Below are 55,786 nucleotides of genomic sequence, written 5' to 3'. Positions count from 1 at the left end.
GCATGGCTTTCCGTGCGCTGGGGCATGGTATGAAGATCGGCATCGTGCAGTTCGTCAAAGGCTCGTGGGACACAGGGGAACGTTGGGTTCTGGAGAAATTTCCTGAACAGGTGACGATTTCGGCGCTTGGGGAAGGCTTTACCTGGGAAACGCAGGACCGTGTCCGCGACATTGAAATGGCTCGCGGTGCATGGGAACAGGCCAAGGCCATGATCATGGATGAAAGCCTTGATATGGTTCTGTGCGACGAGCTCAATATCGTCTTGCGCTATGACTATCTGCCTGTTGAGGAAGTTATCGAAGTGCTCAGGAACAAGCCGGAAATGAAGCATGTCATCATCACGGGTCGTAATGCCAAGGATGAGCTTATCGAAGCTGCAGACCTTGTAACCGAGATGGAAATGATCAAACATCCCTTCCGTTCGGGCGTAAGAGCACAAAAAGGTATCGAGTTCTGATCATGGCAATGAGCTGGCAATTCTGGGCATTGATGTCGGCGGTCTTTGCCGCCCTGACCGCAATTTTTGCAAAAATCGGTATTCAGGGCATCAACTCGGATTTTGCCACGCTGGTCCGTACTCTGGTGATCATCGGTGCGCTTTGCCTGTTTCTGACCGTCACCGGGCAATGGCAGAGGCCGGGTGATATTTCTGCAAGGTCATGGCTGTTTCTTGTGTTGTCGGGCTTAGCCACGGGGGCGTCATGGCTGGCTTATTTCCGAGCTTTGCAGATGGGTGATGCGGCGCGAGTTGCGCCCGTCGATAAGCTATCAGTCGTGCTGGTGGCATTGTTTGGCGCAGCGTTTCTCGGCGAACGCATGTCAGCCATTAACTGGTTCGGCATTGTGCTGATCGGCTGCGGCGTGGTGCTGGTAGCGCTTCGGGTTTAAAATCCGATCCACTGACGCAACGGATTGGTGCCATCCATCAGCAGCCGAATGGCGAGCGCCACGCTGACGACAATGAGCAATGGCTTGATGATGCGAGAGCCGATTTTCATGGCAAGGCTCGCGCCGATTTGCGCGCCGATAAATTGCGCTACGCCCATGCAAATGCCGATTTTCCAGTTGATGACACCAACCAGCGCGAAAGTGGTAAAACCACCGACATTTGACGCGCAATTGAGCAGCTTGGTGTGAGCGGTGGCTTTCAGGACGCCAAAACCTGCCAGTGCGACAAAGGCAAGCATGAAGAATGAGCCGGTGCCGGGGCCGAACAGCCCATCATAAAAGCCAATCAGTGGGACGATGGTGACGCCAAACAGGAACGGACCAATGCGACGTGCACGGTCTACGTCGCCAAGGCTTGGCTTCACAGCAAAATAGATTGCAATGGCAATCAGCAGCATTGGCAGTGCCGCGCGCATGATGTCGACTGGCACGACCGTCGCTAGCAGTGCGCCAAAGACCGAGCCAATGAGTGAAGCAAGCGCTTCCGGCCATTGCGCCCGGATATTAACATGGCCTTTGCGTGCATAGGCGATTGTGGCGGATGACGATCCAAACAGACCTTGCAGCTTGTTGGTCCCCAGAGCTTCGACAGGCGGAATCCCGGCCAGAAGCAGGGCGGGGATCGTAATCATGCCGCCACCACCAGCGATCGAATCGATGATGCCTGCAATGAAAGCGGCCATGGTCAGGAGAAGCGTTAAGGTGTCGAAGAATTCAAGCATGGAGGGGGATTCCGGGATGAGATGACGCAACATAGAGCAGACAATCTCGTTACGCCAGACGGTGTAGAGCTAAAGGCACCTCCGAAAATCCTTAGCTGTTGCATTGTGGCGCTTGCGTTGTTTACTGGTTCGGGCATCATTAGAAAGAGTTGCTAATGCAATACAGGAGAGGGTAGCCCATGAGTGAAAGCATTTTCGAACGCATCACTGCGTTTCTCAGCAAAAAAAGCGCTGTGCAGCGTGTAGCCGAAGACCCGGCCCTCGCTTCGGAATTGCTTCTCCTGCTTCATGTGGTGTTTGCCGACGGCGACCGTCATCCAGCTGAAATTGCGGCTTTTAAAGCAATAGCTTCAGAGAGTTTTGGTATTTCGGCGGAGGAACTCCCGGAAGTTACCGAGTATCTCAAGGATTTCGGATATGAAACCACGACGAAGCAGGCAGCCAGTATGCTTGCTGAAATGGCACCAGAGCGTCGCGCATCGCTGCTGCGCGATTTGATGAGAATAGCCTGTGCAGATAATCATATTGATCAATCTGAAACGGCGATGATCAAGCGCATTGCTGATGTTCTCGGGGTCACGGCTGAAGATTTGCGTCAGGCGCAGCAAGCGTCGCCCTGTGGCCTCTGACGTAAAGCGCATTGTTTTGGGAATGGGCAGCTCCTCGGGCGTAAAGCTGGAGGAGCTTGTTTCATTAGCGGACAGGGTTCTCGCCGATGCCGGTGTGATAAAGCCCGATAAGATCGCAACACTCGATATCAAACAGAATGAGCCAGTCTGGCTCGCTCTTGCCGAGCATTATGAATGTAGCTTGTGCTTCTTTGGTGCTGAGCTACTTGAGGAAGAGGCTCCTCGAATCAAAAACCCTTCGGACGTGGTTTTCGCAACAATTGGTTGCCATGGCGTCGCGGAATCGGCTGCGCTGGCTGCAGCAGGACCAGAGGCTTTGTTGATGGTCGAAAAGACAGTGGGGGGCCGTGTCACCGCAGCGCTGGCGGTGACACGTATTTAGTTGATCACACTATTTCGGTTTTGCGGCGTTGCACAATGTAAATTGCAATGGTCGCAAAGATCAGCAGAAGAGCTGTAGCGACAATCACTGCCAAATAGGCGTTCTCAAAAGAAGATGCGGCCAGTTTGGTCAATAGGCTTGCCTCCTCTGGAGGCAAGGATTGCGCAGTCAACAAGGCTTCATCGAGACTGTCACGGGCGATATTCGGAATATTCCGTCCCTCTGGCAGGACGAGGCTTGCGGTATAGAAAGCCGACAGGATGGTGCCGAAGATCGTCACACCCAGCGCATTGCCGAGCTCGAATGATACTTCCTCGACCGACGCTGCCATGCCGGCCTTCTCCGCAGGTGCATTCCCCATGATTGAAGATGATGCACCTGTCATCGCACAACCAACGCCAAACCCGAGAACTGCTAGTCCGGCAAGATAGAACGGCGTGGAGAGCTTGTAGGTCAGAATGTAGATCACGACGCCAAGCGCTGTGATACCGAGCGACGCCCACAATACCTTGCCTGCGCCAAGTCGTGGCAATTGCATGCCTGCAAGGGGACCTGCAACAAATGCTGCCAACGGAATAGGCAGGAGCACAAGGCCAGCCTGCAAAGGTGACATGCCTTCGATCAATTGCATGCGCTGGCTGAAAACGAGTTCCATGCCAGTCATAGACCCGGATGCGACAAGAGCTGCAAACACGCCCATCGAGAACAGTCGGGTTTTGAACAGTGAGAAATCAATCAGCGGCTCAGCGCTCGCAAACTGCCTGCGAACGAATATTGTCGTGGCAATAAGGCCGATGACGAGGGCTGCTGCGAAAATTGTCATGGACGCATCGCGCTTGGCCAGTTCTTTGACGGCATAGGTGAGGGCGATCAGACCAATCATGATCTGGATTGAACCGACAAGGTCCCATTTGCGCTTTGAGCCGAGTGGGCGGTTTTCGAGATTAATCGCAGACAAAGCCAAAGCCACCAGAACAACAGGCACGTTGATCAGGAATACCGAACCCCACCAGAAATATTCAAGCAACACGCCACCGGCGACGGGGCCGATAGCAGCGCCGCCCGAAGCGATTGCAGCCCAGATGCCGATTGCGAGTGAGCGTTCTTTTTCATCAGTGAAGGTCAGGCGGATGATCGACAGCGTGGCAGGCATCATCATTGCGGCACCGCAGGCAAGGAAGGCACGGGCAGCGATCAGGACTTCAGGGTTAGGAGAGTACGCAGCACAAAGCGACGCCAGGCCGAACACGGCCAGACCATTCATGAACATGCGCTTGTGGCCGAGCTTGTCGCCCAGTGTGCCGAGGCCTGGCAGAAGGCCAGCAACCACCAGCGGGTAGATGTTCATGATCCAGAGCTTTTCCGAAGCGCTGGCCGCCAGATCATGAGTGAGGCGTGGCAGTGCCGTGTAGAGGACCGTCATATCAACAACGATCAGGAACAACGCGCTGGAAACGATTGCGAGTACGAGCCAGCGATTTTGCGGCAACATCGAATTATACCTTTTCAATACGAACGTATTCAAACTTGTCAGGATGGCTGACATAATATAAATCCGCTCGTATGGAAAGTAAGAAGTTGAAAAAAACTGGCCGCCCACGTTCGATTGATCGCGATCATGTGCTGGATATGGCTGAAAAGATCGTGACAGACGGTGGCATTGTTGCTCTGACCATGGATGCGGTCGCGCAGGCCTCTGGTGTCACCAAGGGCGGTGTCCAGTATTGCTTCGGCAATAAGGACGGTCTTCTGAAAGCCATGATCGAACGGTGGGGTGATCGCTTTGACGATCAGGTTACAAAGCGCAAGCAGAATAAGAACGACGCGATTTCCCATATTGCAGCGCATATCGGCATAACACGCCAAAGCAATGCCGAAGACGATTCCCGCTTTGCTGCAATGATGGCGAGCCTTATTCCCAATACTGAGTATCTCAATGAAACCCGCATATGGTATCGCAAGCAGTGGGACGGTCTGGATGTATCCACACCGGAAGGGCGCAAAGCACGTCTTGCTTTCATTGCCAATGAAGGGGCGTTTTTGCTCAGAAGTTTCAATTTTTTCGAGCTGACGCAGGAAGAGTGGCAATCGATCTTTAATGATATCGAAGGGCTTCTACCGAAAAGCGATTGACTTCCTCGCTCTCAAAAAGGCATTCGGAATACCTGAATTAAGGAAGAAATCGTGACAGTTCATTTCATTGGAGCCGGTCCGGGTGCTGCTGATCTTATTACCGTGCGCGGCCTGCGATTGATCGAGAGCTGCCCGGTTTGCATTTATGCGGGATCGTTGGTGCCAAAGGAAGTGGTTGCCTCAGCTCCGAAAGATGCGCGTCTGGTTGATAGTTCAGCGCTCACACTCGATGAAATCATCGCTGAAATCGAAGCAGCACATGCAAAGGGCTATGACATTGCGCGCGTGCATTCTGGTGATCCGTCGATTTACGGAGCGATGGCTGAACAGATGCGCAGGCTCGATCTGCTGGGGATTCCCTATGATGTGACGCCGGGTGTGCCCGCATTTGTCGCGGCTGCTGCTGCTATGAAGCAGGAACTCACGATCCCGGAAATCAATCAGAGCATCATTCTTACACGCACATCGGTGAAATCTTCAGCAATGCCCAAGGGTGAAGACCTTGCAACGCTCGGCAAATCCGGGGCGACGCTGGTGATCCATCTTTCAATCCGCAATATTGTGAAGATCAGAACCGAACTCGAACCGCTTTATGGCGCAGATTGCCCCGTCGTGGTCGCTTATCGTGTGGGATGGCCGGATGAGCAGATATTGCGCGGTACATTGTCCGATATCGAGGCAAAGATTGTAGGGGCTGATCTCAAGCGAACGGCGATGATTTTCGTTGGGCGTGGACTTGATCCGAAGAATTTTCGGGACTCAGCGCTTTATCATGAAGCGCACAGCCACGTGGCACGATCAAAGCCCGAGGGCTGAGCGAGCAAAAGTCATGGTCTCTTCAATCGTCGCTGTAACAGTTTTTGCGGCGACTGGCGGACGGGCGATCATCATGACAGGAATGGCGAGATCGCGCGCGGCCCTGATCTTCGCATAGGATATGTCACCGCCTGAATTACGGCTGACAATCAGTCCGATTTTTCGAGCCGTGAGGAAATGCCGCTCGGCTTGATAGTCGCCCGGCCTTGCCAGAACGATTTCACAATCCTGCGGCAGCTTTACTTGTGGCGGGTCGATCATCCGAATGACAAAATGAACATCGTATCGGTCAGCAAATGGTTCGATATGCTGTCGTCCCAATGCGAGAAACACCCGTTCTTTTGCTTGGACCATCGTTGCAGCCTGCGCTTCGCTTGAAATATCAGTCCAGTTGTCGCCGCTCTCCTCTTGCCATGCAGGACGTTCCAGCCGTATCAGCTGGATGTTTGCTGTCTGTGCGGCGAGCAAAGCATTATGCGAAATGCGCGTCGCATAGGGATGTGTTGCATCGATCATGAGATTGATGCGCTCTGTTGCGAGATAGGCGGCCAGGCCTTCAGCGCCGCCAAAGCCCCCAATCCGAACTGCGCCGCTGATTGCAGCTGGGTTAGACGTGCGGCCTGCAAGCGATGTTATGACATCTACAGGGAGGGCCTCTAATGCGGGAGCAAGCTTTGAAGACTCTGCCGTGCCACCAAGGATCAGTATTTTGGGCCTAAAGGCGGGCAAGGATAGTCCCCTTGCGGTCTGTCACAATGATTTCAACTTCAACGGGCGCACCACGCAGGGTTTCGAGCGCGGTTTCCTTGGCTTTCTGAGCAATCGGCATTGCCATGTCAATGCCGATTGCCTGAGTCAATTCAAGCACTTCCATTGCCGTGTTGGCAAAGAGAATCCGGTCCTTCATGTCTTCCGGTGCACCAGCCTTTTCAGCGATAGTCCAGAGGAAACTTTTGTCGACCTGTGAGCGCGAAGAGTGCAGATCGAGTGCACCCTGCGCAAGCTTTGTGAGCTTGGCGAAGCCACCAGCAATGGTGAGTTTATCGATAGGGTGTTCGCGCAGATATTTAAGAATCCCGCCTGCAAAGTCGCCCATGTCGAGAATGGCGAAATCCGGCAGATCGTAAATAGCTTGTGCAGCATCTTCCGAAGTTGAACCCGTCGCGCCCAGAACGTGTTTCTGTCCTGCTGCACGCGCGACATCGATGCCGCGATGGATCGAATGAATCCAGGCCGAGCAGGAAAATGGATGCACGACGCCCGTTGTGCCGAGGATGGAAATACCGCCGACGATCCCGAGACGGGGATTCCATGTCTTTTGTGCAATCTCTTCGCCCCCCGGAACTGAAATCGTAATCACGAGATCGGCTGGCAAGCCATATTCCGCGCAAATCTGTTCGCAGATTTCTGTCATCATGCGGCGGGGCGCAGGATTGATGGCTGCTTCACCAGGAGGAATTTGCAACCCGGGTCGTGTAACGGTGCCTACACCTTCGCCAGCCCGAAACAAGATGCCTGTGCCGGGCGGCGCGGGAAAGATCGTGGAAATGATTGTGGCGCCATGGGTGACATCGGGATCGTCACCTGCATCCTTAACGATCCCCGCCATCGCATAGCCGTCGCCCAAACCTTCATAAGCCAGCTGAAAATAGGGCACATCACCTTTGGGCAGGATAATGCCGACTGGATCGGGGAATTCGCCAGTGATGAGCGCAGTCAATGCGGCCTTGGTGGCGGCAGTGGCGCAAGCACCCGTCGTCCAGCCACGACGCAATTCGACTTTTTCTTTACCCATTTTTTGGGCTTTATTCTTGGGAGCGGTTTCATCGTTCATGGACGCCTTATAATGTATCTGATAGCTGTGCCGCTAGTGGATTGAATCAGGCGTGTGTAATCCGACCGAAATAATCGTCGCATCGAACGTCAAACTCCAGGAATCCGCTGAATACAATTGTGGTTGATAAGATGAACGAGCCGGAACAGACGTCTGCGTGCCCAAATGAGACGCCTGCGCGCGTGGTTGCGAAGAGCAAAGTGAACTTGCCTTCGCTTCCGGCGGGGCACGTCTGGCTTGTTGGGGCTGGCCCGGGAGACCCCGGTTTGCTGACACTTCACGCTGTCAATGCGCTGCAACAGGCAGACGTAATCATTTACGATGCGCTGGTCGATGATACTTGTCTTTCGCTGAAGCGAGATGAGGCCACTGTTGAATATGCTGGCAAGCGCGGTGGAAAGCCTTCGCCAAAACAGCGCGATATTTCACTGCGATTGGTTGAACTGGCCAAAGAGGGCAAGAAGGTGTTGCGCCTCAAGGGTGGCGATCCATTTGTTTTCGGACGTGGAGCAGAAGAGGCGCTGACGCTCGTGGAGCATGGTGTGCCGTTTCGCATTGTTCCGGGCATTACAGCTGGTATTGGTGGTCTTGCCTATGCGGGCATTGCCGCAACACATCGTGATATCAACCAAGCCGTCACCTTTCTGACAGGGCATGATGCGACGGGGCTGGTACCGGGTCATATTAATTGGGAGGGTATTGCGCAGTCCTCTCCTGTTATTGTGATGTATATGGCGATGAAGCACATCGATCTCATCACATCGCGGCTGATGGCTGCCGGACGCTCTCCCGATGAGCCTGTGGCCTTTGTTTGCAATGCCAGCTTGCCGGAACAGGTGGTTCTGGAGACAACATTGGCACGTGCCGTTGCAGATGTGGAGGCGGCGGGCCTCAATCCGCCTGCAATTGTCGTTGTCGGTGAGGTTGTGCGATTGCGCGCTGGCCTTGATTGGCTTGGCGCGCAGAACGGCCGGAAACTCACAAGCGATCCGCTTCACTTGGATCAGGAAAAGCGTGGAGTGCAAAGCGTATGAATGGCTTCATGATTTCAGCCCCTGCATCGGGATCGGGTAAGACGACGATCACACTTGGCCTGCTGCGGGCACTCAAACGGTGCGGCGTGGCACTTGCTCCGGTCAAGGCAGGGCCGGATTATATTGATCCGGCCTATCATAAAGCTGCAAGCGGCGCTGAGTGCTTCAACCTTGATCCCTGGGCGATGCGGCCGGAGCTTATCAGCGCACTTTCTTCACGCATGACCGAAGGTGGTAAGCTGCTCGTCGCCGAAGGCATGATGGGTTTGTTCGACGGCGCCATGGATGGCCGAGGCTCCTCTGCCGATCTTGCAAAAATGCTTGATCTGCCGGTGGTGCTGGTTGTCGATTGTGCAAAACAATCGCATTCCATTGCAGCTCTGGTTTCTGGTTTCAGCCAGTTTCGCAAAGATGTGTTGATAGCTGGTATCGTACTGAACCGGGTGGGCAGTGACCGTCATGAAATGATGCTGCGCGAAGCATTGAAGCCACTCGGGATCACTGTGTTGGGTGCGATCCCACGCGATGAGGCACTTGTCTTGCCCGAGCGTCATCTGGGATTGGTACAGGCAGGCGAGCATGCTTATTTGGAGCGGTTTCTGGATCATGCAGCCGATGTTCTGGAAGATCGGATCGATTTTACGGCCCTTAGTCATATATGGTCGGGGCCAAAGCGTTATACGGCGATGGCCAATGTTCCACGTCTCAAGCCATTGGGAAGCCGCATTGCAGTGGCGCGCGACGAGGCATTTGCCTTTGCCTATGCGCATCTCTTTGAAGGCTGGCGCAGGCGTGGGGCTGAGATATCATTCTTCTCGCCGCTGGCCGATGAAGCACCAGATGAAAATGCCGATGCGATTTATCTGCCGGGCGGCTATCCCGAAGTTTTTGCGGGGCAACTGGCTTCTGCGAAAAACTTCGAGCTTGGCATGAAGGCAGCGGCAACAAAGGGCGTTGCCATCTATGGCGAATGCGGTGGCTATATGGTGCTGGGTGAAGCGTTGGAAGACGCCAACGGCACCAACCACCCGATGCTGGGGCTTTTGCCGCTTGAGACCAGCTTCGCCAAAAGAAAACTTCACCTTGGCTATAGGTCGCTCAAGCCGCTTGCTGGTTCTCCCTGGCAAATGCCGCTCAAGGCACATGAATTTCACTATGCGTCGATTGTGCGTGAAGGTGATGCCGAGCGGCTTTTCAAGGTACAGGATGCATCAGGTGCAGAGCACGGGGAGGCTGGCTTACGTGTAGGCTCCGTTTCGGGCTCGTTCATGCATGTAATTGATTTCAGCGGAGAAGATGCGTGAACACGCATATTGAACATGGCGGTGCACTGGATCGTGCTATCGCCCGCTTTGGCGGCAAGGCTGAAGAGTGGCTCGATCTTTCAACGGGCATCAATCCTGAGCACTTTCCTCTGCCAGATTTCACACCTGCACTTTGGAACAGGTTGCCCGATGAGGGGCTTCTGGAACGGGTTCTCGTGTCCGGGCGACGATATTACAACCTTGCCGATGATGCTCCTGTTGTGGCCGCTCCGGGAACACAAGCACTTATTCAACTGATTCCGACGCTGGTCGAGCCATCAACTGTCACTATTCTGAGCCCAACCTATCAGGAACATGCTGCTTCCTTTACAGCCGCAGGCTGGAACGTGGTTGAATGTCAGACGCTCGAAGATATTCCACACGACGCGCGTGTCGTCACAATTGTCAATCCAAACAATCCGGATGGGCGCATTATTGCGCGCCCCGATCTGCTTGATCTGGCAAGGAAACTTGGAGAGCGTGGCGGCTTTCTCGTCGTCGATGAAGCTTTTGCCGATCCGCATATCGAGGTCAGTGTTGCAGCCCATGCCGTTACCTCGCCTATGATCGTGCTGAAGTCTTTCGGCAAGTTTTTCGGTCTTGCAGGCATGCGTCTTGGTTTCTTGCTCGCAAGTGCAGAAATCGTGAAGACAGTAACACAACGGCTTGGCCCATGGGCTGTGTCTGGTCCCGCTTTGGCGATAGCCGATCATGCTTTTCAAAGTGATACAGAATTGCAAGCGTTTCGCGCACGCATTGATTGGCGGCGCGCAGAACTTGCTACTGTTCTGAAACGATGCGGTTTGAAGGAAATGGGTAGCACAGCGCTCTTCGTTCTGGTCGCTCACCCTGAGGCGCATGCGATTTATGACGCGCTTTGTGAAAAACATATTCTGGTGCGAAAGTTCGCTTACCAACCTCAATGGCTGCGCATTGGGCTTGCTGCCGATGAAGCAGCACTCGTGCGTCTTGAGCAGGCATTACGTCATATTCTGCGCTTGAAAGATTGATTCAGGGAAGTCTGACAAGACTATGGAAATAAAGCTGATTGTTCTTTCATTGGCGCTTGTTCTTGATCGTATCGTTGGCGATCCGCCACAGCTTTGGCAGCGGTTCTCGCACCCGGTTGTACTGTTCGGAAAAGCAATCAGCTGGGGTGAAAGGCGTTTCAACAACAACAATCTTTCGGTTGAAGCGCTGCGCCGCAATGGCATGTGGCTCACCATTGGGTTGGTCGCTCTTTGCGTGCTTGTCGGATTGATTGTTGAAAACCTGTTGCCGTTTCTCGGTACGGCTGGTGCGCTGGTTGAAATCGTTATTGTTGCGGTATTTCTGGCGCAAAAGAGCCTTGCTGATCATGTGAAGGCAGTGGCAAACGGTCTGCGTGAAGATGGTATCGAAGGTGGACGTAAAGCAGTTTCGATGATTGTCGGACGCAACCCCGAACAGCTGGACGAGGGCGGTGTTAGCCGGGCGGCAGTGGAAAGCCTTGCTGAAAATGCGTCGGATGGCATTGTTGCGCCAGCCTTCTGGTTTCTCATTGCAGGGCTACCGGGTCTGTTTGCCTATAAGCTTATCAACACTGCTGACTCAATGATTGGGCATCTGAACGAACGTTATCGCCATTTTGGACGTTTCGCGGCGCGTCTTGACGATGTGGTGAACTATATTCCTGCACGCCTGACTGGTTCTCTGGCTGCTTTGGCTGCCGCTTTCACGCATAATAAGGAAACGGGAAAGCGTGCATTTGGTGTGATGTGGCGCGATGCGCGCCTGCATCGTTCACCCAATGCCGGCTGGCCGGAATCAGCGTTTGCTGGCGCACTGGGATTGGCGCTTGCCGGTCCCCGTCAATATGGCACAGAGAAGGTCGAAGGGCCGATGCTCAATGGCGATGGCAAGCGTGATGCGAATGCCGACGATATTGACGCGGCAATTCAACTGTTCTGGTCAGTGATGAGCCTTATGACAGGACTCTTGATTGGCGTGAGCTTGATTGGGCTCATTACAGCATAATTAAAACTGTTAGAGCGGGTTTTGGGCGCCCCACAGGGCGAACAACGCTCTATTTCTTTGCTTCTGCGAACATTCCGAAAACCGGTTCCCACTTTTCGGGATGTTCTCTAGTCGGCTACTATGAACCGTGACCCATCATAGCGTTGCAGACGATTGGGATTGTCTGTTCGTATGCCGTTGCTGTCGAACTTAAGCGTACCAAGCGATGTCTCAAACGAGTTGTCGCGGAGAATATCGAGCAAAGGCTGCTTCTGGTCTGTTGCCTGAGTAATCGCATTCGCGGCCAACTCTACTGTGGCAAATCCGATGACCGAATAGGATTCGGGTAGTTTACCAGCCTGACTGATTGCCTCGACGGCGGGCTTTGCAGTCGAAAGATCTTGCGGCTTTAGCGGCGCAATCATGAGTGTATCTGCACTTAATGGCTGCGTGCCCGGTGCTGCATTCAAAACGCTGCCGCCTGCAATCACCAGCGGATATTTAAGCGTCGTAGCACTCGCTCCTATAGCAGCGATATCATCGCGCTCTCCTCCGACATAAACATGTGTCGCGCCAGCACGGCGCAGACGGGCAACAAGTGCATTCTGGTTTTCGAGGCCGGGTCGATAGGTATCGGTGAAAGCGGGCTGAAGTTGCTGTTCCTTGAGACTGTCCAGAACATGAGATGCGCGTTCACGACCTTCAATCGTACCGTCATCGATGACAGCGAAGGGCTGGGAGCGCCAAAGGCTGCCCAGAAAGCTACCTGTGGCGCGCGTTTCTTTCTCGATGCCGGTTGTTAGGCGAAACACCGGGAGGGGCGTGGCTGTACGTTTTTCTGTCAGCGTTGGTTCGCTTACGCCTGAGGTGATAACTGGAATATTATGTTGATTGAGCACAGGCAGCGCGGCTTCCAGCGCTTCGGAACAAAGAAAGCCAGTGGCTATCTGTACGTTGTCTTTGACGAAGGCTTCTGCGGCTGATTTTCCGCCCTCGGCATCGCAGCGATCATCCGCGACGATGAGTGCGGCATTCTTTGCCGTTGCCGCCACACGCGCACCATCAACGAGCTGATTTCCGAGCGGGGAAAATCCACCGCTCAACGGTGCTGCAATTCCAATACGTATCCCCGTCGGGTTTTCCTGCGCCACGGATGGCAGGCAAAGCATTGTGAAAGCCGATAAAGTTGCGACAAGTATCTTTGTGCAGTTTTGCGCGCGCAATTCCGGGCGGAGAACCGCTTTATGTAGTCCCGGTAATTGCAATGGTTTGATCACGCGATTTATCTTCTTCAAACATTTCATGGCTAATTGAACGAAAAGTGGGTAGCGGTTTCCTCGCCTTTGTGCAATGCCCGTATATGTATACAGGCAAACAGACATTGATCTGCGGAAGCCTGTCAGACAATACGGATGCTTGCTGACGTGCAAACAGATAAAAACATCATCTCAAATACTATGCCGGTAGAACCGAAGACTTATCGTGATGCGATGAGTCATTACGCGGGTGCGGTACAGGTTGTGACCACAGCCGGTTCTGCTGGTAGGCGTGGACTTACTTTGACAGCTTCATGCTCGGTCTCGGATAACCCGCCAACCGTGCTGATCTGCTTGCAGAAAACGCATGAAGAAAACCAGCTTTTCATCAGGAATGCGGTGTTTGCGGTGAATACGCTGGCTGGATCACACCAGCAGCTTGCAGATGCATTTTCTGGTCGCATCGGACTGACACAGGATGAGCGTTTTGACCTTGCCGCGTGGGACGTGCTCGCGACAGGAGCGCCGACGCTGAAAGGCGCGCTGGCAGTCTTCGATTGTCGCGTTATCAGCGTACAGGATCACTCCACCCATCACGTCCTGTTTGGTGAAGTTGTGGCATTGCGCTCCAATGCCGATGAAGAGGCGCTGATCTATCTCAATCGCCGTTATCATACGCTTGAGCTTTGAAAGTGCTGTTGGGAGGAAAAATGCGCAAACGGGCTGGATTATTTGCAGGGCTTTTGCTGGTCTTCGCCAGTTCTGCCTTTGCACAGGGACCGCTTCCGCCTTTCAAGGATGATTATTTTGCTTATCCAGCTGTTCTGAGTAGCGCCGATAATGGCAATTATAAAGTCATTGATTACAATGAAATGCGCGATATCAACGGTCGCGATGCAGTGCCGGAAAAGCGCGTCAAGGATGCCTATGTTTCGCTGAAAGCGCGTGCCTATCAAAAAGATGTCGTGTTTCAGACCGCGGCAGGTCCGGTAAAGGCGATGGCTGCCGGAAAGCAGCAAGGCGCTGCTTTTATCGTCATCTATCTGCACGGACGCGGTGGTAATCGCCTGCAGGGCATGAATGATTTTACCTTCGGAGGCAATTTCAACCGTGTGAAGAATTTGGTGGCGCTCAACGGCGGACTTTATTTGACGCCGGACTTCAAGGATTTTGCAACGACTGGCGAAGCGCAGATAGCGGGTCTCATTGAAGCTGTAAAAGCTACCTCGCCATCCGCGCCACTTATCCTCGCTTGCGGATCTCAGGGTGGGGCCCTCTGCTGGCGCATCGCTTCCAATGAAAAGGCGGCTGCTCAGCTTTCAGGTCTGATCTTGTTGGGATCATTGTGGGACAATGATTTTTTCAAATCACCTGCATTCAAAAGGCGTGTGCCGGTATTCTTCGGGCATGGCAGTCGCGATCCGGTTTTCGCAATTGACAAGCAGGAAGCTTTTTATCGCGATATACGCAAGAATGTGCCCGGTTATCCTGTACAGTTCCGTCGATTTGAAAGTGGTAATCACGGTACGCCTATCCGCATGAGCGATTGGCGTGAGATGTTGAACTGGATATTCACGAAACAATGATGACGCTGTTGTGGATGCGAATCGAAAAACTGGCAATGTGGCCTTCCTGCCACTCGACAATCGGCTAAAACCGAATAGTTATCTGAATTAAAATTTTAGCTATTCAGCAAATCCTATGAGGTTGACCATGTACGGACGCGCCCGCACCGGAGCCCGTTTCCTAGTTATCGCAATGCTGGCCCCGTTGGCTGCTGCTTGTACAACAACCACGCAGAATGCAACGGTTCCCGGCAAGTCCGAGGCGCCAGTCACTGCGTCCACGATATCGCTGCCACGCTTCGTTCCAACCTCAACGGTTGATTCTTCGCTGGCACAGCCTTGCATTACAGCAGCTGCCAATAAGTATTTCCTGCCTGAACGCGCGATCAGCGCTGTCAATTCCCGTCCGGGTGCAGGTGGTGGCACAGATGTCGACCTGAAGGTTGATCTGCGTACCGCCGTTTGTCAGGTTTCGGCTGGCGGCGCAGTGCGCTCTGTTGTCGATACTTCGCCAAAGAGTGCAGACCAGGTCGCAGCCGAAGCTGCCGCAGCACAGACCGCATCAGCGGCTCCAGCTGCACCGAGGAAGTCGAAGAAGAAGTGATTCAATAAACGGATCTAAAATACTGAGAAGGCAGGGAAATCCCTGCCTTTTTGTTTTTTAGTTATCCGGTTTGTCGCCATACCAACGCGGCGTATAGACCCATTCTCCACCATTCATGCGCGGGAATCGCTGCGTGTGGGATGATCCGACAATAACCACCGTGCGCATATCGACATCGTCTAGCGTGAGTTCTCCCAACGTTGTGACGCGTGTGGTTTCTGCGGGCCTGCCAATGTCGCGACCAAGCACGACAGGCGTTTCTGCTTTGCGGTGCATGCGAAGAATTTCCAGCGCACGGCCAAGCTGATGTGGTCGGGCTTTGGAAATGGGATTGTAGAATGCCATGGCGAGGTCAGCCTCAGCTGCAAGTTCCAGTCGCTTCTCGATTATATCCCAGGGCTTGAGATTATCGGAAAGCGATATGATACAGAAATCGTGCCCCAGAGGCGCACCAATGCGTGATGCTGCTGCCATTGCAGCCGAGATACCCGGCTGAATGACGAGTTCTACACCATGCCATGCCGGATCAGATGATTCATGCAGCGCTTCTACCACTGCTGCTGCCATGGCAAATACCCCCGGATCTCCGGAAGAAACCATCACCACATCACGGCCTGAAGCCGCGAGTTCAAAAGCGTGGCGCGCGCGCTGCATTTCTTCGCGATTGTCGGTCATATGTACAATCTGGTCGCCACGGAATGGTCCCGCCATACACACATAGGTTTCATAACCAAGCACATCTTCGGCGCGTTCCAGATCATGCTGAACGGCAGGTGTCATCAGCTCTCTCGAGCCGGGACCAAGACCGACCACAGTCAGCTTGCCGCGCTTTCGTCCGATGAAGAGAACATCCGCAGGGGTTGCTGCAATGGCGAGCGTCAAGGTTTCGGCATGAATGCGCTGAACAGGATTTTCAACTGAGGCTTTAACAATATCATTCGTGCCCGTAACAAACCGCAATGGCGTTTTGAGTGCCCGTGCTGCCTGCTGAATATGCTGTGACCCGCAATCTTTTTCATGGGCGAGAAGAAGTGCAAGGGAATCTCTGGATAGTCCCACATTATCAAACGCTTGTTCGATAAGACCCGCGAGGTTTTCCGTTGGATATTCAATAGCGATTACGATCGAGCGTGGATGGAAGATCAGTTCATTTTCCTGGGGCTTACGCGTTTCAGGTGTGATGCTGATCACCAATTGTCCATTTTCATCGAAAGGCAGCTTCGCGGAAGAGAGCCAGCGGGATTGCCCATTGATGTGTAGCGTTTTGCCAGCAAGCAAATCAGACATGAAGCGCTTGGCATTTTCGGGGTTAGCGAGCGTCAGTTCTGCTGGTGGGTGCAACAGATTGATGCCAAAGCGTAATTCTCCGGTGGTGGTGATCGCTGGAGCAACTTTGAGGGCCTGAGCGATAGTTCGCGCCAGATCGTTGACGCCGGAAAGACCACCAAGCAACGGCACAACTGCACTGCCGTCTTCCGCAACGGCTAAAACCGGCGGTTCTATCCGTTTGTTTTGCAGCAGAGGTGCCAGCGCCCGGATGATGATCCCAGCAGCGCATAGTGCGATGATCGGACGGCCTTCCTCGTAGAATGCACGTATCGTATCGCCAAAATGTGCAAAGCTTTTATCCGCACTGGTGACACGATTTTCCAGTCCAAGAACTTCAGCGTTCCCAAACACAGACTGCACATTGCGCGCTGTGGCAGTCGCAGCTTCGCCAAGAACGAGAATGGCCGCTTTCATGCACCGTTCCATTTTTTGCCGGGAACCAGAATGATCGAGAAATACGGGCAGTCGCTGCCACTGACTTCCGCCAATGGTGCAATGCGCTGGTTCTGCATGGTTGCGCGCTCGATATAAAGTGCACGATCCATCAACCCAAGCTCACTGAGAACATCTCGAACCTTGTCGAGATTTTTGCCAAGTTTCATGATGGCGGCGGCTTCTGTGCCAGCGAGGCGATGTTTCAGTTCCTCAGCACTCATGACGCCGGAAAGAATGGAAAGCGTCTGATTGCGATAGACCAGCGGTGCACCAAGCACGGCAGCAGCACCCAAAACCGAGCAAACGCCGGGTACGACTTCGGTTTCGTATTTTTCGGCCAATCGGTCGTGGATATACATGAACGAGCCATAGAAGAACGGATCGCCCTCAGCGATAACAGCTACGTCGCGACCAGCCTCAAGATGATCTGCGATTGTCGCAGTAATCTCGCTGTAGAAATCGCTGACAATCTGCTCGTAATCCATGTGAGCGGGCAGTTTTTCTGTCGTGACTGGATAGATGAGTGGTACCAGCGTTTGCTCTGCTGATAGATAGCTTTCCACGATCGTCAGCGCATTGCCTTTTTTGCCCTTGGCTGCATGGTAGGCGACGACGGGCACGGATTTGAGCAATCTGAGTGCCTTGAGCGTGATGAGTTCAGGGTCGCCGGGCCCGACGCCCAGACCATAAAGCTTACCTTTTTGCGTCATTATTCACGCTCCGAAGCAAGTGCATTGACAGCTGCTGCGGTCATGGCGCTGCCGCCGCGACGTCCGCGCACGATGACGAAGGGCACCCCGCGGCTGTTTTCAGCAAGCTCGTCTTTTGATTCCGCCGCTCCCACAAAACCGACCGGCATACCAATAATGAGCGCAGGTTTTGGTGCTCCGTTATCCAGCATTTCCAACAGACGAAAGAGGGCAGTGGGCGCATTGCCGATGGCGACTATGCTGCCTTCAAGATGCGGAAGCCATAAATCGAGTGCGGCGGCAGAACGTGTGTTGCCAATCTTCGTTGCGTGTTCTGCAACAGAAGGATCATTCAATGTGCAGATAACTTCATTGTTGGCTGGCAGGCGCAAACGCGTGATGCCTTCAGCAACCATACGTGCATCGCAAAGGATTGGCGCGCCAGCCAGGAGAGCGTTGCGTCCAACTAAACCTGCATTTTCAGAGAAGACGAGATCGTCGACAATATCGACCATGCCGGATGCATGGGCAACACGCACAGCAAGTTTTTCCAGATCGGCGGGAATGCGGCTCAGATCAGCCTCGGCGCGGATAATTGCGAAGGAACGGTCATAGATGGCCTGTCCATCGCGGATATAATCTGTCATTGGGTCCGCTCTCGTCAGGGAAGGGCGTTCAAAATAAACGCAGCCTCGTCAATGGTGATATTTGAGGCCAATAGCTGCCCGAAACGTGACGGTCCAGCGCTGTCTTGAGAAAAGAGATCATAATACCCTTCTGAACGCGCCAGAAGCGTGTTTGGCAGGGGAGAAAGCGCTGCGCAGGATTTGGCGCATCCCGTAACATGGACCTGCTTGTTGCCGACTATAAGCGCGTCTGCGAGTTGTTGAGCATCGGCTAAAGTGTCGGAGAAGGCGGAAGCACAGCCAGAGGAACCAGAACAGGCTCGAAGTCGCGCATTGGACGTGTCTGGTGTGATTGCCAAACCCAGTCTGTTTAATGCGCCTTTAACCCGATTGCAGTCCGCTTGTTTGATGTTTGGCAAAAGAACGCTTTGCCATGGTGTGAGGCGAATTTCTCCGCCATTCAAATTCTCGGCGATCCGAGCCAGCTCAATCAGTTGCTCGCTCTGCAATCTTCCGAGTAGCGGCATGCCGCCTATATAAAATCGTCTGTCATTTTGCGAATGCGTCCCCAGCCATGAAAAGGCTTTTGGTAGCTTTCGTTGCCAAGCCGGCGCTGGAGAGAGTTTAAAAGACAGCTCTCGCAGGAACTGATCTTGCGACAAGGTTTCAAAAAGGTGCTTCATCCGTGTTATCCCAGTGCCCGCATGGCGCTGAAACAGATCAAGCAGAGCTTTGATCAATGAAAGTGCTTCTGTTTGCTTGATCAGGCCAATAGGCGCTGTATCTGGCGATGAAGCCAGACCGAACACGTAATGGGCACCATCGCCCATTGCCGAGAACCAAATATCGCCCGAATGCGAGATCATGGCGCAATCTTCGCCGCCATCAATCTGGAACGAAAACTTCGGTGATAGCGCGTGATACTTTTCCGTGCTCTCAAGCAACGCCAACAATGCGGTTGCAAAACTGGAAGTGTCGGCAAGCTGTGTCTGGTCGATTGATGCGGTGGGGCTAACCATCACGTTGCGAATGTCATCGGCAGACGGATTATCTGCACCGAAGCCTGCATCAAAGAGTGCTGTTACCGCTTTGTCCCAATTAGCAGGCGTGATGCCGCGTAGCTGGACGTTGGAGCGGATCGAAAGCTCGATTGTGCTGTTGCCGAACTCTGTAGCAATTTCGGCCAAAGCTCTTGCTTCGGGGGCGTTGAGCCGTCCTAAAGGTAGCTTGACCCGAGCGATCGCCCCGTCTTTAGCCATCACCATGCGTGAGAGGCCGGGACAGGCATTGCGCCTGTCAGCTCTCAAGGGCAGGGTTGTGACGGTTTGCTGGCTTAACATGACGGGTCTTATACGCCTTACTGCTTGCTCTTGCTACTGTACCACCATACGAACGGGGAAAAGGAGCAATGCTTATGAGCTGCTGGCTTACAGTTATCGGTATTGGCGAAGATGGCCTTTCAGGGCTGGGCGATACAGCCCGAAAAGCGATTGCCAATGCCGCTGTTGTTTTTGGCGGTAAACGGCATCTGGAATTTCTGGATACGAGTGTAAAAGCAGAGCGTATTGCCTGGCCATCACCTTTTGAAGAAGCATTTGCGATGCTTGAGGCTCTGCGTGGCAAGCCGGTCGTCGTGTTGGCGAGTGGCGATCCTATGAATTACGGCATGGGGGCATCGCTGGCGCGGCGATTTTCTGCCGATGACATGCTGGTCGTGCCTTTCCCTTCTTCTTTCTCGTTGGCTGCGGCGCGTCTTGGCTGGCCATTGCAAGATGTGCGTTGTTTAAGTGCTCATGGTCGCCCATTGGAATTGCTGGCGTCGCATATTCTGCCGGGTGAGCGCCTGCTTATTTTGAGCTGGGATGGAAACACACCACAAAAGGTGGCTCAAATGCTGAAGGACAAAGGATATGCTCAAAGCCGTATGACGGTTCTGGAACATCTTGGCGGACCACTCGAGCGCTGCGTTGATGATGTGGCTGAAAATTTCAACCAGCAAGATCATGCCGATCTCAATGTTTTGGCGATTGAGTGCATTGTCTCGCCGGATGTGACTGCCTTTTCGCCGGTGGCGGGACTGCCCGATGAGGCTTTTGAAAATGATGGACAAATTACCAAGCGGGATATCCGCGCAGTTACACTGTCGCGGTTGCAGCCGTTGCCACGTCAACTTCTTTGGGATGTTGGAGCGGGATGCGGTTCAATCGCTATTGAGTGGATGCGTGTCCATCCGTCATGCCGGGCGATTGCCATTGAAGCTCACGACAAGCGGCAAGGTATGATTGAGCGCAATGCTGGGGCTCTCGGCGTGCCGGGGTTAAGCGTAGTGAAAGGTGGAGCACCTTCAGCCCTGATCGGACTTGAAGCGCCTGATGCAATTTTCATCGGTGGTGGCGTGACAGATGAAGGTGTGCTTGAAACCTGTTGGAATGCGCTGAAGCCCGGCGGACGTCTGGTTGCCAATGCGGTGACATTACAAAGTGAGATGCAGCTTTTTAACTGGCACCAAAGGCACGGCGGTGAGCTCACGCGCCTCCAAGTGGCACACGCAGCTGCTCTTGGTTCTTTTGATGCCTGGCGTCAGGCATTGCCCATCACGATTTATTCCGTCGTCAAAGCAAAATGATGACTTGAATCCTCATGTTATATTCAGGTATGGCTTTCTCACCTTTTATATATAGGAGAACAGGCATGTCTGAATTGGGCCTGAACGCCAATACCCGTATTGCACTCGACAACCCTGGTCGCATTGTCAATCAACTGCTGGACCATTTTGTCGAGCATGCTGATGTACATAGGCTGGAAAGCAGCGCGAAGCTGGTTCTTAGTTTCGGTCAGGCTGATGTTCAGTGGGATGACCAAGCCGTCAATTTTGACGTGAAGAGCGGTGATGAAACCGGTCTCGCCTACATGAAATATTCTATTGCCGAGCATGTGCTGGAGTTTCTGGAAAAAGGAAGCGCCAAGCCTAAGATCATCTGGGAAGGCGATGGCGCGGCAGGTGTTCCGCTGCCTTACTTCCGAGAAATGCAGGTTGTTGCCGTGTCAAATGTCACGCCGCATATGCGTCGCGTGCGTTTGAAAGGCGATGACCTTGCCCGCTTCTCACATACTGGTCTGCATATTCGCTTGTTGTTTCCACCAAAGGACCTTGCCCAACCGCAATGGCCTGTAACTGGTGAAGATGGTCGTCCGGTCTGGCCGGATGGTGATGCCAAGCTTGCGACGCGCGTTTACACGATCCGCCAGATCGATGTCGATGCTGGCTGGGCCGATATCGACATGGTTGTTCATGGCGATGATTGCGATGCCCCAGGCTCTGGCTGGGCCATTAGCGCCAAGCCGGGCGATATCGTCGGTATGACAGGCCCTGGCGGCGGTGATGCTGGTGATGCGAACTGGTATTTGCTGGCTGGCGACGAAACAGCGCTTCCGGCAATTGGACGTATTCTGGAGAGGCTTCCGGAAGGCACCAGGGCGGTCGTTCGAGTGGAAATCGACAGCGAAGCCGAAGAACAGCTTATCCAGTCACGCGCTGATGTGGATTTGCAATGGCTGCACCGCAAAGGTGCGGAGGCTGGAACAACGACGCTTTTGCAGGATGCGGTTCGCGCTGTGGATTTGCCTGAAGGTGAAGATAATATCTATGTCTGGGCTGCTTGCGAATTTAATGCATTCCGTTCAATCCGCACCTATGTGCGCAAAGAGCGAAATATCCCGAAGGACAAGCAACTGATTGTCGCTTATTGGCGGCGTGGTCAGGATGGCGACAATGCGCGCCGCGGCTCGGATGATTAATAAAAAAGGGGACCTTTCGGTCCCCTTTTTTAACGCCTGAAGCCTTCACTGGCTCGCATCAGGTTCTTCGTATAATCGGCCTTAATATTGCCGCTTACCAGTTCAGATGCCTCAAGCTGCTCCACGACTTCACCGTTGCGCATTACGGCAAGACGGTCACACATATGGGTGATGACAGCCAGATCATGACTGACCATCACGAAAGTCAGCTGGCGATCACGGCGCACCTGCTCAAGCAGGTTCAACACTTCCGCTTGAACGGAAGCATCAAGTGCTGAGGTCGGTTCATCAAGAAGCAGGATGCTTGGCTCGACAATCAACGCGCGCGCAATAGCGATACGCTGACGCTGACCGCCTGAGAGCTGATGTGGATAGCGGAAGCGAAAGCCTGAACCCAAGCCCACTTCATCCAAAGCACGGACAATACGCTTTTCGCTGTCTTCCACGCCATGAATGGCGAGTGGCTCGAGCAAAAGACGGTCTACTGTCTGGCGTGGGTGAAGGGAGCCATACGGGTCCTGAAACACCATCTGCACCCTGCGGTAAAACGCCTTGTCACGCGGTGTCTTGAGCATGTTGCCATCAATGCGGACTTCGCCGTCATCGATGGGTGCAAGGCCTGCCACTGCGCGCAACAGGGTAGATTTTCCCGAGCCGGATTCACCGACGAGCCCGTAGGATTCCCCGCGTGCAACATCAATGCTGACTGATTTCAATGCATGGAAATGATCGAAAAATACATCGACCTTATCAATGCTAAGTGCTGATGCCGTGCTCATAAGCGCCATGCCTCCTGACGCTGCAAGGTGGGCAGGGGATGTTGATCCGCTCCGATCTTGGGCATGCAATTGAGCAGTCCTTGCGTATACGGGTGTTTCGCGTTGGCGAGATCGCTTGCTGCAATCTCTTCAACGATCTTGCCTGCATACATGACAATGACGCGGTCGCAGAAGGACGACACAAGACGCAGATCGTGGCTGATGAAGATCAGTCCCATGCCGCGTTCAGCCACCAGCTTGTCGAGAATACCAAGCACCTCAAGCTGAACCGTCACGTCGAGTGCTGATGTCGGTTCATCGGCAATCAACAATTCAGGTTCTGCAACGAGCATCATGGCGATCATGACTCGTTGCCCCATGCCGCCCGAAACTTCATGCGGATAGAGTTTCATAACGCGTTCAGCATCGCGAATTTGCACAGCTTCAAGCATCGAAATCGAACGCTTGCGGATTTCAGAACTGCTGTATTTGCCGTGGGCTTTAAGCGTCTCAGCAACTTGCTTGCCGATGGTCATGACCGGATTGAGCGAGTATTTGGGGTCCTGAAGCACCATGGCAACGCGACCGCCGCGCAGTGCGCGCCGTTCACGATCAGAGATGTCCAGCAGGTCGATACCATCAAACTGCAATGTTTTCGCGGTGATCTGCGCGTGTGGAGGTGTGAGCCCCATGATCGCACGCCCGGTCTGAGATTTTCCTGAACCAGATTCACCCACAATGCCCAAACGTTCGCGGCCAAGCGTAAAGCTTACACCGCGTACGGCTTCAATCGCTCCGGTACGCGTGGGGAAGGTGACGCGCAGGTCATCAACTGTCAGAAGTGGCTTCATTGGTTGTTACCCCGCGGATCGAGCGCATCGCGCAGACCGTCACCGAGGAAGTTGAAGCCAAGGCTGACGATGAGGATCGCTATACCCGGCATGGCAGCAACCCACCACTGGTCGAGGATGAAGCGGCGACCCGATGCAATCATCGCACCCCATTCTGGCAATGGCGGCTGGGCGCCCAACCCAAGAAAGCCGAGGCCTGCCGCAGTCAGGATGATGCCTGCCATATCAAGCGTTACACGAACGATCAGCGATGAGGTGCAGAGCGGCATGATGTGACGAAGAACGATGCGGAAAGGCGAAGCTCCCATCAGACGAACGGCGGAAATATAATCGGAATTCCGCACGGTCAGCGTTTCAGCACGAGCAATACGCGCATAAGGCGGCCATGAGGTGATCGCGATTGCAATGATGGCGTTTTCGATGCCCGGTCCCAAAGCTGCAACGAAGGCGAGCGCCAGAATAAGCTTGGGGAAGGCAAGGAAAATATCGGTAATGCGCATCAGGACGGCATCGACCCATCCGCCTGCATAGCCTGCAACCGTACCGACCAAAAGACCGATAGGCGCTGCAATGACTGCGACGAGCAACACCACATAAAGCGTGATACGAGAACCAAAAATCAGGCGTGAGAGAATATCACGTCCCTGATCGTCAGTACCCAGCAGATAGCCCGGTGTGCCGGGCGGCAGAAGGCGCGCATTTGCGAGATCGCCTTGTGTCGGTGAATGCGGTGCGAGCACATTTGCAAACGCTGCGACCAGCACCAGCGCGATGATAATCATCAGGCCGATTACCGCGAGTTTATTCGCGGTAAACCGACGCCAGATCATGTAGGAGCGGCCCATGCGGGCCTGCATGCGGGATTGTGGACGCTCTGAAAGCAGCCATTCGCGCCATGAAAGATTTGAAGTGTCTGTCATTTGACTCATCTTACGCGCGTCCTCGGATCAAGGAGCCGATACAGGAGATCGGACACAAGGTTGAGCGCGATAAAGACCGACCCGATGATAATCGTACCACCCAGAACGGCATTCATATCGGCATTTTGCAGCGAGTTGGTGATGTAAAGACCAAGGCCCGGCCATGCAAAGATGGTTTCGGTCAGAACCGAACCTTCAAGCAAGCCTGCATAGGAAAGCACAATCACCGTCACCAGTGGTACAGCCGCATTGCGCAAGGCGTGACCCCAGATGATACGTGTTTCAGAAATGCCCTTGGCACGGGCTGCAACGATATATTCCTGCTCCAGTTCGTTGAGCATGAAAGAGCGCGTCATCCGGCTGATATAGGCCAGCGAGAAATAGCCAAGCAGTGCCGAAGGCAGAACAAGGTGCGAGACAATGTTGCGCAAGGCTTCCCAGTCGCGCTGAAGGATGGCGTCGATTACGTAAAATCCGGTGATTGGCGTGAACGTATATTCAAAGGTTATGTCGATACGACCGGGGCCGGATGTCCAGCCCAGACGGGCATAGAAAATCAGCAAGGCCAGCATGCCGAGCCAGAAAATCGGTACCGAATAGCCGACGAGACCGATGATACGCACCACCTGATCGATGATGCTGCCGCGCTTGACTGCCGCCAGAACACCCAGCGGAATGCCGAAAAGCGCGCCGATGATCGTGCCAATGGTTGCAAGCTCCATGGTCGCGGGGAAAACACGACGAATGTCGGTCATGACCGGGTTTGTGGTCAGAACAGATGTTCCGAAATCGCCTAGTAATACACCTTTAACATAGAGGTAAAACTGCTGGTAGTAGGGCAGGTTGAAGCCCATCTCCTGACGCACACGTTCAACGACATGCGCAGGTGCACGGTCGCCGACGATTGCCAGAACAGGATCAATCGGGACAACGCGCCCGATGAAGAATGTCACTGCCAGAAGGCCAAGATAAGTGGTTGCTACGATCACCAGAAAGCTGGCGATTGCTGCTATAAGGGTTGAGGAGCGCCTTTTGGCGCTCCTCGGCTTGGTAATGGTATTTCCGGTTGTACTCAATGCTTTGACCGTTCTTCAGATCAGTCTTTGCTGACTGGTGCAAGATAGTTGGAATCGAAGGTTGGTCCGAGCTTGAAGCCCTTCACTGTACCCGCGACGCCTGCCACTTCGACCTGCTGGAACAGCATGACAAATGGGCTCTGGTCGAGCGCTTCCTGCTGCAGCTTCTTGTATTCATCTGCACGCTTGTCGCCGTCACGTTCCAGCAAAGCAGCTTGCGTCTGCTGTGTAAGTTCTGGAATTGCCCAGGCATTACGCCATGCAAGCGTCTTGTTGGATGCATCGTCGCCGTTATCCGGGTTGGATGTGAACGCTTCGGCATTCGAGTTTGGATCCCAGTAATCCATGCCCCACTGGCCGATATAGAGATCATGGTTACGAGCACGATACTTGGTAAGTGTCTGCTTACCATCACCTGGAATGATGCTGATGTTGATGCCAGCCTTGGCAGCGGACTGCTGGAAGGATTCGGCAATGCCGGTGACAGGCTGTGTGTTGCGAACGTCGAAGGTGATTGACAGACCGTCCTTGAGACCAGCCTTCGCCAGCAGTTCCTTGGCCTTGTCGATATCCAGCTTGTATGGATTGGCATCCAGCGAACCAAGTACGCCCTTCGCCTGATAGGTCTGGCGAACTTCGCCGATACCCTTGATCAGGGTTGCGCCGATCGCGTCGTAATCAATGAGATACTTGAATGCTTCGCGAACTTCTGGCTTGGCTAGTTCCGCGTTCTTCTGGTTAAGCGAGATGTAGTAGACCGTACCCTTTGGCGCGTTGACGGTCTGCAGCTTGTCGTTCTTCTGAACGGCTTCATAATCGCCTGGTTCCAGATTACGTGCCACGTCCACATCACCCGATTCGAGCATCAGACGCTGCGTCGCGCTTTCCTTGACGTGACGATAGAATACGCGCGCGAGCTTGGCCTTTTCGCCATAGTAATTGTCATTACGCTCCAGAACCACGACTTCATTGGCGCGCCAGTCGCGGATCTTGAACGGGCCGGAACCTGCATAGCCGGTTTTCAGCCATGCGTTGCCATAATCGGTGTCGTATTTGTAATCTTCCGATGGCGTGACTTTCGCAGCATGTTCTTCGAGCAGCTTCTTGTCGACAATCGAGCCAACGGTGGCGGTCAGACAGTTGAGCACGAAGCTTGGCGCATAAGGCTTGTCGACAGTGAGAACAAAGGTCGTTTCATCAACGGCCTTGGCCTTTTCCGTAACGTTTTCGCCCGTGAGGCCAAACTGGGTGAGGATGAAAGCAGGCGCCTTGTCGAGACGAACACCGCGTTCAAACGTATAGGCGACATCAGCTGCGGTAAGCGGATTGCCGGACGCGAATTTGGCATCCTTGCGCAGCTTGAATGTGTAAGTCAGACCATCATCTGAAACAGTCCAGCTTTCTGCGGCGGCGGGAATGACCTTCGATGTATCGCTGATGTCCAGCTGAATGAGACGGTCATACGCATTGCCGAGAACTTCAGCAGGGCTGATTTCAAAGGATTCTGCCGGATCAAGCGTGATAATGTCGTCGATGGCCCATGCTTCGACCAGCGTGTCGGCAGGTGTTGCCGACAATGCTGGATTTGCGGCCATAACGGCAGCAAGAGCTGCACCGGCTGCAAGAATACGAAAACGTCCGAAATGCATCATTTTAGTTCCCTTTCAGTGATTTTATTATTGGGAGTTTGTACGGCCTGTCAGGCGGCTTCGTGCCAAGCCTGCTTCAGGACCCGTATCCAGTTTTCACGGCAAAGTTTCGCAAGTTCTTCCTCACTATAACCTGCGTTCCGTAGAGCGGTGACGAGATTCTGTGTGCCAGCTGCATCACCGATTTCATTCGGAATGGTCGCGCCGTCGTAGTCGGAGCCAAGCGCTACGCAGTCGATACCCATGCGCTCGACCATATAGTCAACATGGCGAACCATATCGGAGAGCGGTGTGTTGGCGTTTTCTTTGCCATCGCTGCGCAGCATGGTGGTTGCATAATTGAGGCCAGCAAGGCCTTTGCGCTCGCTGATTGCATCAAGCTGACGGTCTGTCAGATTGCGCGCGACGGGGGTGAGTGCATGAGCGTTTGAATGGCTGGCGATCAATGGCTGATCGCTCAGTTCCGCAACGTCCCAGAAACCTTTTTCCGTAATATGTGCAAGATCGATCAGAATGCCTTTGCGATTGCATGCCTTGACGAGCCGTTTGCCAGCTTCTGTAAGGCCTGGGCCGGTATCAGGGCTCATTGGATATGCAAATGGCACACCATGGGCAAAAATGTTGTTCCGGCTCCAGACAGGGCCCAGCGAACGCAGACCGGCAGCGTAGAACACGTCCAGCGCTGCGAGATCAGCATCGATAGCTTCACAGCCTTCCATATGAAGAACGGCTGCAAATGTGTCGCTGTTCAGCGCTTCATCGAGGTCTTTGCCGTTTCTGCAAAGCTTCCAACCACCAGCTTCTTCAAGGCGCAATGCCAGGGAGGCGAATTCCAGTGCGATGTCGAGCGACGGTGCGCGCTCCAGCGGCTGCGAAAGCGGCGTTTCGTAATGGCCATTTTCATTGGCCTTGCCGAGTTCGATATGATGGCCTGCTGGAATGTAAATTGCGCAAATACCGCCTGCCAGCCCGCCCTTTAGTGACCGGGGCAGATCGATGTGACCTATTTTCGTACCGCCGATGAATTCTTTTATCGGGTCGCCGCCATTGCGTTGGTTTTCCCAAAGACGCAGTAGGACATCGTTGTGTCCGTCGAAAACGCGCTGCATTATACATTCCTAGCTGAACGGCTGGCTATGCCTTGACGCCCAATTGAAAGCCCGTTCGCAATAGGGTGTCAACGCAAACGAAACTCAATTCAGAATTGCGGATGTTGAGCGCCCCACTCGAACTCGTGATATATAAGATGTTGCCCGCTAATGGAGTCAAGCTCTCTGCTGTCGAAGCTGATGTTTCTCAATTTGGAAACGGTGCAAAAACAAAAGGCTGCACATTGAGTGCAGCCTTTTATGCAAAAATTGCATGTACCAATGCGCAATTGGAATGAACTGCGCCCGGAATAGATCAGAAGCGGTAGTTAACGCCTGCCTTGATCGAATGATTCTTCAGGTTATTGTACTGCGTAACGCCGTTTACTTTGGATTTAACATCGCTGAAGCGTTGGAAATCATATTCGGCCTTGACTGAGATCGGGCCGGAAATTGCCTGCTCTACACCTGCGCCAATCAGTGCGCCACCTTCCCAGCCGGGAGCGGAAGTGGTTGCATCCTTGGCCTTGAATTTGGTTACGCCATAACCCGCGGTACCATAAACAAGGGTCTTGTCAAAAGCATAGCCGACCTTGCCTTTTGCATTGCCGTTCCACGACTGCTGAAGGCTGCCACCGTTACCGATACGGTGTTCGGCCTCTGCGAAGTTGCCTTCCAGCTCACCACCGAAAACAACATTGCCGCTCTGCATGTTCTTACCCACGACCGCGCCGCCGAGGAAGCCGGTGCGGTTGGTGAATGGACCAGGAACTCTGGACGAAGAAGCGCCGATCTGAGCACCGATATAATTGCCAGACCAGTCGTGTGGGCCTGATGCAACGGGTTCGTTATAGGTGTAGTCGGATCCGCCCATCATGTCGGCCGCAAAGGAAGGACCAGCAAAGGCGACAATTGCGGCACCGAACGCCGCGGCGATGTATGAACGCTTCAACATTTTTACTCCAGTTTTCCTGTCAAATACGCTGGCAGGAAATATGCTTGAATTCTTATTTGAGGGGGCGACTTGGCTAGCCCTCAAGCTGTTTGCTTCGTCGCTTGTGATTGTGTCTAAATTTAAGAAAATTCGAGCTAATTCGTAGGGATAAACCTGCGTTTTCGTTCATATGCTTAATAAAAGGTAACGATCGATAGGTCAGAATTCAGAGCGAAATGCGCTCTGATTATTTATTTTCACACTTTTCGGGATGCGCTCTAAATCAGTTTCAGCCCGCGCATACTGATATGGCCGTGTTTACCGACAATGATGTGATCGTGCACAGCAATGCTTAGCGCTTTGGCAGCATCGATCAGAAGTTTGGTCATGTCGATATCGGCTCTGGATGGCGTGGGGTCACCTGACGGGTGGTTGTGCACGACAATGATAGCGGTGGCAGAAAGCTCCAGCGCTCGGCGCACGACTTCACGCGGATAAACCGGTGTGTGATCGACCGTACCTTGTTGCTGAACTTCATCCGCGATGAGGCGGTTTTTCTTATCAAGAAACAGCACGCGGAATTGCTCGCGTGTCTCATAAGCCATTGCGGTTGTGCAGTATTGTACAACCTGGCTCCAAGAGCCAAGCACTTCACGCTCCATCACCGTGCTGCGGGCGGAGCGTTTTGCCATAGCTTCAACGATTTTGATTTCAAGCGCTATGGAGGGGCCTATTCCGGGTGTTTCGGCGAGCAGCTTTTCAGGGGCGCCCAGAACCTCTGCAAGAGAACCGAAGCGTGTGAGCAGAGATTTTGCGAGCGGTTTTGTATCTGCTCGCGGGATGACCCGGAAAAGCAAGAGTTCGAGCAGTTCATAATCAGCAAGCGCATCGGGCGCGGCTTTAAAGCGTTGGCGCAGCCGTTCGCGATGCCCCATATGGTGGGGCTTCTCAAGTTGAGCCGCTAAATGAATACCTTCATTAAAGCCGGGAAGATCAAAACTTCCCGGTTTTTTATCTTTTGGTGCCATTCTGTTTGACCCCCCGTAGAAACAGACAGACAAAATATGCCCGCTTTTACCGCATGGATGGCGGGCCGAAAACATTATTTGGTGACAGTGTGAAGATTTCACAGCCATCTTTGGTTACGCCGACAGTATGCTCATATTGAGCGGTGAGCGATCGGTCGCGTGTAACTGCGGTCCAGCCATCGGCCAGAACCTTTACACCTGGCTTACCGAGATTGATCATTGGCTCGATCGTAAAGATCATGCCTTCCTTGATCTCAACGCCTTCACTGACTGTGCCGTAATGCAGGATATTCGGCGCATCGTGGAAAAGTTGGCCCACACCATGGCCGCAGAAGTCGCGGACAACTGAACAGCGTTCGCCTTCTGCATAGGTCTGGATTGCAGCGCCAATCGCGCCGGTTTTGGCACCAGGTTTAACCGCAGCAATACCGCGCAGAAGGCTTTCATAGGTTACTTCGAGCAGACGTTCAGCGGCACGTTTGATTTCGCCTACTGAATACATACGGCTTGAGTCGCCATGCCAGCCATCCAGCAGATAGGTGACGTCGATATTGACGATGTCGCCTTCGCGAAGCGGCTTGTCATCCGGGATGCCGTGGCAGACCACATGATTGATCGATGTGCAGGTTGATTTGGTATAGCCGCGATAGTTCAGCGTTGCTGGAAATGCGCCGTGATCCATACCGAATTCAAACACGAAGCGGTCAATTTCGTTGGTCGTAACACCGGGTTTGACAATGTCATTGAGTGCGTCGAGACAACGGGCCGTAAGATTGCAAACCTTGCGCATGCCTTCAAATGCATCAGGGCCGTAAAGCCTGATCTGGCCCGTATATTTCATCGGGGCGCTTGTTGCTTCGATATAAGTCACCATCTCGATCCGTCTTTCCAGAGCGCATTTCGATCAATCCAGATCCAATCCGCACTCTATCGTTTAATTTAACGCGCTTCTTATCCTGAAAATCGTTTCACACTTTTCGGGCCGCGCTCTAATATTCTATTGGCACCAGAGTTTCAGCGTCGATGCCATTTGCTGTTATTTGGCATCGAATGGCCCAAGCCTCAACCCCGGCGGCTCGTGCGCGATCAAATGCGCGTGCATAAGTCGGATCGAGATCGCCCGAGATGCTGAATCGGTTGCAATCGTTTCGCTGGATAATAAACACCATCACGCCCCGATGGCCAGCGGATACCACATCGACCAGTTCGTCGAGATGTTTCGCGCCGCGCGCAGTAACGGTATCGGGAAATTCAGCAAGGGTCGGCGTGCGAATGAAGTGAACATTCTTCACTTCCACGTAAGCACGGGGCCGATCTCCATCATCCAGCAGAATATCAATACGCGAGTTGCGACCGTACTTCTGTTCGCGCTTGAGAAGCCCGTAATTTTTCAAGTCGGGAATCATGCCGGCCAGAATGGCTTCTTCTGCAATCTTGTTGGGCAGGCCCGTATTGACTCCAACGAGTGTGTTGTCAGCTTCAACGATCTGGAGCGTATGTGGATATTTGCGGTGAGGGGCGTCAGAGATGCTCAACCACACACGGGAGCCGGGAGCAGTCAGGCCCATCATGGAGCCGGTATTGGGAACGGAGGCGGTAATAAAGCCTCCATCGTCGAGCGTAATGTCGGCGAGAAACCTTTTATAGCGCCGCTCCAGGCGACCGGTGACAAGGGGAGTTGGGAAAAGCATGAGCCGATGTAGGCTCATGAATGCGCCGTTGCAAGTATGTTGAGCAGATGGATCAGAACAGAATCTTTGCCACGTCCACCCAGCTCATATCTGCACCAAGGACGAGCATTGCCGCAATAAGACCAGCACTGAGCAAAGTAAGCGTCGTTCTCGTTTCACTGGTCATCGTCATCGCCACCAAATCATTTGTGAGTGGTGGAGAATTTCGCGTGAGATTTAGCCCGCAATGTGATGCGAAGAAGGTTATTCGAGGCATTTCGCGGGCAATTTTTCAGAGGAACAGATACGTGCAACTGGAGCGCATCCCGAAAAGTGTGAAGTGGTTTTCGGAAACGATGCGCGTAAAAACAAACAATTGGAGCGCCGATCTGATTAAATCAGATCGAAAAGCGCTTTAGCGCCTATTGCTTCACCCAATTGAAAACCAGCTCTTCGCGGAATGCAAAGCGCACGATGTGGCTTGCAACAACATCTTCCATCTGTGCGAGGTTTTCTGCAGGTGCTTCAACTGTCGTTACCAGGTTTTCTGGATTTGCATCCATCAACACAACGCGATTCTCGCCAAGATCGATTCGACCATGCTCCGGCGTGAACTCGACGGTGAACTTGTGCGCCCAATGTTTGCAAAGCTGTTGCAAATAGCGGCTGGCGTGTGTGGTTGGTACGATTGCGGTGGTTTTTGCCATAATCTTGCTGTCCAATTTCAAGTTTTACGGACAGTGCGTAACATTGCTTCGAAAGCGATGTCACGGAACAAAATATCAATTCTTCGGGAGAAAAACAAAAACCAGCAAATGGTACGCCCAAGGGGAATCGAACCCCTGTCTGCGCCGTGAAAGGGCGCTGTCCTAACCGCTAGACGATGGGCGCCTGTTGCTGGTGTGGGTCGGCTTATAGGCAGGAAAATTCTGACGCGCAAGCCCTTTTTTAGAAAAATCCAAGAAAATTTTGCCTCTGCGGTTCAGGCGAGGTTTCCTGTGAAAACAAAGGGATAGGTGAGCCGGTCAAAGGCGGTCATTCCAAAGTTCACGCGTGAAGCCTCACAGCAGGTGATCTCGCTATTACATGTTATCGATAGTGTCTTTGGAAAATAAATACCAGCAAATGGTACGCCCAAGGGGAATCGAACCCCTGTCTGCGCCGTGAAAGGGCGCTGTCCTAACCGCTAGACGATGGGCGCCTGTTGCTGGTGTGAGTGGGCTTATATTCAGGAAGAACCTGACTCGCAAGCCTTTAATATAACTTTTCTAAAAAAAACTCGGTTAAGGCTGTTTTTGCGCATATCCGCGCTGTGAATAAAGCCGTTATCTCTTTGAAAAATAACAAAAATCCGCGCTCCTATGCCCGGCTTAATGATGCAGATTATTTCCGGCAACTCCAATTCCAGTCGCGTTCCGGGCCCACGTCCACATGAACTGATGTGGTATGGCAATAGGTGCCTACGCCGCCACGGCTTTGCATGCTTCTGGCGAAGCGGGCGATTTCATGCTTTGAAACGCCATCGATCTGAATGTCTGCTGCGGCACAAATCATATGAAGTGATTTGCGGGCACCGTTGACCTTGCGGTTATAGGATGGACTGCGGTAGCCCGATGTCACCATGACCGGCTTGCGGAAGTGGCGTTCCATGGTTTTCAACATGCTGACAAGCTGCGGCTTGAGGCAGGCAACATCTACAGTCTCGCGCTGAACCTTCAGGCCGTTAGGCGCAAGACGCGCGAGGCCGGGGGCCGATGCCAGCTGGACGCCAGCGTAATCATCATATTCGTTGGCATCAATATCGCTGTCATCATAGATGCTTTTGCGATGCTTGATTTCGAAACCACCATTGGGGCGTACGCCAGGCAACGAATAATTATATTCTTGCTTCGATTTCGCGCCGGGCCGCACAACAGCTAGCTTCTTATTCTGTGAGGTGCCCGAACCGCTTGCAGCTTCATCGTTGAAGAGGCGTGCGATGCTGCCCTGACCGGCGGTTGTGGGGCGCTGCGGCGAGGCATATGCGTTGGCATTTTTGGTAGAGCCGAAAAGAGATGTGACCTGAACAGGTTTTTCTGGTTCTGCAGGTTTTGGCGCTTCGGCCTGTTTGGCTTCGGGTGTTTCAGGCTTTGCTTCAGCCGCTGCTGTCGCTTCTTCTTTGGGTTGTTCGGTCTTCGCGGCTTCTGTTTGTTCAGATGCAGGCGCTAAAGCCGCAGGAGATTCGCCCGGCTTTTTGCCAAACATACCAAACAGAGACGTAGACTTCGTCTGCGGGGCGAGGGCTGCTACCTGAATGGAGCCATCCTGTGCCGGTGCGGCTTCAGTTGCTGCCGCAGTGACCGTTGCTGGCTTCTGATCTTTGTCGGCAGACTTCGTTTCTGCAACGGCGGCTGGCTTTGCTGCCTCAGTTTTTCCTGATTCCGCAGCTGCTTCGGCAGCAATGGTTTGATCGGCCGCGCTTTGCAGCGTGTCGGCAATCATGGACCCATCGGCGCTGTTCGTCATTTGTAAAGGCGACGTGCCGTTGCCGGTAGATGTACAAGACGACAAAACGAGCGCAAGGAGGGCTACGCTACCTGAAAGTAGTCTTCTGGCTGTCCGATGCGATGGTTCTGCGAATTTCAATGTCTGCTCCAGATCGACGTCTTAGCTTTGTGGCCTTCAAGTCTGACGAGCGGAAAAAAATCCGTGCCCGCCTGATTTCGGGAGATTGGCTCTCCCGTGTGAGTCTCGCTCAATCATTCGATGGCGAATTTACTCACAGAAACCGGTCATCTGGACCGGGGTAGATAAACCAAGAGTTTCAGCGCTTTATAACGAATACATCACATCTGTAATCGCATTGAAGCGTGAAGGTACAAATCACCGAATGGACATTTGTAACCAATTTTTAGGGTTTTTAACTGCCAAACGCAACTATTGAAAGCACTATGTGTTTTATGGTGGCATAAATTACACGCGCATTACAGCAATATAACGCAATATTACTATCTGTAATTTTTGGTTATACTTGTGGCTGATGGCCATTTCTCGCGGTGTGGAATATCCCCAATCACAACTCGCTTGTTGACATGACGCATCGAGTTGGTGCTATCCATTTCACATTATATTATCTGTGTTGGGCTAGGTTTCGCATTTAGCGCATTTAGAACATCATGCAGAACATCAGGATCGGGACCGGAAACATGACCAAGAGCACGCGGCAGATTGCCAATCTTATGCTGGCAGCAACGGCCGTGGCGTTTCTCGCGGGCTGTGCCAGTGGTCCTGAATTTCAGGGTACGCCGCAGGAAGGTGCCAAACGTTCGGATACCTATCCAACCTTTGGCCGTATGCCTAAGGCTGCGACTACACAGATTACCCCGGAAGAAAAAGCACAGCTTACTTCTGGGCTTGATTCTGATCGCACCCGTCTTGCGGCCACGCGCTCTTCCAATACAGCACTGACACCTGCTCAGGCTGCTGCCATGCGCAAACAGGCGCAGGAAGAAACAGATGCCACCCTCAAGCAGATCGAAGCCGGAGCAGAGTAGGCTTTTTCGAAAGAAAAAAGCTTCATTTCAGGACTGTAACAAGTCTCGACCCGATTCGATAACAGGTGTATAGCTCCTAACCCGGCGCATACGCGCCGTTTCAATCAACCCCCTTCTGGAACAGGATCATGTCGGAAGAATTTCATAAAGTCCGTCGTTTGCCACCTTATGTCTTTGAACAGGTTAACCGCCTGAAGGCATCGGCGCGAGCGGCCGGAGCCGACATCATAGATCTCGGAATGGGTAACCCTGATCTGCCGACGCCAAAGAACATCGTCGATAAGCTTTGCGAAGCTGTTCAGGACCCACGTGCGCACCGCTATTCATCGTCGAAGGGCATTCCCGGCCTTCGCCGCGCTCAGGCGCAGTATTATGCGCGCCGTTTCGGAGTGAAACTCAATCCGGATACACAGGTTGTCGCGACTCTCGGTTCCAAGGAAGGTTTCGCCAATATGGCGCAGGCCATTACGGCTCCGGGCGATGTCGTGCTTTGTCCTGATCCGACTTATCCGATTCACTCGTTCGGCTTTATCATGTCGGGCGGCGTGATCCGTTCGATCCCCGCAAAGCCGGATGAAGAATTTATCCGAGCGCTGGATCGTGCCGTCAAGCACTCCATTCCAAAACCGCTGGCGCTGATCCTCAACTTCCCGTCGAACCCAACCGCTTATACGGCGACCCTTGATTTCTATAAGGATGTAGTTGATTTCGCACGCAAGAATGATCTGATCATTCTCTCCGATCTGGCTTATTCGGAAATCTACTTCGACGACAATAATCCGCCGCCATCGGTGCTGGAAGTTCCTGGCGCTATGGATGTGGCAGTCGAGTTTACCTCGATGTCTAAGACATTCTCCATGCCGGGCTGGCGCATTGGCTTCGCGGTTGGCAATGAACGTCTGATTGCGGCACTTACGCGTGTGAAGTCTTATCTCGATTACGGCGCGTTTACGCCTATTCAGGTTGCTGCGACCGCCGCACTCAACGGCGACGGTTCTGATATCGCTTATGTGCGTAATGTCTATAAGCAGCGCCGTGATGTGCTGGTTGACAGCTTTGGCCGTGCAGGCTGGGATGTGCCGCCACCAGCGGCAACCATGTTTGCCTGGGTTCCGATTCCAGAGCGTTTCCGCGCGCTGGGTTCATTGGAATTCTCGAAGCTGCTGGTAGAAATGGCCGATGTGGCTGTTGCTCCGGGCGTGGGCTTCGGCGAGCATGGTGATGAATATGTTCGTATCGCGCTTGTCGAGAACGAGCATCGCATTCGTCAGGCTGCACGCAACATCAAGCGTTTCCTGTCTACCAAGGACGAGAACCTGCATAACGTCATTCCGCTCGAAGGTCGCCGTTAAGAGGTTTTAACCGAGTAAATCAGGGGCCGCGTCTGTCGGCCCTTGTTTCCCCATATCGAAATCCAACAATTCAAAAGGTCGAGATAATGAGTGATGCATTGCGGATCGGCGTTGCCGGACTGGGCACCGTTGGTGCTTCGGTGTTGCGTATTCTACGTGACAAGGCCGAAATGCTCACTCGTCAGTGCGGCAAGCAAGTAACGGTTACTGCTGTCAGTGCTCGCGACCGAACTCGGGATCGTGGGATCGATCTCAATGGAATTGAGTGGTTTGACGATCCGATTGAATTGGCGAAGAGCGCTAATATCGATGTGTTTGTTGAGCTGATCGGCGGCGACGAAGGTCCGGCAAAAGCATCGGTAGAAGCTGCATTGCGCGCAAGTCGCCATGTGGTGACGGCAAATAAGGCGCTTCTTGCAAAGCATGGCGTGGCGCTCGCCAAGATCGCCGAAGAAAAAGGTGTGCTTCTCAACTTTGAAGCAGCCGTTGCAGGCGGTATTCCGGTTATCAAGGCTATGCGTGAATCGCTGACCGGCAATACGGTTTCGCGCGTTTACGGCATCATGAACGGCACCTGTAATTACATCCTCACCCGTATGTGGGAAGAGGGGATTTCGTTTGAAGATTGTCTGGCTGATGCACAGCGTCTCGGCTATGCCGAAGCTGATCCGACTTTCGACATCGAAGGCAATGATACGGCACATAAGCTTGCGCTGCTGACGAGCCTTGCATTTGGAACGCAGATTGCTGCCGACGACATTTACCTTGAAGGCATCAGCAATATTTCGCTGGCCGATATCCGCGCCGCTGATGAGCTTGGTTACCGCATCAAGCTGCTTGGCGTTGCGCAGAAGACAGATACCGGTATCGAACAGCGCGTGCACCCAACCATGGTGCCAACCTCGTCGGTCATTGCGCAGGTGCATGGTGTGACCAATGCGGTTGCTATTGAGACTGATCTTCTCGGGGAACTACTGCTTTCCGGTCCGGGTGCCGGTGGCAATGCGACTGCATCGGCTGTGATTGGCGATCTGGCAGATATTGCCAAGAGCCGTCCCGGTTTCCAGCATGGTCCGGTTTTCGGCACGCCTGCGAAGGCGTTGCAGCCTTACAAGCGCGCCAAAATGCGCAAGCATGCCGGTGGCTATTTCATTCGCCTGACAGTCTATGATCGCATCGGTGCGTTTGCTGCGATCGCCAAGCGTATGGCCGAAAATGACATTTCACTCGAATCAATCGTTCAGCGTCCTCTGATGGACAGTGACGTGAGTGACGGCATCAAGACGGTTATCCTTGTTACGCATGAGACGACCGAATCTGCGGTGAAGAAAGCTCTTGAGGCGATCCTCAAGGATGATCACCTGGTCAGTAAGCCCCAGATGATCCGTATCGAACGCGCAGGCTGACATTTCCAACAAGGTTGCCGCTCTTGAAGGGCGGCAATGACTTTGCTAATAAGTGCCAATCGGAATAGTCCGATTGAGAGACAAACATGGAAAAGGAGGGCTGTATGATGGATGTGACGCGTCACGATTGTCATCGTCAGTACGGCCCTGATTTTGCCCTGCAACAGTAAACTGTGCAGGGCCGATTAAGACTTAAACAAGGGTCTTTTTCTGCCTTTTTCTGAAGGCTCAGCTTGAATTGCTGTAGCCAAAAATTTGCAAGCATAGTGATCGAAGCTTTTTGGAAGCTGCTCATCGGTGCTTGGCAGAATTGGGCTTATTGCCATGTCTCTTATTTCTATTCAAAATCTTTCGCTTACCCTTCATCAGACCTTATTCGCAAACCTCGATTTTGTTGTGGGCGAGGGAGAGCGACTTGGAATTGTCGCAGCCAATGGACGTGGGAAGACCAGTCTTTTGCGCCTTATCGTGGGAGAGGGCGAGCCGACAAGTGGTGTCATTACGCGTTCGCGCGGATTGAAAATCGGCTATGTCAGCCAATATGTCTCCGATGATCTCATGGAAATGTCGTTTTACGATGTTGTGCTTGCCGGATTGGATGAAGACGCCCGTGATTATGAAAGCTGGCGTGCCGATATCGTGCTGGATGATCTGAATGTGCCGGTGGCGCTGCGTGAACTCACTATTCGCCAGTTGAGCGGAGGCTGGCAACGGTTGGCACTTCTGGCGCGGACCTGGGTTTCTGAACCCGACATACTCTTGCTGGATGAACCTACAAATCATCTTGATCTGGAGAAAGTGAACTTGCTGGAAAACTGGCTTGATGCGCTTCCTCGTTCAGTAGCAGTGATCGTCTGTAGTCACGACCGGGCTTTCCTCGATGCCGTAACGAAACGAACGCTTTTCCTGCGTGCAGAGAAGTCGTTTGTCTTTGCGTTGCCCTATAGTCAGGCTCGTGTTGCGCTTGACGAGATTGATGCTGCGGATGCGCGCCAGTTTGAAAAAGACATGAAAACGGTCCAGCAGCTGCGCAAACAGGCGGCGAAGCTCAACAATATAGGCATCAATTCGGGTAGTGATTTGCTGGTGGTGAAAACCAAGCAGCTGCGCGCGCGTGCTGAAAAAATTGAAGAGACTGCCAAGGCGGCTCATATCGATCGCTCTGCCGGTAAGATCAAGCTTGATGGACGTGGTAGCCATGCCAAGGCGTTGATCGTGCTGGATCAGGCGGAGATTGCGACGCCTGATGGCCGGTCGCTTTATAAAACTGGTCAGTTGTGGATCAATCCTGGCGACAGGATCGTTTTGCTCGGTGCCAACGGAACGGGGAAGACGCGGCTACTCACTTTGGTACGCGAAGCCGTTCTTCATCCGGAAAATTCACTTTTCGGCATCAAGGCTACGCCATCGCTTGTGCTGGGTTATAGCGATCAGGCACTTTCCGAGTTGAAAGCCGACTGGACACCGTTTGAAACAATCATGAGGCGTTTCGATGTTGGGGATCAGCGCGCTCGATCTTTGTTGGCCGGTGCAGGTATGACGCTGGAAATGCAGGTAAAACCATTGTCCCGGCTTTCTGGTGGGCAGAAGGCGCGCCTTGCCATGCTGGTTCTGCGACTGAGCAAACCGAATTTCTATATTCTGGACGAACCAACCAATCATCTGGATATCGATGGCCAGGAAGCGCTGGAAGCCGAATTGCTGAGCGATGAGACAGCCAGCCTGATTGTCTCGCATGATCGCAGTTTTGTTCGCAATGTGGGAAATCGTTTCTGGATGATCGACAGAAAAAAGCTGATCGAAGTGGATAGCCCGGAGGTTTTCTTCAAAGCAGCCAGAGGTTGATCAATCAGAACTTCTTCCGGTTGCTTTCGGTTTTCTGATATTGATGGTCGGATGTGTTCGTTCACGTCCGACCATGACATGAAATCAAGCGTGTGTCGCTAAATCGATTAAGAGCTTGAGTGCAAAATATTTTTACCGTTCTTTCTCTTGCAGGGCGCGGGAGACTTTGACAAAAGATTTGCATAATGTCGCTATAAGTAGCGACACTGGCGTTATACGAACGCATCAACGCAATTCGAATTCGGGACTTTGTTCACATGGCTAAGACTGCAGAACAACAACCTCATGGATTGGCCCATGGACTTGATCGTATTCTGACGCTTGAGCTGGTTCGCGTCGCTGAACGTGCAGCGGTTGCTGCAGCGCGCCTTCGTGGACGCGGCGATGAAATGGCTGCGGATCAGGCAGCTGTTGATGCCATGCGTCAGGAACTGAACCGCCTGCCGATTGCTGGTACGGTCGTGATCGGGGAAGGCGAACGCGATGAAGCGCCGATGCTTTATATTGGCGAAGAAGTCGGCACCAAGCAGGGACCGGATGTCGATATAGCGCTTGATCCGCTTGAAGGCACAACGATCTGTGCCAAGAACCTGCCAAATTCGCTCGCGGTTATCGCTATCGCGGAGAAGGGCAATCTGCTCTACGCGCCAGACGTCTACATGGAAAAGATTGCTGTGGGGCCCGGCTATTCAAAGGGTGTCGTCGATCTTGACGCGACGCCGACTGATAACATCATGTCGATAGCTAAAGCCAAAGGCGTGAAGCCGCACGAAATTACCGCCTGCATCATGGATCGTCCACGCCATGCGCGGCTGATTGAGGAAGTGCGGGCAACTGGCGCCTCTATTCGTCTGATCGGCGATGGTGATGTTGCCGGTGTGATGCACACGACCAACCCGGATGAAACGGGCATCGATATTTATATCGGTATTGGCGGCGCACCAGAGGGCGTGTTGGCTGCTGCCGCATTGCGTTGCATGGGTGGCCAGATGCAGGGCCGCCTCCAGCTCAATTCCGATGAGAAGATCGCTCGCGCAGCCAAGATGGGCATTTCGAACCCTAAAAAGATTTATACGATGGAAGAAATGGCCAAGGGTGACGTGCTGTTTGCTGCCACAGGCGTAACCGACGGTAATATGCTTTCAGGCGTTAAATTTGCCCGCGACTATATCCAGACGCACACGATCGTCATGCGTTCAAGTTCGCAGACGGTTCGCGAAATCAAGGCAAGACATCAGGATCTGTCGAAGTTTTAAAATTACTCAAACTGTAATCAACAAAGGCGGCATTGCAAAAATGCCGCCTTTTGTGTCTTTAAGAAACCATGACAACAGAACGCTTTTTTCTCGGTATCCGGAATTCTGTAACTGGCCAGAAATGGATCGACCGGCTTGGACCCCGTGAAGCCAATACAGCGCTGGCAATAGCCCAGCATCACGGTATTTCTGATCTGGTATCGCGCGTCCTTGCCGGACGTGGTGTGACGGTTGAAGGTGCGCCTGAATTCATTGACCCAAGCTTGCGCAATCTGATGCCCGATCCGGCGATGTTGACGGATATGGACAAGGCGGCGAACCGGATTGCCGACGCCATCATGCGTCGCGAGACTGTCGCCATTTTTGGCGATTATGACGTCGATGGTGCGTGTTCATCTGCGTTAATGGCACGTTTTCTCAAGCATTACGGCATCACACATTCGATCTATATCCCGGATCGCATCTTTGAAGGCTATGGCCCCAACCCGGATGCCATGCGTGAACTGGTTGCGAAGGGTGCGTCGCTCATTGTGACAGTTGATTGCGGCACCAACAGCGCGCCATCCATCACTGCTGCGCGAGAGGTGGGGGCTGATGTTGTGGTTCTCGACCACCACCAGGTTGGAGGCGACCTGCCTGAGGATGCGGTTGCAATCGTCAATCCCAATCGTGAGGATGACATTTCGCAGCAGGAGCATCTTTGCGCGGCAGGCGTTGTTTTCCTGACGCTTGTCCAGGTGACCAAAGTTTTGCGCGAACGCGGAAAAGGTGCAGGGCCGGATTTGCTTGGTATGCTTGATCTGGTTGCACTCGCAACGGTTTGTGATGTTGTGCCACTCAAAGGGGTCAACCGTGCCTTTGTTGTCAAAGGACTGTTGGTCGCGCGTAGCCAAAGCAATGCCGGATTGGCAGCGCTTGGCCGTGTTTCGCGTATTGGCGAGCCGCTGAATGTTTTCCATCTTGGTTATCTCATCGGGCCGCGTATCAATGCGGGTGGTCGTATTGGCGATGCCGGGCTTGGCGCACGCCTGTTGACGCTTGACGATTCAACTGCTGCCGACCCGATTGCGGCAGAGCTTGATCGGCTCAATCAGGAACGGCAGGCAATGGAAGCCGAAATGCTGATGGAGGCAGAAGCGGAAGCGTCGCTGGAGATTTCCGGCGGGGCGGGCGCTTCTGTGATCGTGACCGCGAACGATCACTGGCACCCTGGCATTGTTGGTCTTCTCGCGTCGCGTCTTAAGGAAAAGGCACGTCGCCCGGCTTTCGCCATTGCCTTTAATGCCAATGGAACCGGCTCTGGCTCTGGGCGCTCAATAACAGGGTTCGATCTCGGAAGGCTTGTTCGCAATGCTGTCGACAAAGGATTGCTGATCAAGGGCGGCGGCCATGCCATGGCGGCAGGCATAACCATTGAGCGCGGCAAACTTGGGGCGTTTCGTGCGTTTCTTGAAGAGGAATCTGCAGATAGCGTTGCGCGGCTCCGCCAAAACCAGAGTCTTTCAGTCGATGGTGCGGTTGCTGCTTCTGGTGCTACGGTTTCGCTTCATGAATCGTTGCAGAAAGCGGGGCCATTTGGATCGGGGCATCCGCAGCCGGTGCTTGCATTGCCGCATCATGTGCTGGCGGATGTGCGCGGCGTGGGGCGCGATCATGTTCGGGTCGCGCTGCGCGGTGCAGATGGAAAACGGGTTAATGCGATTGCTTTCAGGGCTGCGGAGGGCGATCTCGGGCGCTTTTTGTTCAGTAATATTGGTCAGAGTGTGCATGTGGTTGGCAATCTGTCGCTCAACCATTGGAATGGTTCGGTCACACCTCAGATTCAGATTCTGGATGCTGCCGTGCCTATTTGAAATTTCTTGATTTTTTTACTTCACACCCTTGTGAACGGCAGGGGTGAATTCCCATATGATGTCGGACTAAAACATTCAGTGATGACTCTATTGGGAGATACAGATGCCGGGTTCCGGAAACCGCCTGACCAAACTGACCGCTGCAATGGTCCTTGGCCTTATAGCCTCTTTTGCCGCTGTTGATTTCGCCGAGGCTCGCCGTGCAGGCGGCGGCGGTTTTGGTAGCCGTGGTGCACGTACTTATCAGGCGCCAGCGCCGACACGCACAGCGCCAAACAATGCCGCTCCAATGGAACGTTCAATGACGCCGAACACAGGCACCAACACGCAGGCTAATCGTCCTGCTGCTGGCGCTCAGAATGCAGCGGCGGCGCCACGTTCAGGTGGCATGTTCGGCAATTTTGGTCGTTCCATGCTTGGTGGTCTGCTTGTGGGTGGTCTGATCGGAATGATGCTTGGTAACGGCCTTGGCGGCCTTGCCGGGATGTTTGGTCTTCTTCTGCAGGTTGGTGTCATTGCGTTGATCGCGATGTTTGTCATGCGCATGTTTGCTAATCGTCGTCAGACGGCTGCAGCAGGTGCAGGCAATGCTGGTGCGCAGCCTTTTAGCGGTGCGCAGCCTTTTGGCGCCGCTAAGACTGCAACACCACAGGCAGGCTTTGGTAGCCGTACGCCTTCGGTCAATCCATTTGAAGCCAAACAGGCTGAGACACCGGCAGCGCCCGTTGTTGAAGAAGAGCCGATGGATGTCGGTCAGGAAGAACTCGACCGTTTTGAGCAGATGCTTTCGGAAATTCAGACGGCTTATGGCCGCGAGGATTATGCCACTCTTCGCAAGCTTGCAACGCCGGAAGCCATGTCTTACCTCGCTGAAGAGCTTGGTGAAATTGCTTCCAGCGGCATGCGCAATGAAGTGAAGGACGTAAAGCTGCTCCAGGGTGACGTTTCTGAAGCCTGGCGTGAAGGCGATGTCGATTATGCGACGGTTGCCATCCGCTATTCGGCCATCGACATCATGTTGGACCGTAACACAGGTGCAGTCGTTGAAGGTAATCCGGATGAGCCGGTTGAAAGCGTCGAAGTCTGGACCTTTACCCGCAAGGACGGCGGAGAATGGCAGCTGGCAGCCATTCAGGGAACGGAATAAACTGACTTATTGTAATGAAAAGGCCCGGTCGAAAGACCGGGCCTTTTTCGTAATTACCAGCTGCCAATATTCTCGGCTGAAGCCCATGGCTCCTGTGGTGCAAGGCGCTCACCCTTTTGGATCAGCTCGATGGAAATACCATCAGGAGACTTGATGAAAGCCATATGACCGTCACGCGGCGGGCGGTTGATGGTGACGCCTGCATCCTTCAGTCTCTGGCAAGTCTCATAGATATCGTCGACCGCATAAGCGAGATGGCCGAAATTGCGACCTCCGCTATAGGTTTCTGGGTCCCAGTTATAGGTCAGTTCGAGTTCAGGGGCGCGTTCTGCCTTGGCCTTGTCCTTATCCGATGGAGCGGCAAGGAAAATCAGGGTGAAGCGGCCTTTTTCGTTCTCGGTGCGGCGAATTTCTTCAAGGCCAAACTTGTTCACATAAAAGTCGAGCGATTCATCGATGTCGCGAATTCTAACCATCGTGTGCAGATAGCGCATAGTCTTCTCCTGGTTCGTATACCGGCCGGTCGTAAGGGATGTAACGTATTCCCCCGATGAATGGTTCAGCTTTTTGTGGCAAAAAGCGCGTTTCGATCTAATTTATCAGGTCACAGCGCTAATTGTTTGTGTTCACTTGTATCTCGGGTCGAAAGTCGTTTCACGCTTTCCGGATGCGCTTCAAGTTGCCAGTTTGTTTTGCGGAATATTTAAGAGCGGTTTGTGGATAGGTCACTTGTGTGAAAACGCAAGTAAGCAAGTTGTCGAATTTCCCTGCTGCCATATGTTTTTGAAAAGGCAATTTCGCATTTGAGAAATTTACGAATTAACGATGAACGCACAAAGCCTGTGGTCATCCTCAGGACTACATAAGTTTAGGCTTGCCGCATCCGGTTAAGGAAGTGTTATTCTTTGGTCAAGAATCAGGTCAGAATCGCAACGGAACAGCAGAGGAGGGACGAGCGCATGGCGGACAAATCTGTGTCGAATGACCAGTTTCGCAGTCAGGTCTCCTCAGAAGAGCTAGGCGAACTTATTGAAGTGTCCGGCCAAATCAAGTGGTTTGACGTTGCAAAGGGTTACGGTTTCATCGTTCCCGACCAGCCAGGTCTTTCCGACATCCTGCTGCATGTCACCTCGCTTCGCCGCGACGGCTTCCAAACAGCACTTGAAGGTGCTCGTATTGTTTGTGAAGTTCGCAATGGCGATCGCGGCATGCAATGCTTCCGTGTTCTGTCTATGGATACGTCGACTGCGGTGCATCCTGCGCAGATGCCGCCGCCACGTACACATGTTAGTGTTACGCCGTCCAGTGGTCTGGAACGTGTGATCGTCAAGTGGTTCAATCGCACCAAGGGCTTTGGCTTTTTGACGCGCGGTGAGGGCACTGAAGATATTTTCATTCATATGGAAACGCTGCGTCGTTTCGGAATGATGGAATTACGTCCCGGTCAGGTTGTCCTGATCCGCTTCGGTAACGGCGATAAAGGCCTCATGGCTGCTGAAATTCATCCGGATATCGGTACAGCCATTCCTGTTTCGCACTAATCGGTCTTTTCATAAGATGTCACAAGCCGGTGATGCTGGTGACTGGGCCTTGCCGCGACAAAGTCTCATTGATAGTCTCCGCCGCTCAAACGCAGCATTCTTGATTGCCTGTCTTAAGGCATTCAACACGAGCACGCAGGACAAGAGCAGGTAATGGGCCGGATTCTTTTCGCATTTGCATTTATTTTCTTTGCGTTTTCTGCCCAGGCGCAGGAAACCAAGCCCATGCTTTTGCCAGTGGACAAAGAGCCACTTACCTTCATGACATCGAACGGCAAAGTGTCGTTCGGATTGGAAATTGCTGCGACTGATGAGGCGCGCGTGCGGGGGCTGATGTGGCGCACGGACTTCCCAAAGGACAGAGCCATGCTCTTCATATTTGGTGAAATGCGTAGCGTTATGATGTGGATGCAGAACACGCCATCGCCATTGGATATGGTTTTCCTCGATGACAAAGGCCGCGTGTCGGCAATTCATGAAAATGCCGTACCCTTCTCGGAAGACATTATTTCTTCGCAAGGCCCCGCGGCTTATGTCGTTGAACTTCTTGCCGGCACCGTTAAACGGACTGGTATCAAGCGTGGCGACAAAGCGATCCATAAAACCATTTGTGGCGAGTGTCGCGGTTAACGCCTCGCATTCTGAGCGTCAGCTTATCTGAGACGCGGAATCGCTCCAACTCGTTGTGTTTATGCATTGTCCAACATAGAACCGTTTCCCAACTATGCCGGAAATGCTCTTAGAAAATCAAAAGGAATGCAAAATTGAGTGCCCTCGATATCGAATATTTCGAACATGATGGTTTGCGTCTTGCGTATCGTCAGGATGGAGAAGGCGACCCGATTTTGCTCATTCATGGCTTTGCATCCTCAAGCCTTGTCAATTGGGTGTCGCCCGGTTGGTTTCGTACACTGACCGAAGCTGGCTATCGTGTTATTGCCATAGACAATCGCGGCCACGGCTTTTCAGCGAAAAGCCATGAAGCAGATGATTATACGCCGAGCGCGATGGCTGGTGATGCGGCTGCGCTGCTTGATCATCTGGGCATAAAAAAAGCCCATGTGATGGGATATTCGATGGGGGCACGTATCAGCGCCTTTCTTACAATTGAACACCCTGATCGTGTCCATAGTGCTGTATTTGGTGGTCTTGGCATCGGAATGGTGACAGGTGCGGGTGATTGGGAGCCGATTGGTGAAGCGCTTCTCGCTGCCGATCCATCAACGATCACCCATCCACGCGGATTGATGTTCCGTAAATTTGCTGATCAGACCAAGAGTGACCGGATCGCGCTGGCGGCATGTGTCATTACCTCCAAGGAACTGGTTTCTGCTGAGGCGATTGCGCGCATCATGCAGCCGGTCCTTGTAGCGGTCGGTACGACTGACGATATTGCAGGAAATGCGCAGGAACTGGCAGATATGCTGCCAAATGGCCGGGCGCTCGATATTCCTGACCGCGATCATATGTTGGCGGTGGGTGACAAGGTTTATAAGAAAGGCGTTTTGGCCTTTCTGGAAGAAAACTCTCTTTGAGTAACGAGAGCACATCCCGAAAAGTGTGAACCGGTTTTCGGAGAAAGATGTGTGTCAAAACAAAAAGATAGAGCATTTCTAATGATTCAACTTAATCCAGAAATGCTCTGGTGGTCTGGTTCCGGCGCCTTTATCCCTCGATTACAAGTGCCGGAGAAACGTAAAATTTAATCCACTAGGCTGGATTTCATTCAGTTGCGCGAAACGCAGCTATAAGATTTATGCGGTGTAAAGGCACGGTATTTTGCGATATGTTATTCGCTGAGCTCACGTCGCGTTGAGAAAAATTGGAGCGTGCATAATGTCAGTTCGTACGAACGCGAAAGCATCCCCATCTCTGGGGCAGGTTGATCCAATCTGGCATTCCGTCCGCGCCGAGGCGGAAGAAGCTGCCAAGAACGATCCCGTGCTTGGAACGTTTCTTTATGCGACGATTATCAACCAGTCGACACTGGAAGATGCCGTGATGCATCGTATTGCAGAGCGTCTGGGACATGCGGATGTGAGTGCAGATATTTTGCGACAGACCTTCGATGCAATGTTGGAGGCAAATCCGGAATGGTCGCATATTGTGCGGGTGGATATTCAGGCGGTTTATGATCGCGATCCGGCCTATAACCGTTTCATGGACCCGGTTCTTTATCTCAAAGGCTTTCATGCGATCCAAACCCATCGTCTGGCGCATTGGCTCTATAAAGAAGGGCGCAAGGACTTCGCCTATTATCTGCAAAGCCGCTCATCTTCTATTTTTCAGACAGATATTCACCCTGCTGCACAGTTTGGCAGCGGATTGTTTCTCGATCATGCCACAGGGCTTGTGGTCGGTGAGACAGCTGTGATCGAAGACAATGTCTCTATCCTGCATGGTGTGACCCTTGGTGGCACCGGCAAAGCCAGTGGTGATCGTCATCCCAAAATTCGTCACGGCGTACTGATTGGGGCAGGTGCCAAAATTCTTGGCAATATTGAAGTTGGGAATTGCTCAAAGATTGCTGCGGGGTCGGTGGTACTCAAGTCTGTGCCACAAAATGCGACTGTGGCTGGCGTGCCCGCGAAGGTGGTTGGCGAGAGTGGTTGCTCCGAGCCTTCGCGCGTCATGGATCAGATGTTGAGCGAAGCTGCATTCGGCGAACATATGTTCGGCGAAGGAATCTGATTGCTTTATCGATCTTTCAGACCGCGAATAGGGCCATCTTCTGGTTTTTTATTCGGGTCGGCCTATATCACGCTTAACGGTTCATAACTATTCGTGCATGCGTGCGGCAGTGCACGTGTTAGTGCTTTACATCACATAAGGCCGGGTGCATTAAACCGGCCTCAAATCAATAGCAGGAGAAGCCGGTTGAAACCCGAAGAACTCAAGAAACTCGACGCCTATTTCAAGCGGACTTTCAACAATCCGGGCCTTCAGGTGAAGGCACGTCCACGCAAGGACGATTCTGCCGAGGTGTATTTGGAAGACGAGTTCCTGGGTCTTGTCTACAAGGATGAAGACGACGGCGAACTGTCCTACAATTTCTCGATGGCAATTCTCGACGTCGATCTCTGAGATCCGTTGAAGTCAACAAGAACGCCCTTCCTGCTGCTGCAGGGAGGGCGTTTTTTATTGGCTTGATGTTTGTTGATGACTTCTCGAAAGAAGTTCCGCTTGAACGGAATCGTCAGGCCGCTTTCCATTCTATGTCATATCGGACGCAAAACTGCTTCGCACTTACGCTCGAAATATTCTAGAAATAGCAACAGATTAGAGCGCAGCCCGAAAAGTGTGAAACGGTTTTCGGAAAAGATGCGCGTGAAAACAGATAATGAGAGCGCTGATCTGATTCAATCAGATTGAAACGCGCTCTGAAGAACTGCCGGGAGACAAGATGAGATTCTCATTTACGAGCCTAGCAGCCGTGCTCTTCATGAGCTTTGCTGCGTCCACAGCCCAGGCACAGACAATCGATGATGATGGAACGTGCCCGGAACTGGCCCAGAAAATGAGCAAAATCTATTTTGGTTTTCCGGAAATTATCGATGGTTCGATTGAGCGTTTTGCAAGCTGGAAAGCATCCTGCGCGACAAAAGCACCGGCTGGACAGGGTAATGTCGTTGCGTTGTGTCAGGGCAAGCTCAAGGGTGACGGAAATGTCTTTTACTGGATAAAGGCAGCAGTCGAGGCTGAAAGCAGCGGCTATGAAATCTGCGATTATCCCTGACTATGGCAGAGGGCGATGACGACAAACGGCTTCCTTCCTGGCTCAACATACGCGAGCGCGAAACGCGCGAGGTAAAGCCCGATCCTGAGAATCGGCCTCTCGGAGAAATGCGAGCCTTTTCGAGAGGCTCGCTATGGGCAAGTACGGTGCTGGGCGCATTGATCGTGTTTTTTCTGGTCCGCAGCGCAATTCACAACATCGCGACAGGAAAAATGACAATATCGGCCCATATGGGGCGGTTACGCAGCACCTCCCGCTGGCCTGACGATTGGGGATTCTTTTCAACGATTGTAGGGATCAAGCTTTTTGCTGCCGTTATCTTTTTGATCGCGACCGTCTATTGTCTGAAAGCCGCATTCCGTTCCCACGATAAATAGCGCATCTTGCTACAAAATTTATGATGGAGGAAAGCTCATGCCAATCTACGTGTATAATGGCCATCGGCCGGAATTTGTCGATCGTGCCAGCAACTGGATCGCGCCGGATGCAACGTTGATCGGCAAGCTGGTGATCGGCGAAAATGCTGGTTTCTGGTTCGGTGCTGTTTTGCGTGGCGATAATGAACCGATCACTGTTGGTGCTAACACCAATGTGCAGGAGCATTGCATCATGCATACGGATATTGGCTTTCCGCTTACAATTGGCAAAGGCTGCACCATTGGGCACCGCGCTATCCTGCATGGCTGCACGATTGGTGAAAACACGTTAATCGGCATGGGTGCGATTATTCTCAATGGTGCGAAGATCGGAAACAATTGTCTGATTGGGGCTGGCGCGCTTGTGACAGAAGGCAAAGAGTTTCCAGATAATTCGCTGATTGTTGGCTCTCCAGCACGCGTTATTCGGGAGCTTGATTCTTCGTCTGCGGAAAAGCTGAAGCTGTCAGCCCAGCATTATGTCGAGAAGGGGCAGTCCTTCATGCGTGGTCTGGAACCTGCATAAAAAAGGACGGGGAATGACAACCCGTCCCTTTCTCAATTGAAGCACTTCCAGCAAAAGTGCGAAACGATTTTGCTGGAAACCAAATAGACAGAGCGGTTTCAACAGTTCAGTCTGAACGCAGGCCGCTCGAGGATTCATCGAAAATCAGTTGCGAATGCTGCTGACGAACTGATCGCGACCATCTTTGATCGATATCCATGCGCCGGTGTTGGTCGTGGATTGGCGTTTGAGGAATGTGTAATCGGTGTCGTTCCAGACGCGCACGCGCTGATCAAGATTGTCGAGAATGAAATCGCCGCGATCCGTGCGCACAGTCAGAACCGCATGGCCTTCACCATTCGATTGCCGAACCACGGTCATCAGCAGTGTGTTTGCGGGAATTCCGAGTGTTATCAATTCACGACGTTTAAGCAGCATATAATCGTCGCAATCACCGGCCGTGGTTGGGTATTCCCAATATTCCTCTTTCCCCCAGACTTCCATGTCCGTGCGCGGCGCGATTCGTTCATTGACGCTGGCATTAACAGCAATGATTTCCTGCCAGACTTTCTGATTAAGTTTCAGAGGCGCGCTGTTGGTGCTGGTGATCCTGCATTCGGCTTCGTGACGTTCGCAAAATTCATAATGTCCGATTGGCTGTGAGGTGCGATCGCCGGTGGGCATCCAATGCGAGTTTGATGCCGGGCTTGCTGCTTGTGCGAAAGCCGTTCCCAAAAGAACCAGTATTGCTGCGATGATTGTCTGCTTTGTCATTCTTTTTGTCTCCCTGTTGGAAACAAGAATGCGTGCAAGACTTTGAGAGCGGGGAAATTCAGACGCGAAAATGCGAATCTAATTTGAATAAAATCGTGCTGAGTTCAGCAATGATTTGTTCAGAAATGCCGTGTTTCGAGCCATAATAGCATGATTTATGGCCTTTTGATGCCGAATGTGGCCTTAGATTCGATTTGCCAATCCGTAACCTTAGTGCGCGTTTACCTTCTTACAATGCACATCTGAAGGCCGTGTCAGGCTTTGCCTCCTGTAATGACGCGCAGAGCGGGCATATCGCGAGATGGCACCGGCGTTGCCCAGCGGCGGGTGCTGTTGGCGGCATTTGCACCATTCATGGTCACCACTGCGGGCTTACGAAGCTCTTGGTCCACCGCGAGATCGGGCGCCAGTGGTACAATGCTGTTGAGGTTGCCCAGAACCAGCGGGTCGGCGCCGGCCCAGGCGATGTCATCAAGAACGGAGATGTTGCCGAGTAGATTGAGCCTGCCGTTTTCGCTCGGTTCGAGCGGAGCAAGCAGCATTTCAAATGAAAGGCTGCGTCCCGAAAGGCTGATTCCGTCATGCTGGCTCAATGCGGGAACCAGAAGAGAATTGATGTTGCGCGCAAGTTCATTAAGGGCAGGGCGGTTTCGCTCAGGCCAAAGTGATAGAAAACGGGTGGTCTTTAGTTCTCGTCCGAACAAAGCACAGATGCGGGTGCCGGCGAGACGGAACATCAACTGACCATTTTCGTCTTCTTCAAGAAAAAACAGATCAGACAGATGCCGTCCCAGTTTGCGTGGCTGGATCGATTCGCGCTGCGGCGCCTGCAGAAGGTTGCTCTGACCCAAAGCCAGTCGCTGCCATTCGCTGAAGATTGCGATCGTGCTGCGGTTTTTCATTATGCGCTGCTTGTTGCTCTCTGGCCGTTCGTCAGGTTTTGCGGGCTGGACCCATCGGTCAGCGCATTAAAATAGTATTAACGGGAAGGATGCCAGCTTAACCCTTTATTCATCCACGACGCGTGCTTGTTAAGGTTAACAAGAAGTAATAGTTGCAAAAATTCTTTTATAGCAGTTTGATGAGTTATCAGAAGAAGCCTTTGTCTTGGTTGGCTTTTTTCTGATCTCCAGATTATGTCTCGCAAATATCAAACATTTGCGACAAGGCCGTCCGGGACCCTCCGGCGGCCTTTATTTTTAATGAATTGTCACTTATCAAGAATCTCAACTCTTAAGATGTGCAATCAGCGCATCCGGTCTCTGGCAGATGGAAAGCGGCAATTTATGAGTACGCCTCAGCCTGAAATGCGCGGAAATATGAATGATTCGAGACGATCAGGCGGCGGTGAGCCGATATTCAACATACCGAGCGTCATTCTGGCGCTGATGGCAATTTGCGCAGGCGTCTATATTTATCAGAACTACATTATCAGCGAGCAGCAGAACTATGAGTTCATGCTGAACTTCGCTTTGATTCCGGCACGTTTCTCGTTGGCAGACGGGTTTTCCGATCCTGCAGCGCTGTTCACGCTCATCAGTTACTCCTTCATGCATGGTGGGTTTGCCCATATCGCGGTTAACATGATCTGGTTCGCCGCATTCGGTTCCCCGCTGGCGGGACGCATTGGCACCGGGCGGATGATCATCTTCTGGATTCTGACCTCAGTGATTGCGGGGCTGACGCATTATGCCATTTACCCCGAAAGCGTGACGCCGCTTGTTGGGGCTTCCGGAGCGATTTCCGGCATGATGGGGGCTGCTGCGCGTTATGGATTTCGCCGTGTCAGTTTTGCACGCAGATCAGAATTTGCCGGGCCGGTTTTGCCAATTGGCCTTACGCTGACATTGAAGCCTGTGCTGACCTTCGTTGGAATCTGGTTCCTGATCAATATTTTTACGGGCCTTTATTCGACCGGCGGGGCAGATCTGTCTGGTATTGCCTGGGAAGCACATATTGGCGGATTTATTGCCGGGTTCTTTGGCATTTCACTGCTCGACAAGCCGCGCAGCTATGATGCCGTGATACGGCGCTGACCTGCCCCTCCCTATTTAGTCCGCTTGCAAAGCGGGCATTGAAAGCGCACCATCTTGGGAACGCAGCTGGAGGAGTTGCGTTAGAGCGCCGTGCGCGCCCTTGGGCGTAAAAAGGACGCTCGAAACTATTGAACCTACGCATCGCACTTTCCAAAAATCGATTCCGATTTTTGGGCCGATGCTTTAGAATCAAGCGGCAGAGCCGCATGATCGACTGCTGAACCTTGGGAGGGACTTTGGCATGACCGTTAGATCGATTCTCGAAAACAAAGGCAGGGATGTCGTTGTCATCAGACCTGATGATACGCTTTCACACGCCATTGCCATTCTTGCCCAGTATAAAATCGGTGCAATTGTTGCCTGCGATGAGGCAGGCCACATTAAAGGGATTCTCTCTGAACGTGACGTGGTGCGTGCAATTGCGGCCATGAAGGAAAAGGCGGTGGATTTGCCTGTTTCAGAATTCATGACTTCGAAAGTGCAGGTGTGCCGGGAACATCACACGATCAATCAGGTGATGCAAATCATGACGCACAATCGTTTCCGCCATATGCCGGTGGAAGAGAATGGCAAATTGGCTGGAATTATTTCCATCGGTGACGTTGTGAAGCGACGCATTGAGGATGTGGAACGCGAGGCGGAAGATATTCGCACCTACATAGCGACTGCGTGATCAAATATGCACATCGAAAACGGTGAGCGTTCTCGGATAAGATGCACGTTGGAAAACGTTTGAGCGCCGAATCATAATCTGGAGCGTATGAAACGCTCCAGATGTTGGAGTTAGGCCGAGTTCCTTACGAAGGACGGCGTGCGCGCAGATAGCGCTCAGCGGCGTAAAGCGAAACAGCAGCCGCATTCGAAACGTTGAGCGACTTGATCTCACCCGGCATATCGAGCCGTGCCAGCGCATTCACTGTTTCGCGTGTCTTCTGGCGCAATCCCTTACCTTCGGCGCCCAGCACGAGAGCTACGCGATCACCGGTCAGCGTTGCTTCCATTTCCAGCGAACCTTCCGAATCAAGGCCTATGGTCATGAAGCCAAGCGAATGAAGCTCTTCAATCGCTTCCGACAGATTGCGCACTTCAATGTGGGGAATCAATTCCAGCGCACCGGAAGCAGCTTTCGCGAGAACGCCGCTTTCCTGTGGGCTATGGCGGCTTGTCGTAATCAATGCGCCTGCACCAAAAGCAACCGCCGAACGAATGATAGCGCCGACGTTATGTGGGTCAGTCACCTGATCGAGAACCAGCAAAAGCGGGCTTTCTTTTAATTCCGACAGCTTCTTATGTCGAAGCGGTTCTGCTTCAATCATAACGCCCTGATGCACAGCGTCTGAGCCTGTCTCTTTGTCGATGTCTTTCGGTTCGACAATTTCAACAGGGAAGGGGAGAGTTTCCGCTTCGCCAATTTCAAGGCGAGCGAATCCATTGCGTGTGGCGCACATGCGCAAGATCTTGCGCGTGGGATTCTCTACTGCAGCGCGTACGGTATGCAGGCCGTAAAGACGGACTGTTCCCTCTGCAACACGACCTGCGGGGATCGGGGCACGCTGAGGCTTGTGTGGAGCCTTGCCTTCCGATGCGGCTTTATGGTCGCGATGTTCGCGGCGCAGACGCGCATAATGAGAATCTTTTGGGGTACGGGGAGAATTTTGATCGTTCATGAGGCGCTTATATCCTGTCCACAGCAGGGAAGATAGCTCGATAGCAGTTAAATGAACCTGGAAATTTTGTAGCCTGATCGGCCATAAGCCCTGATTTTCGGCGGTTCTGCCGAAACCTTCATAGGCTGCCACCTGCAACTATTGGAAGGATATGCATTCTTTTCACTTTTACCCTGTTGACAGGACGAGCGCATATCGGCATAAGCCCCCTCGCAGAACGACGGTGGGCTCAACAGCCAACCAGACATTCTGCAGAAAATGCCTAGTTACTCGACTCTGCTGATAGTGATATTAGGAGGAATGCCCGAGCGGTTAAAGGGGACGGACTGTAAATCCGTTGGCTAAGCCTACGTTGGTTCAAATCCAACTTCCTCCACCACTGTCGGATCAGAGTTTAGAGTATGCGGGTATAGCTCAATGGTAGAGCAGCAGCCTTCCAAGCTGAATACACGGGTTCGATTCCCGTTACCCGCTCCAGTTTTCAAGAGCGGATAGGCATGTAAGGAATCATCGACGGGCGGTTCGCCGTTCCGTTTTGGCATAAATGTCGGCCTGAAAGTCTGATGGATTTTCGTGCTGACGCTCGAGCGGTTCTAGAACAAAGAGAACAACGGCGATGGCAAAAAGCAAGTTTGAACGTAATAA

57 protein-coding genes and 4 tRNA genes (1 of these 61 cut by a window edge) are annotated in these 55,786 nt (G+C 52.9%); 34 read left to right on the top strand and 27 right to left on the bottom strand.

Annotation, left to right across the window (positions count from 1 at the left end; translation table 11 throughout):
- Positions 1 to 458 carry the 3' portion of a cob(I)yrinic acid a,c-diamide adenosyltransferase gene (cobO, locus tag CEV32_RS13020; RefSeq protein WP_094577554.1) on the top strand. The gene continues 181 nt to the left of window position 1, outside the view, so only the last 458 of its 639 coding nucleotides appear in the window; its start codon lies off the left edge, out of view; its stop codon occupies positions 456 to 458.
- A gap of 2 nt (positions 459 to 460) precedes the next feature.
- Complete coding sequence (locus CEV32_RS13015) at positions 461 to 889, top strand: EamA family transporter (RefSeq protein WP_094577553.1); 429 nt, start codon at positions 461 to 463, stop codon at positions 887 to 889.
- Here CEV32_RS13015 and CEV32_RS13010 read toward each other — a convergent pair.
- Positions 886 to 1,671, bottom strand: coding sequence for a TSUP family transporter (locus CEV32_RS13010; RefSeq protein ID WP_094577552.1), 786 nt, complete (start codon positions 1,669 to 1,671; stop codon positions 886 to 888). The two genes, CEV32_RS13015 and CEV32_RS13010, sit on opposite strands and share 4 nt — an antisense overlap.
- A gap of 179 nt (positions 1,672 to 1,850) precedes the next feature.
- On the opposite strand from CEV32_RS13010, the gene CEV32_RS13005 reads away from it, so the two are divergent.
- Together CEV32_RS13005 and CEV32_RS13000 are read left to right on the top strand one after the other, a co-directional pair.
- Positions 1,851 to 2,300, top strand: coding sequence for a tellurite resistance TerB family protein (locus CEV32_RS13005; protein WP_094577551.1), 450 nt, complete (start codon positions 1,851 to 1,853; stop codon positions 2,298 to 2,300).
- Positions 2,301 to 2,322: 22 nt separating this feature from the next.
- Positions 2,323 to 2,682, top strand: a complete 360-nt coding sequence (locus CEV32_RS13000; RefSeq protein WP_094577861.1) for a cobalamin biosynthesis protein — start codon at positions 2,323 to 2,325, stop codon at positions 2,680 to 2,682.
- A 4-nt stretch (positions 2,683 to 2,686) separates the two neighbouring features.
- Here CEV32_RS13000 and CEV32_RS12995 read toward each other — a convergent pair whose 3' ends face one another.
- Complete coding sequence (locus CEV32_RS12995) at positions 2,687 to 4,174, bottom strand: MFS transporter (RefSeq protein WP_094577550.1); 1,488 nt, start codon at positions 4,172 to 4,174, stop codon at positions 2,687 to 2,689.
- A gap of 86 nt (positions 4,175 to 4,260) precedes the next feature.
- Between CEV32_RS12995 and CEV32_RS12990 the strand changes: the two genes are divergently transcribed.
- Together CEV32_RS12990 and cobM are read left to right on the top strand one after the other, a co-directional pair.
- Positions 4,261 to 4,815, top strand: coding sequence for a TetR/AcrR family transcriptional regulator (locus CEV32_RS12990; protein ID WP_235818817.1), 555 nt, complete (start codon positions 4,261 to 4,263; stop codon positions 4,813 to 4,815).
- Positions 4,816 to 4,866: 51 nt separating this feature from the next.
- Complete coding sequence (gene cobM, locus CEV32_RS12985) at positions 4,867 to 5,631, top strand: precorrin-4 C(11)-methyltransferase (protein WP_094577548.1); 765 nt, start codon at positions 4,867 to 4,869, stop codon at positions 5,629 to 5,631.
- On the opposite strand, the gene CEV32_RS12980 is transcribed toward cobM, so the two are convergent.
- Both CEV32_RS12980 and CEV32_RS12975 read right to left on the bottom strand, forming a co-directional pair.
- Entirely contained in the window at positions 5,614 to 6,360 is a 747-nt protein-coding gene (locus CEV32_RS12980; protein ID WP_094577547.1) for a cobalt-precorrin-6A reductase, read from the bottom strand. The two genes, cobM and CEV32_RS12980, sit on opposite strands and share 18 nt — an antisense overlap.
- Positions 6,347 to 7,465: a cobalt-precorrin-5B (C(1))-methyltransferase gene (locus CEV32_RS12975; RefSeq protein WP_094577546.1), complete on the bottom strand. Its 1,119-nt coding sequence runs from the start codon at positions 7,463 to 7,465 to the stop codon at positions 6,347 to 6,349. The genes CEV32_RS12980 and CEV32_RS12975 overlap by 14 nt, the downstream gene beginning before the upstream one ends.
- A 131-nt stretch (positions 7,466 to 7,596) precedes the next feature.
- Here CEV32_RS12975 and cobA point away from each other — a divergent pair, with 131 nt between their 5' ends.
- Genes cobA through cbiB form a run of 4 tightly spaced genes read left to right on the top strand, consistent with a single transcriptional unit; the run spans position 7,597 to position 11,819 of the window.
- Positions 7,597 to 8,499 (top strand): uroporphyrinogen-III C-methyltransferase, encoded by a 903-nt coding sequence (gene cobA, locus CEV32_RS12970; RefSeq protein WP_094577860.1) that lies wholly within the window; start codon positions 7,597 to 7,599, stop codon positions 8,497 to 8,499.
- Positions 8,496 to 9,803 (top strand): cobyrinate a,c-diamide synthase, encoded by a 1,308-nt coding sequence (locus CEV32_RS12965; RefSeq protein ID WP_094577545.1) that lies wholly within the window; start codon positions 8,496 to 8,498, stop codon positions 9,801 to 9,803. The genes cobA and CEV32_RS12965 overlap by 4 nt, the downstream gene beginning before the upstream one ends.
- Positions 9,800 to 10,813 carry a threonine-phosphate decarboxylase CobD gene (gene cobD / locus CEV32_RS12960; RefSeq protein ID WP_094577544.1) on the top strand — a complete coding sequence of 338 codons (1,014 nt, stop codon included), beginning with the start codon at positions 9,800 to 9,802 and terminating at the stop codon, positions 10,811 to 10,813. The genes CEV32_RS12965 and cobD overlap by 4 nt, the downstream gene beginning before the upstream one ends.
- A 22-nt stretch (positions 10,814 to 10,835) precedes the next feature.
- Positions 10,836 to 11,819 carry an adenosylcobinamide-phosphate synthase CbiB gene (gene cbiB / locus CEV32_RS12955; RefSeq protein WP_094577543.1) on the top strand — a complete coding sequence of 328 codons (984 nt, stop codon included), beginning with the start codon at positions 10,836 to 10,838 and terminating at the stop codon, positions 11,817 to 11,819.
- Between the two features lie 107 nt (positions 11,820 to 11,926).
- On the opposite strand, the gene CEV32_RS12950 is transcribed toward cbiB, so the two are convergent.
- A complete protein-coding gene (locus tag CEV32_RS12950; RefSeq protein WP_374882900.1) occupies positions 11,927 to 13,180 on the bottom strand; it encodes a branched-chain amino acid ABC transporter substrate-binding protein in 1,254 nt (417 codons plus the stop codon).
- 42 nt (positions 13,181 to 13,222) lie between these two features.
- Here CEV32_RS12950 and CEV32_RS12945 point away from each other — a divergent pair, with 42 nt between their 5' ends.
- From CEV32_RS12945 to CEV32_RS12935, 3 genes are all read left to right on the top strand, one after another.
- Entirely contained in the window at positions 13,223 to 13,744 is a 522-nt protein-coding gene (locus CEV32_RS12945) for a flavin reductase (RefSeq protein ID WP_094577859.1), read from the top strand.
- 20 nt (positions 13,745 to 13,764) lie between these two features.
- Complete coding sequence (locus CEV32_RS12940) at positions 13,765 to 14,640, top strand: alpha/beta hydrolase (RefSeq protein ID WP_374882898.1); 876 nt, start codon at positions 13,765 to 13,767, stop codon at positions 14,638 to 14,640.
- 127 nt (positions 14,641 to 14,767) lie between these two features.
- A complete protein-coding gene (locus CEV32_RS12935; RefSeq protein WP_094577541.1) occupies positions 14,768 to 15,223 on the top strand; it encodes a hypothetical protein in 456 nt (151 codons plus the stop codon).
- Positions 15,224 to 15,280: 57 nt separating this feature from the next.
- On the opposite strand, the gene cobJ is transcribed toward CEV32_RS12935, so the two are convergent.
- From cobJ to cobG, 4 genes are read right to left on the bottom strand one after another with little or no spacing between them, the layout of a single operon-like run.
- Positions 15,281 to 16,966 (bottom strand): precorrin-3B C(17)-methyltransferase, encoded by a 1,686-nt coding sequence (gene cobJ / locus CEV32_RS12930; RefSeq protein ID WP_208620849.1) that lies wholly within the window; start codon positions 16,964 to 16,966, stop codon positions 15,281 to 15,283.
- A complete protein-coding gene (locus tag CEV32_RS12925; RefSeq protein WP_094577539.1) occupies positions 16,963 to 17,697 on the bottom strand; it encodes a precorrin-2 C(20)-methyltransferase in 735 nt (244 codons plus the stop codon). The genes cobJ and CEV32_RS12925 overlap by 4 nt, the downstream gene beginning before the upstream one ends.
- A complete protein-coding gene (locus CEV32_RS12920; RefSeq protein WP_094577538.1) occupies positions 17,697 to 18,323 on the bottom strand; it encodes a precorrin-8X methylmutase in 627 nt (208 codons plus the stop codon). The genes CEV32_RS12925 and CEV32_RS12920 overlap by 1 nt, the downstream gene beginning before the upstream one ends.
- Before the next feature lie 14 nt (positions 18,324 to 18,337).
- Positions 18,338 to 19,642, bottom strand: a complete 1,305-nt coding sequence (gene cobG, locus CEV32_RS12915; RefSeq protein ID WP_094577537.1) for a precorrin-3B synthase — start codon at positions 19,640 to 19,642, stop codon at positions 18,338 to 18,340.
- A gap of 74 nt (positions 19,643 to 19,716) precedes the next feature.
- Here cobG and cbiE point away from each other — a divergent pair, with 74 nt between their 5' ends.
- Together cbiE and CEV32_RS12905 are read left to right on the top strand one after the other, a co-directional pair.
- Positions 19,717 to 20,928, top strand: a complete 1,212-nt coding sequence (cbiE, locus tag CEV32_RS12910) for a precorrin-6y C5,15-methyltransferase (decarboxylating) subunit CbiE (RefSeq protein ID WP_094577857.1) — start codon at positions 19,717 to 19,719, stop codon at positions 20,926 to 20,928.
- A gap of 65 nt (positions 20,929 to 20,993) precedes the next feature.
- Positions 20,994 to 22,100 carry a siderophore-interacting protein gene (locus CEV32_RS12905; protein ID WP_094577536.1) on the top strand — a complete coding sequence of 369 codons (1,107 nt, stop codon included), beginning with the start codon at positions 20,994 to 20,996 and terminating at the stop codon, positions 22,098 to 22,100.
- A gap of 29 nt (positions 22,101 to 22,129) precedes the next feature.
- Here the strand turns inward: CEV32_RS12905 and CEV32_RS12900 are convergent, their stop codons facing one another.
- From CEV32_RS12900 to CEV32_RS12830, 14 genes are all read right to left on the bottom strand, one after another.
- The gene (locus tag CEV32_RS12900; protein WP_094577856.1) at positions 22,130 to 22,879 is read right to left on the bottom strand and encodes an ABC transporter ATP-binding protein; all 750 of its coding nucleotides are present in this window, start codon (positions 22,877 to 22,879) and stop codon (positions 22,130 to 22,132) included.
- Entirely contained in the window at positions 22,876 to 23,709 is an 834-nt protein-coding gene (locus CEV32_RS12895; protein ID WP_094577535.1) for an ABC transporter ATP-binding protein, read from the bottom strand. Before CEV32_RS12895 ends, CEV32_RS12900 begins: the two co-directional genes overlap by 4 nt.
- On the bottom strand, positions 23,706 to 24,638 hold the full coding sequence (locus tag CEV32_RS12890) for an ABC transporter permease (protein ID WP_024898948.1): 933 nt from the start codon (positions 24,636 to 24,638) through the stop codon (positions 23,706 to 23,708). Before CEV32_RS12890 ends, CEV32_RS12895 begins: the two co-directional genes overlap by 4 nt.
- Positions 24,635 to 25,684 carry an ABC transporter permease gene (locus CEV32_RS12885; RefSeq protein ID WP_094577855.1) on the bottom strand — a complete coding sequence of 350 codons (1,050 nt, stop codon included), beginning with the start codon at positions 25,682 to 25,684 and terminating at the stop codon, positions 24,635 to 24,637. The genes CEV32_RS12890 and CEV32_RS12885 overlap by 4 nt, the downstream gene beginning before the upstream one ends.
- 41 nt (positions 25,685 to 25,725) lie before the next feature.
- A complete protein-coding gene (locus CEV32_RS12880) occupies positions 25,726 to 27,357 on the bottom strand; it encodes an ABC transporter substrate-binding protein (protein WP_094577534.1) in 1,632 nt (543 codons plus the stop codon).
- A gap of 47 nt (positions 27,358 to 27,404) precedes the next feature.
- On the bottom strand, positions 27,405 to 28,463 hold the full coding sequence (locus CEV32_RS12875; RefSeq protein ID WP_094577533.1) for a dipeptidase: 1,059 nt from the start codon (positions 28,461 to 28,463) through the stop codon (positions 27,405 to 27,407).
- Between the two features lie 295 nt (positions 28,464 to 28,758).
- Positions 28,759 to 29,397 carry an outer membrane protein gene (locus CEV32_RS12870; RefSeq protein ID WP_094577532.1) on the bottom strand — a complete coding sequence of 213 codons (639 nt, stop codon included), beginning with the start codon at positions 29,395 to 29,397 and terminating at the stop codon, positions 28,759 to 28,761.
- Between the two features lie 257 nt (positions 29,398 to 29,654).
- Complete coding sequence (gene radC / locus CEV32_RS12865; RefSeq protein WP_094577531.1) at positions 29,655 to 30,404, bottom strand: RadC family protein; 750 nt, start codon at positions 30,402 to 30,404, stop codon at positions 29,655 to 29,657.
- Positions 30,405 to 30,450: 46 nt separating this feature from the next.
- Positions 30,451 to 31,278, bottom strand: coding sequence for a type I methionyl aminopeptidase (gene map, locus CEV32_RS12860; protein WP_094577530.1), 828 nt, complete (start codon positions 31,276 to 31,278; stop codon positions 30,451 to 30,453).
- Between the two features lie 115 nt (positions 31,279 to 31,393).
- A complete protein-coding gene (gene sfsA / locus CEV32_RS12855) occupies positions 31,394 to 32,095 on the bottom strand; it encodes a DNA/RNA nuclease SfsA (RefSeq protein ID WP_094577529.1) in 702 nt (233 codons plus the stop codon).
- Positions 32,096 to 32,496: 401 nt separating this feature from the next.
- Positions 32,497 to 32,781 carry a DUF2218 domain-containing protein gene (locus CEV32_RS12845; RefSeq protein ID WP_094577527.1) on the bottom strand — a complete coding sequence of 95 codons (285 nt, stop codon included), beginning with the start codon at positions 32,779 to 32,781 and terminating at the stop codon, positions 32,497 to 32,499.
- Between the two features lie 109 nt (positions 32,782 to 32,890).
- Positions 32,891 to 32,965: transfer RNA gene (locus tag CEV32_RS12840), tRNA-Glu, on the bottom strand.
- 235 nt (positions 32,966 to 33,200) lie between these two features.
- Positions 33,201 to 33,275, bottom strand: a tRNA-Glu gene (locus CEV32_RS12835).
- Positions 33,276 to 33,457: 182 nt separating this feature from the next.
- A complete protein-coding gene (locus tag CEV32_RS12830; RefSeq protein WP_094577526.1) occupies positions 33,458 to 34,699 on the bottom strand; it encodes a D-Ala-D-Ala carboxypeptidase family metallohydrolase in 1,242 nt (413 codons plus the stop codon).
- A 560-nt stretch (positions 34,700 to 35,259) separates the two neighbouring features.
- Here CEV32_RS12830 and CEV32_RS12825 point away from each other — a divergent pair.
- The 7 genes from CEV32_RS12825 (at position 35,260) to CEV32_RS12795 (ending at position 44,466) form a co-directional block, all read left to right on the top strand.
- Positions 35,260 to 35,607 carry a hypothetical protein gene (locus CEV32_RS12825; RefSeq protein ID WP_094577525.1) on the top strand — a complete coding sequence of 116 codons (348 nt, stop codon included), beginning with the start codon at positions 35,260 to 35,262 and terminating at the stop codon, positions 35,605 to 35,607.
- A gap of 128 nt (positions 35,608 to 35,735) precedes the next feature.
- On the top strand, positions 35,736 to 36,959 hold the full coding sequence (locus CEV32_RS12820) for an LL-diaminopimelate aminotransferase (protein WP_094577524.1): 1,224 nt from the start codon (positions 35,736 to 35,738) through the stop codon (positions 36,957 to 36,959).
- Between the two features lie 86 nt (positions 36,960 to 37,045).
- Positions 37,046 to 38,365 carry a homoserine dehydrogenase gene (locus CEV32_RS12815; protein WP_094577523.1) on the top strand — a complete coding sequence of 440 codons (1,320 nt, stop codon included), beginning with the start codon at positions 37,046 to 37,048 and terminating at the stop codon, positions 38,363 to 38,365.
- 324 nt (positions 38,366 to 38,689) lie between these two features.
- Positions 38,690 to 40,210: an ABC-F family ATP-binding cassette domain-containing protein gene (locus CEV32_RS12810; RefSeq protein ID WP_094577522.1), complete on the top strand. Its 1,521-nt coding sequence runs from the start codon at positions 38,690 to 38,692 to the stop codon at positions 40,208 to 40,210.
- Between the two features lie 257 nt (positions 40,211 to 40,467).
- On the top strand, positions 40,468 to 41,466 hold the full coding sequence (gene glpX / locus CEV32_RS12805) for a class II fructose-bisphosphatase (protein WP_094577521.1): 999 nt from the start codon (positions 40,468 to 40,470) through the stop codon (positions 41,464 to 41,466).
- Between the two features lie 68 nt (positions 41,467 to 41,534).
- On the top strand, positions 41,535 to 43,319 hold the full coding sequence (gene recJ, locus CEV32_RS12800; protein WP_094577520.1) for a single-stranded-DNA-specific exonuclease RecJ: 1,785 nt from the start codon (positions 41,535 to 41,537) through the stop codon (positions 43,317 to 43,319).
- Positions 43,320 to 43,422: 103 nt separating this feature from the next.
- Positions 43,423 to 44,466: a Tim44 domain-containing protein gene (locus CEV32_RS12795; RefSeq protein ID WP_094577519.1), complete on the top strand. Its 1,044-nt coding sequence runs from the start codon at positions 43,423 to 43,425 to the stop codon at positions 44,464 to 44,466.
- A 53-nt stretch (positions 44,467 to 44,519) separates the two neighbouring features.
- Here CEV32_RS12795 and gloA read toward each other — a convergent pair whose 3' ends face one another.
- On the bottom strand, positions 44,520 to 44,960 hold the full coding sequence (gene gloA, locus CEV32_RS12790) for a lactoylglutathione lyase (protein WP_094577518.1): 441 nt from the start codon (positions 44,958 to 44,960) through the stop codon (positions 44,520 to 44,522).
- Positions 44,961 to 45,425: 465 nt separating this feature from the next.
- Between gloA and CEV32_RS12785 the strand changes: the two genes are divergently transcribed.
- The 8 genes from CEV32_RS12785 to CEV32_RS12750 all read left to right on the top strand — a co-directional run bounded on the left by CEV32_RS12785 (position 45,426) and on the right by CEV32_RS12750 (position 50,685).
- Positions 45,426 to 46,007: a cold-shock protein gene (locus CEV32_RS12785; RefSeq protein WP_094577517.1), complete on the top strand. Its 582-nt coding sequence runs from the start codon at positions 45,426 to 45,428 to the stop codon at positions 46,005 to 46,007.
- 153 nt (positions 46,008 to 46,160) lie between these two features.
- On the top strand, positions 46,161 to 46,637 hold the full coding sequence (locus tag CEV32_RS12780; protein WP_094577516.1) for a DUF192 domain-containing protein: 477 nt from the start codon (positions 46,161 to 46,163) through the stop codon (positions 46,635 to 46,637).
- A 134-nt stretch (positions 46,638 to 46,771) separates the two neighbouring features.
- Positions 46,772 to 47,542 carry an alpha/beta fold hydrolase gene (locus CEV32_RS12775; protein WP_094577515.1) on the top strand — a complete coding sequence of 257 codons (771 nt, stop codon included), beginning with the start codon at positions 46,772 to 46,774 and terminating at the stop codon, positions 47,540 to 47,542.
- 301 nt (positions 47,543 to 47,843) lie between these two features.
- Positions 47,844 to 48,698 (top strand): serine O-acetyltransferase, encoded by an 855-nt coding sequence (cysE, locus tag CEV32_RS12770; RefSeq protein ID WP_094577514.1) that lies wholly within the window; start codon positions 47,844 to 47,846, stop codon positions 48,696 to 48,698.
- 186 nt (positions 48,699 to 48,884) lie between these two features.
- A complete protein-coding gene (locus CEV32_RS12765; protein WP_094577513.1) occupies positions 48,885 to 49,091 on the top strand; it encodes a DUF3126 family protein in 207 nt (68 codons plus the stop codon).
- A gap of 319 nt (positions 49,092 to 49,410) precedes the next feature.
- The gene (locus CEV32_RS12760) at positions 49,411 to 49,743 is read left to right on the top strand and encodes a hypothetical protein (protein ID WP_235818816.1); all 333 of its coding nucleotides are present in this window, start codon (positions 49,411 to 49,413) and stop codon (positions 49,741 to 49,743) included.
- A gap of 146 nt (positions 49,744 to 49,889) precedes the next feature.
- The gene (locus tag CEV32_RS23440) at positions 49,890 to 50,120 is read left to right on the top strand and encodes a hypothetical protein (protein WP_143128826.1); all 231 of its coding nucleotides are present in this window, start codon (positions 49,890 to 49,892) and stop codon (positions 50,118 to 50,120) included.
- Positions 50,121 to 50,157: 37 nt separating this feature from the next.
- Positions 50,158 to 50,685, top strand: coding sequence for a gamma carbonic anhydrase family protein (locus tag CEV32_RS12750; RefSeq protein WP_094577510.1), 528 nt, complete (start codon positions 50,158 to 50,160; stop codon positions 50,683 to 50,685).
- A 144-nt stretch (positions 50,686 to 50,829) separates the two neighbouring features.
- Here CEV32_RS12750 and CEV32_RS12745 read toward each other — a convergent pair whose 3' ends face one another.
- Positions 50,830 to 51,438, bottom strand: coding sequence for a transglutaminase-like cysteine peptidase (locus CEV32_RS12745; protein WP_094577509.1), 609 nt, complete (start codon positions 51,436 to 51,438; stop codon positions 50,830 to 50,832).
- A gap of 254 nt (positions 51,439 to 51,692) precedes the next feature.
- Positions 51,693 to 52,340 (bottom strand): PAS domain-containing protein, encoded by a 648-nt coding sequence (locus tag CEV32_RS12740; RefSeq protein ID WP_094577508.1) that lies wholly within the window; start codon positions 52,338 to 52,340, stop codon positions 51,693 to 51,695.
- Between the two features lie 384 nt (positions 52,341 to 52,724).
- Between CEV32_RS12740 and CEV32_RS12735 the strand changes: the two genes are divergently transcribed.
- A complete protein-coding gene (locus tag CEV32_RS12735; protein ID WP_094577507.1) occupies positions 52,725 to 53,474 on the top strand; it encodes a rhomboid family intramembrane serine protease in 750 nt (249 codons plus the stop codon).
- Positions 53,475 to 53,715: 241 nt separating this feature from the next.
- Entirely contained in the window at positions 53,716 to 54,147 is a 432-nt protein-coding gene (locus CEV32_RS12730) for a CBS domain-containing protein (protein ID WP_094577506.1), read from the top strand.
- A gap of 124 nt (positions 54,148 to 54,271) precedes the next feature.
- Here CEV32_RS12730 and rlmB read toward each other — a convergent pair whose 3' ends face one another.
- The gene (rlmB, locus tag CEV32_RS12725) at positions 54,272 to 55,141 is read right to left on the bottom strand and encodes a 23S rRNA (guanosine(2251)-2'-O)-methyltransferase RlmB (RefSeq protein WP_094577854.1); all 870 of its coding nucleotides are present in this window, start codon (positions 55,139 to 55,141) and stop codon (positions 54,272 to 54,274) included.
- A 294-nt stretch (positions 55,142 to 55,435) separates the two neighbouring features.
- Here rlmB and CEV32_RS12720 point away from each other — a divergent pair.
- Together CEV32_RS12720 and CEV32_RS12715 are read left to right on the top strand one after the other, a co-directional pair.
- Positions 55,436 to 55,520 (top strand) — tRNA-Tyr (locus CEV32_RS12720).
- A 24-nt stretch (positions 55,521 to 55,544) separates the two neighbouring features.
- Positions 55,545 to 55,618: transfer RNA gene (locus CEV32_RS12715), tRNA-Gly, on the top strand.
- Positions 55,619 to 55,786 lie beyond the last annotated feature (168 nt).

Source organism: Brucella rhizosphaerae (assembly GCF_002252475.1).
In the GTDB taxonomy this organism is placed as follows: domain Bacteria; phylum Pseudomonadota; class Alphaproteobacteria; order Rhizobiales; family Rhizobiaceae; genus Brucella; species Brucella rhizosphaerae.
The sequence above is the reverse complement of the archived record's forward strand: the minus strand, read 5'-3'. Positions and strand labels throughout refer to the sequence as shown.

Excerpts from the sequence above, each read along its gene's own strand:
- CEV32_RS12735 (WP_094577507.1), top strand. The coding sequence starts at position 52,725 with ATGAGTACGCCTCAGCCTGAAATGCGCGGAAATATGAATGATTCGAGA.
- recJ (WP_094577520.1), top strand. The coding sequence starts at position 41,535 with ATGACAACAGAACGCTTTTTTCTCGGTATCCGGAATTCTGTAACTGGC.
- CEV32_RS13015 (WP_094577553.1), top strand. The coding sequence starts at position 461 with ATGGCAATGAGCTGGCAATTCTGGGCATTGATGTCGGCGGTCTTTGCC.
- cobG (WP_094577537.1), bottom strand. The coding sequence starts at position 19,642 with ATGTTAAGCCAGCAAACCGTCACAACCCTGCCCTTGAGAGCTGACAGG.
- CEV32_RS13005 (WP_094577551.1), top strand. The coding sequence starts at position 1,851 with ATGAGTGAAAGCATTTTCGAACGCATCACTGCGTTTCTCAGCAAAAAA.
- CEV32_RS12740 (WP_094577508.1), bottom strand. The coding sequence starts at position 52,340 with ATGAAAAACCGCAGCACGATCGCAATCTTCAGCGAATGGCAGCGACTG.
- CEV32_RS12745 (WP_094577509.1), bottom strand. The coding sequence starts at position 51,438 with ATGACAAAGCAGACAATCATCGCAGCAATACTGGTTCTTTTGGGAACG.
- sfsA (WP_094577529.1), bottom strand. The coding sequence starts at position 32,095 with ATGCTTTTCCCAACTCCCCTTGTCACCGGTCGCCTGGAGCGGCGCTAT.
- CEV32_RS12940 (WP_374882898.1), top strand. The coding sequence starts at position 13,765 with ATGCGCAAACGGGCTGGATTATTTGCAGGGCTTTTGCTGGTCTTCGCC.
- cobJ (WP_208620849.1), bottom strand. The coding sequence starts at position 16,966 with ATGAAAGCGGCCATTCTCGTTCTTGGCGAAGCTGCGACTGCCACAGCG.
- CEV32_RS12995 (WP_094577550.1), bottom strand. The coding sequence starts at position 4,174 with ATGTTGCCGCAAAATCGCTGGCTCGTACTCGCAATCGTTTCCAGCGCG.
- CEV32_RS13000 (WP_094577861.1), top strand. The coding sequence starts at position 2,323 with ATGGGCAGCTCCTCGGGCGTAAAGCTGGAGGAGCTTGTTTCATTAGCG.
- cysE (WP_094577514.1), top strand. The coding sequence starts at position 47,844 with ATGTCAGTTCGTACGAACGCGAAAGCATCCCCATCTCTGGGGCAGGTT.
- CEV32_RS12890 (WP_024898948.1), bottom strand. The coding sequence starts at position 24,638 with ATGAGTCAAATGACAGACACTTCAAATCTTTCATGGCGCGAATGGCTG.
- glpX (WP_094577521.1), top strand. The coding sequence starts at position 40,468 with ATGGCTAAGACTGCAGAACAACAACCTCATGGATTGGCCCATGGACTT.
- CEV32_RS12750 (WP_094577510.1), top strand. The coding sequence starts at position 50,158 with ATGCCAATCTACGTGTATAATGGCCATCGGCCGGAATTTGTCGATCGT.
- CEV32_RS12730 (WP_094577506.1), top strand. The coding sequence starts at position 53,716 with ATGACCGTTAGATCGATTCTCGAAAACAAAGGCAGGGATGTCGTTGTC.
- cbiB (WP_094577543.1), top strand. The coding sequence starts at position 10,836 with ATGGAAATAAAGCTGATTGTTCTTTCATTGGCGCTTGTTCTTGATCGT.
- CEV32_RS12780 (WP_094577516.1), top strand. The coding sequence starts at position 46,161 with ATGGGCCGGATTCTTTTCGCATTTGCATTTATTTTCTTTGCGTTTTCT.
- cbiE (WP_094577857.1), top strand. The coding sequence starts at position 19,717 with ATGAGCTGCTGGCTTACAGTTATCGGTATTGGCGAAGATGGCCTTTCA.
- CEV32_RS12975 (WP_094577546.1), bottom strand. The coding sequence starts at position 7,465 with ATGAACGATGAAACCGCTCCCAAGAATAAAGCCCAAAAAATGGGTAAA.
- CEV32_RS12920 (WP_094577538.1), bottom strand. The coding sequence starts at position 18,323 with ATGACAGATTATATCCGCGATGGACAGGCCATCTATGACCGTTCCTTC.
- rlmB (WP_094577854.1), bottom strand. The coding sequence starts at position 55,141 with ATGAACGATCAAAATTCTCCCCGTACCCCAAAAGATTCTCATTATGCG.
- CEV32_RS12935 (WP_094577541.1), top strand. The coding sequence starts at position 14,768 with ATGTACGGACGCGCCCGCACCGGAGCCCGTTTCCTAGTTATCGCAATG.
- CEV32_RS12825 (WP_094577525.1), top strand. The coding sequence starts at position 35,260 with ATGACCAAGAGCACGCGGCAGATTGCCAATCTTATGCTGGCAGCAACG.
- CEV32_RS12905 (WP_094577536.1), top strand. The coding sequence starts at position 20,994 with ATGTCTGAATTGGGCCTGAACGCCAATACCCGTATTGCACTCGACAAC.
- CEV32_RS12965 (WP_094577545.1), top strand. The coding sequence starts at position 8,496 with ATGAATGGCTTCATGATTTCAGCCCCTGCATCGGGATCGGGTAAGACG.
- CEV32_RS12820 (WP_094577524.1), top strand. The coding sequence starts at position 35,736 with ATGTCGGAAGAATTTCATAAAGTCCGTCGTTTGCCACCTTATGTCTTT.
- CEV32_RS12810 (WP_094577522.1), top strand. The coding sequence starts at position 38,690 with ATGTCTCTTATTTCTATTCAAAATCTTTCGCTTACCCTTCATCAGACC.
- CEV32_RS12900 (WP_094577856.1), bottom strand. The coding sequence starts at position 22,879 with ATGAGCACGGCATCAGCACTTAGCATTGATAAGGTCGATGTATTTTTC.
- CEV32_RS12845 (WP_094577527.1), bottom strand. The coding sequence starts at position 32,781 with ATGGCAAAAACCACCGCAATCGTACCAACCACACACGCCAGCCGCTAT.
- CEV32_RS12880 (WP_094577534.1), bottom strand. The coding sequence starts at position 27,357 with ATGATGCATTTCGGACGTTTTCGTATTCTTGCAGCCGGTGCAGCTCTT.
- CEV32_RS12795 (WP_094577519.1), top strand. The coding sequence starts at position 43,423 with ATGCCGGGTTCCGGAAACCGCCTGACCAAACTGACCGCTGCAATGGTC.
- CEV32_RS12925 (WP_094577539.1), bottom strand. The coding sequence starts at position 17,697 with ATGACGCAAAAAGGTAAGCTTTATGGTCTGGGCGTCGGGCCCGGCGAC.
- gloA (WP_094577518.1), bottom strand. The coding sequence starts at position 44,960 with ATGCGCTATCTGCACACGATGGTTAGAATTCGCGACATCGATGAATCG.
- CEV32_RS12875 (WP_094577533.1), bottom strand. The coding sequence starts at position 28,463 with ATGCAGCGCGTTTTCGACGGACACAACGATGTCCTACTGCGTCTTTGG.
- CEV32_RS13010 (WP_094577552.1), bottom strand. The coding sequence starts at position 1,671 with ATGCTTGAATTCTTCGACACCTTAACGCTTCTCCTGACCATGGCCGCT.
- CEV32_RS12895 (WP_094577535.1), bottom strand. The coding sequence starts at position 23,709 with ATGAAGCCACTTCTGACAGTTGATGACCTGCGCGTCACCTTCCCCACG.
- cobA (WP_094577860.1), top strand. The coding sequence starts at position 7,597 with ATGAACGAGCCGGAACAGACGTCTGCGTGCCCAAATGAGACGCCTGCG.
- map (WP_094577530.1), bottom strand. The coding sequence starts at position 31,278 with ATGGTGACTTATATCGAAGCAACAAGCGCCCCGATGAAATATACGGGC.
- CEV32_RS12950 (WP_374882900.1), bottom strand. The coding sequence starts at position 13,180 with ATGTCTGTTTGCCTGTATACATATACGGGCATTGCACAAAGGCGAGGA.
- CEV32_RS12870 (WP_094577532.1), bottom strand. The coding sequence starts at position 29,397 with ATGTTGAAGCGTTCATACATCGCCGCGGCGTTCGGTGCCGCAATTGTC.
- CEV32_RS12785 (WP_094577517.1), top strand. The coding sequence starts at position 45,426 with ATGGCGGACAAATCTGTGTCGAATGACCAGTTTCGCAGTCAGGTCTCC.
- radC (WP_094577531.1), bottom strand. The coding sequence starts at position 30,404 with ATGGCACCAAAAGATAAAAAACCGGGAAGTTTTGATCTTCCCGGCTTT.
- CEV32_RS12815 (WP_094577523.1), top strand. The coding sequence starts at position 37,046 with ATGAGTGATGCATTGCGGATCGGCGTTGCCGGACTGGGCACCGTTGGT.
- CEV32_RS12760 (WP_235818816.1), top strand. The coding sequence starts at position 49,411 with ATGAGATTCTCATTTACGAGCCTAGCAGCCGTGCTCTTCATGAGCTTT.